This is a genomic window from Butyrivibrio sp. XPD2002, assembly GCF_000423945.1.
GTDB lineage: Bacteria > Bacillota > Clostridia > Lachnospirales > Lachnospiraceae > Butyrivibrio.
In genome coordinates, this window is sequence record NZ_KE384116.1 from 1 (window position 1) to 55,963 (window position 55,963).

63 protein-coding genes, 3 pseudogenes and 1 riboswitch are annotated in these 55,963 nt (G+C 43.2%); of the genes and pseudogenes, 55 read left to right on the forward strand and 11 right to left on the reverse strand.

Going from position 1 to position 55,963, the window contains the following annotated elements; translation table 11 throughout:
* A pseudogene (locus G587_RS25675) lies at positions 1-142 on the reverse strand (IS1380 family transposase); the annotation flags it as partial.
* Between the two features lie 336 nt (positions 143-478).
* Between G587_RS25675 and G587_RS0118550 the strand changes: the two are divergent.
* The 6 genes from G587_RS0118550 (at position 479) to G587_RS25685 (ending at position 2,322) form a co-directional block, all read left to right on the forward strand.
* Positions 479-721 (forward strand): AbrB/MazE/SpoVT family DNA-binding domain-containing protein, encoded by a 243-nt coding sequence (locus G587_RS0118550; protein WP_026493467.1) that lies wholly within the window; start codon positions 479-481, stop codon positions 719-721.
* Entirely contained in the window at positions 721-1,026 is a 306-nt protein-coding gene (locus G587_RS0118555) for a type II toxin-antitoxin system PemK/MazF family toxin (protein WP_026493468.1), read from the forward strand. Before G587_RS0118550 ends, G587_RS0118555 begins: the two co-directional genes overlap by 1 nt.
* A gap of 316 nt (positions 1,027-1,342) precedes the next feature.
* Positions 1,343-1,708, forward strand: a complete 366-nt coding sequence (locus tag G587_RS23555; protein WP_155829618.1) for a hypothetical protein — start codon at positions 1,343-1,345, stop codon at positions 1,706-1,708.
* Entirely contained in the window at positions 1,705-1,923 is a 219-nt protein-coding gene (locus G587_RS25680) for a hypothetical protein (protein ID WP_155829619.1), read from the forward strand. Before G587_RS23555 ends, G587_RS25680 begins: the two co-directional genes overlap by 4 nt.
* Complete coding sequence (locus G587_RS23560) at positions 1,863-2,141, forward strand: PspC domain-containing protein (protein WP_035787339.1); 279 nt, start codon at positions 1,863-1,865, stop codon at positions 2,139-2,141. The genes G587_RS25680 and G587_RS23560 overlap by 61 nt, the downstream gene beginning before the upstream one ends.
* A 10-nt stretch (positions 2,142-2,151) precedes the next feature.
* Positions 2,152-2,322, forward strand: coding sequence for a hypothetical protein (locus G587_RS25685; protein ID WP_155829620.1), 171 nt, complete (start codon positions 2,152-2,154; stop codon positions 2,320-2,322).
* Positions 2,323-2,536: 214 nt separating this feature from the next.
* Here G587_RS25685 and G587_RS0118575 read toward each other — a convergent pair whose 3' ends face one another.
* The 4 genes from G587_RS0118575 to G587_RS0118590 are packed head-to-tail and all read right to left on the reverse strand — an operon-like array spanning position 2,537 to position 5,997.
* Positions 2,537-2,995: a DUF3592 domain-containing protein gene (locus G587_RS0118575; protein ID WP_196808833.1), complete on the reverse strand. Its 459-nt coding sequence runs from the start codon at positions 2,993-2,995 to the stop codon at positions 2,537-2,539.
* Between the two features lie 21 nt (positions 2,996-3,016).
* Positions 3,017-4,051 (reverse strand): DUF3592 domain-containing protein, encoded by a 1,035-nt coding sequence (locus G587_RS0118580; protein ID WP_196812620.1) that lies wholly within the window; start codon positions 4,049-4,051, stop codon positions 3,017-3,019.
* 21 nt (positions 4,052-4,072) lie between these two features.
* Entirely contained in the window at positions 4,073-4,315 is a 243-nt protein-coding gene (locus tag G587_RS0118585) for a hypothetical protein (RefSeq protein WP_026493471.1), read from the reverse strand.
* A gap of 29 nt (positions 4,316-4,344) precedes the next feature.
* Complete coding sequence (locus tag G587_RS0118590) at positions 4,345-5,997, reverse strand: hypothetical protein (RefSeq protein ID WP_155829621.1); 1,653 nt, start codon at positions 5,995-5,997, stop codon at positions 4,345-4,347.
* Between the two features lie 883 nt (positions 5,998-6,880).
* Between G587_RS0118590 and G587_RS0118595 the strand changes: the two genes are divergently transcribed.
* The 15 genes and pseudogenes from G587_RS0118595 to G587_RS0118665 all read left to right on the forward strand — a co-directional run bounded on the left by G587_RS0118595 (position 6,881) and on the right by G587_RS0118665 (position 17,965).
* Positions 6,881-7,234, forward strand: coding sequence for an arsenate reductase family protein (locus G587_RS0118595; RefSeq protein ID WP_026493473.1), 354 nt, complete (start codon positions 6,881-6,883; stop codon positions 7,232-7,234).
* 26 nt (positions 7,235-7,260) lie between these two features.
* Positions 7,261-7,656: pseudogene (locus G587_RS26810) on the forward strand ((deoxy)nucleoside triphosphate pyrophosphohydrolase); the annotation flags it as partial.
* A 69-nt stretch (positions 7,657-7,725) separates the two neighbouring features.
* Positions 7,726-8,250 carry a class I SAM-dependent methyltransferase gene (locus G587_RS26815; RefSeq protein ID WP_242830116.1) on the forward strand — a complete coding sequence of 175 codons (525 nt, stop codon included), beginning with the start codon at positions 7,726-7,728 and terminating at the stop codon, positions 8,248-8,250.
* Positions 8,237-8,764, forward strand: a complete 528-nt coding sequence (locus G587_RS24760; RefSeq protein WP_051201157.1) for an NUDIX domain-containing protein — start codon at positions 8,237-8,239, stop codon at positions 8,762-8,764. The genes G587_RS26815 and G587_RS24760 overlap by 14 nt, the downstream gene beginning before the upstream one ends.
* Positions 8,764-9,852, forward strand: a complete 1,089-nt coding sequence (locus G587_RS0118615; RefSeq protein WP_026493474.1) for a macro domain-containing protein — start codon at positions 8,764-8,766, stop codon at positions 9,850-9,852. The genes G587_RS24760 and G587_RS0118615 overlap by 1 nt, the downstream gene beginning before the upstream one ends.
* Before the next feature lie 124 nt (positions 9,853-9,976).
* Positions 9,977-10,648 carry a vWA domain-containing protein gene (locus tag G587_RS0118620; protein ID WP_026493475.1) on the forward strand — a complete coding sequence of 224 codons (672 nt, stop codon included), beginning with the start codon at positions 9,977-9,979 and terminating at the stop codon, positions 10,646-10,648.
* A 91-nt stretch (positions 10,649-10,739) separates the two neighbouring features.
* Positions 10,740-11,849 (forward strand): TlpA disulfide reductase family protein, encoded by a 1,110-nt coding sequence (locus tag G587_RS24765; RefSeq protein WP_026493476.1) that lies wholly within the window; start codon positions 10,740-10,742, stop codon positions 11,847-11,849.
* A gap of 98 nt (positions 11,850-11,947) precedes the next feature.
* Positions 11,948-13,297 carry an ElyC/SanA/YdcF family protein gene (locus tag G587_RS25965; RefSeq protein ID WP_196812621.1) on the forward strand — a complete coding sequence of 450 codons (1,350 nt, stop codon included), beginning with the start codon at positions 11,948-11,950 and terminating at the stop codon, positions 13,295-13,297.
* A 128-nt stretch (positions 13,298-13,425) separates the two neighbouring features.
* Complete coding sequence (locus G587_RS23585) at positions 13,426-14,955, forward strand: S10 family peptidase (RefSeq protein WP_081679525.1); 1,530 nt, start codon at positions 13,426-13,428, stop codon at positions 14,953-14,955.
* Between the two features lie 105 nt (positions 14,956-15,060).
* Entirely contained in the window at positions 15,061-15,363 is a 303-nt protein-coding gene (locus G587_RS0118640) for a Dabb family protein (protein WP_026493477.1), read from the forward strand.
* Positions 15,364-15,401: 38 nt separating this feature from the next.
* Complete coding sequence (locus G587_RS0118645; RefSeq protein WP_026493478.1) at positions 15,402-16,094, forward strand: AlkZ-related protein; 693 nt, start codon at positions 15,402-15,404, stop codon at positions 16,092-16,094.
* A 66-nt stretch (positions 16,095-16,160) separates the two neighbouring features.
* On the forward strand, positions 16,161-16,838 hold the full coding sequence (locus G587_RS0118650; RefSeq protein ID WP_026493479.1) for an HAD family hydrolase: 678 nt from the start codon (positions 16,161-16,163) through the stop codon (positions 16,836-16,838).
* Positions 16,839-17,030: 192 nt separating this feature from the next.
* Positions 17,031-17,186 carry a hypothetical protein gene (locus G587_RS25690; RefSeq protein ID WP_155829622.1) on the forward strand — a complete coding sequence of 52 codons (156 nt, stop codon included), beginning with the start codon at positions 17,031-17,033 and terminating at the stop codon, positions 17,184-17,186.
* A 204-nt stretch (positions 17,187-17,390) separates the two neighbouring features.
* Complete coding sequence (locus G587_RS25695; RefSeq protein ID WP_155829623.1) at positions 17,391-17,543, forward strand: hypothetical protein; 153 nt, start codon at positions 17,391-17,393, stop codon at positions 17,541-17,543.
* 179 nt (positions 17,544-17,722) lie between these two features.
* The gene (locus G587_RS0118665) at positions 17,723-17,965 is read left to right on the forward strand and encodes a GlsB/YeaQ/YmgE family stress response membrane protein (RefSeq protein ID WP_242830113.1); all 243 of its coding nucleotides are present in this window, start codon (positions 17,723-17,725) and stop codon (positions 17,963-17,965) included.
* Between the two features lie 602 nt (positions 17,966-18,567).
* Here the strand turns inward: G587_RS0118665 and G587_RS0118675 are convergent.
* Positions 18,568-18,801 (reverse strand): hypothetical protein, encoded by a 234-nt coding sequence (locus G587_RS0118675; protein WP_026493481.1) that lies wholly within the window; start codon positions 18,799-18,801, stop codon positions 18,568-18,570.
* Positions 18,802-19,040: 239 nt separating this feature from the next.
* On the opposite strand from G587_RS0118675, the gene G587_RS25700 reads away from it, so the two are divergent.
* Positions 19,041-19,205 carry a hypothetical protein gene (locus G587_RS25700; protein ID WP_155829624.1) on the forward strand — a complete coding sequence of 55 codons (165 nt, stop codon included), beginning with the start codon at positions 19,041-19,043 and terminating at the stop codon, positions 19,203-19,205.
* Positions 19,206-19,252: 47 nt separating this feature from the next.
* On the opposite strand, the gene thpR is transcribed toward G587_RS25700, so the two are convergent.
* Positions 19,253-19,765 carry an RNA 2',3'-cyclic phosphodiesterase gene (thpR, locus tag G587_RS0118685; protein WP_026493482.1) on the reverse strand — a complete coding sequence of 171 codons (513 nt, stop codon included), beginning with the start codon at positions 19,763-19,765 and terminating at the stop codon, positions 19,253-19,255.
* Between the two features lie 175 nt (positions 19,766-19,940).
* Here thpR and G587_RS0118690 point away from each other — a divergent pair, with 175 nt between their 5' ends.
* The 6 genes from G587_RS0118690 to G587_RS0118715 all read left to right on the forward strand — a co-directional run bounded on the left by G587_RS0118690 (position 19,941) and on the right by G587_RS0118715 (position 24,643).
* On the forward strand, positions 19,941-20,960 hold the full coding sequence (locus tag G587_RS0118690) for a nucleotidyltransferase domain-containing protein (RefSeq protein WP_026493483.1): 1,020 nt from the start codon (positions 19,941-19,943) through the stop codon (positions 20,958-20,960).
* On the forward strand, positions 20,957-21,721 hold the full coding sequence (locus G587_RS0118695) for a nucleotidyltransferase domain-containing protein (protein WP_026493484.1): 765 nt from the start codon (positions 20,957-20,959) through the stop codon (positions 21,719-21,721). The genes G587_RS0118690 and G587_RS0118695 overlap by 4 nt, the downstream gene beginning before the upstream one ends.
* A gap of 38 nt (positions 21,722-21,759) precedes the next feature.
* Positions 21,760-22,212 (forward strand): thioredoxin-dependent thiol peroxidase, encoded by a 453-nt coding sequence (gene bcp / locus G587_RS0118700; RefSeq protein ID WP_026493485.1) that lies wholly within the window; start codon positions 21,760-21,762, stop codon positions 22,210-22,212.
* A gap of 176 nt (positions 22,213-22,388) precedes the next feature.
* A complete protein-coding gene (locus G587_RS0118705; protein ID WP_026493486.1) occupies positions 22,389-22,724 on the forward strand; it encodes a helix-turn-helix transcriptional regulator in 336 nt (111 codons plus the stop codon).
* Between the two features lie 13 nt (positions 22,725-22,737).
* A complete protein-coding gene (locus tag G587_RS0118710) occupies positions 22,738-23,520 on the forward strand; it encodes an ImmA/IrrE family metallo-endopeptidase (protein ID WP_026493487.1) in 783 nt (260 codons plus the stop codon).
* A gap of 46 nt (positions 23,521-23,566) precedes the next feature.
* Entirely contained in the window at positions 23,567-24,643 is a 1,077-nt protein-coding gene (locus G587_RS0118715) for a hypothetical protein (RefSeq protein WP_026493488.1), read from the forward strand.
* Between the two features lie 140 nt (positions 24,644-24,783).
* Here G587_RS0118715 and G587_RS0118720 read toward each other — a convergent pair whose 3' ends face one another.
* On the reverse strand, positions 24,784-25,425 hold the full coding sequence (locus tag G587_RS0118720; protein WP_026493489.1) for a trimeric intracellular cation channel family protein: 642 nt from the start codon (positions 25,423-25,425) through the stop codon (positions 24,784-24,786).
* A gap of 28 nt (positions 25,426-25,453) precedes the next feature.
* Positions 25,454-26,440 carry a WYL domain-containing protein gene (locus tag G587_RS0118725; protein WP_026493490.1) on the reverse strand — a complete coding sequence of 329 codons (987 nt, stop codon included), beginning with the start codon at positions 26,438-26,440 and terminating at the stop codon, positions 25,454-25,456.
* A 337-nt stretch (positions 26,441-26,777) separates the two neighbouring features.
* On the opposite strand from G587_RS0118725, the gene G587_RS0118730 reads away from it, so the two are divergent.
* From G587_RS0118730 to G587_RS23590, 6 genes are all read left to right on the forward strand, one after another.
* Positions 26,778-28,247 (forward strand): DUF2828 family protein, encoded by a 1,470-nt coding sequence (locus tag G587_RS0118730; RefSeq protein WP_026493491.1) that lies wholly within the window; start codon positions 26,778-26,780, stop codon positions 28,245-28,247.
* Positions 28,247-29,464: an RNA-splicing ligase RtcB gene (locus G587_RS0118735; protein WP_026493492.1), complete on the forward strand. Its 1,218-nt coding sequence runs from the start codon at positions 28,247-28,249 to the stop codon at positions 29,462-29,464. Before G587_RS0118730 ends, G587_RS0118735 begins: the two co-directional genes overlap by 1 nt.
* Positions 29,465-29,589: 125 nt before the next feature.
* Positions 29,590-30,636 (forward strand): M42 family metallopeptidase, encoded by a 1,047-nt coding sequence (locus G587_RS0118740; RefSeq protein ID WP_026493493.1) that lies wholly within the window; start codon positions 29,590-29,592, stop codon positions 30,634-30,636.
* Positions 30,637-30,829: 193 nt separating this feature from the next.
* Positions 30,830-31,630, forward strand: coding sequence for a metallophosphoesterase (locus G587_RS0118745; RefSeq protein ID WP_196812622.1), 801 nt, complete (start codon positions 30,830-30,832; stop codon positions 31,628-31,630).
* 159 nt (positions 31,631-31,789) lie between these two features.
* On the forward strand, positions 31,790-32,161 hold the full coding sequence (locus G587_RS0118750; protein ID WP_026493495.1) for a hypothetical protein: 372 nt from the start codon (positions 31,790-31,792) through the stop codon (positions 32,159-32,161).
* A gap of 100 nt (positions 32,162-32,261) precedes the next feature.
* Positions 32,262-32,660: a hypothetical protein gene (locus G587_RS23590; protein WP_035787341.1), complete on the forward strand. Its 399-nt coding sequence runs from the start codon at positions 32,262-32,264 to the stop codon at positions 32,658-32,660.
* 15 nt (positions 32,661-32,675) lie between these two features.
* Here the strand turns inward: G587_RS23590 and G587_RS25705 are convergent, their stop codons facing one another.
* Positions 32,676-32,840, reverse strand: coding sequence for a hypothetical protein (locus tag G587_RS25705; protein WP_155829625.1), 165 nt, complete (start codon positions 32,838-32,840; stop codon positions 32,676-32,678).
* 177 nt (positions 32,841-33,017) lie between these two features.
* Between G587_RS25705 and G587_RS23595 the strand changes: the two genes are divergently transcribed.
* The 14 genes and pseudogenes from G587_RS23595 to pulA all read left to right on the forward strand — a co-directional run bounded on the left by G587_RS23595 (position 33,018) and on the right by pulA (position 48,324).
* Positions 33,018-33,530, forward strand: coding sequence for a SprT-like domain-containing protein (locus G587_RS23595; protein ID WP_051201158.1), 513 nt, complete (start codon positions 33,018-33,020; stop codon positions 33,528-33,530).
* A gap of 84 nt (positions 33,531-33,614) precedes the next feature.
* Positions 33,615-34,127: pseudogene (locus G587_RS23600) on the forward strand (O-acetyl-ADP-ribose deacetylase).
* Positions 34,128-34,238: 111 nt separating this feature from the next.
* Positions 34,239-35,168, forward strand: coding sequence for a hypothetical protein (locus G587_RS0118775; RefSeq protein ID WP_026493496.1), 930 nt, complete (start codon positions 34,239-34,241; stop codon positions 35,166-35,168).
* Positions 35,169-35,882: 714 nt separating this feature from the next.
* A riboswitch (FMN riboswitch) is annotated at positions 35,883-35,997 on the forward strand.
* A 391-nt stretch (positions 35,998-36,388) separates the two neighbouring features.
* The gene (ribD, locus tag G587_RS23605) at positions 36,389-37,618 is read left to right on the forward strand and encodes a bifunctional diaminohydroxyphosphoribosylaminopyrimidine deaminase/5-amino-6-(5-phosphoribosylamino)uracil reductase RibD (protein WP_081679526.1); all 1,230 of its coding nucleotides are present in this window, start codon (positions 36,389-36,391) and stop codon (positions 37,616-37,618) included.
* Positions 37,603-38,238, forward strand: a complete 636-nt coding sequence (gene ribE, locus G587_RS0118785) for a riboflavin synthase (protein WP_026493497.1) — start codon at positions 37,603-37,605, stop codon at positions 38,236-38,238. The genes ribD and ribE overlap by 16 nt, the downstream gene beginning before the upstream one ends.
* Positions 38,210-39,403 carry a bifunctional 3,4-dihydroxy-2-butanone-4-phosphate synthase/GTP cyclohydrolase II gene (locus G587_RS0118790; protein ID WP_026493498.1) on the forward strand — a complete coding sequence of 398 codons (1,194 nt, stop codon included), beginning with the start codon at positions 38,210-38,212 and terminating at the stop codon, positions 39,401-39,403. Before ribE ends, G587_RS0118790 begins: the two co-directional genes overlap by 29 nt.
* 98 nt (positions 39,404-39,501) lie before the next feature.
* The gene (gene ribH, locus G587_RS0118795; RefSeq protein ID WP_026493499.1) at positions 39,502-39,969 is read left to right on the forward strand and encodes a 6,7-dimethyl-8-ribityllumazine synthase; all 468 of its coding nucleotides are present in this window, start codon (positions 39,502-39,504) and stop codon (positions 39,967-39,969) included.
* A gap of 85 nt (positions 39,970-40,054) precedes the next feature.
* Positions 40,055-40,225: a hypothetical protein gene (locus tag G587_RS0118800; RefSeq protein WP_026493500.1), complete on the forward strand. Its 171-nt coding sequence runs from the start codon at positions 40,055-40,057 to the stop codon at positions 40,223-40,225.
* 35 nt (positions 40,226-40,260) lie between these two features.
* Complete coding sequence (locus tag G587_RS0118805) at positions 40,261-42,000, forward strand: ABC transporter ATP-binding protein (protein ID WP_026493501.1); 1,740 nt, start codon at positions 40,261-40,263, stop codon at positions 41,998-42,000.
* Positions 42,001-42,080: 80 nt separating this feature from the next.
* Positions 42,081-42,671, forward strand: coding sequence for a TetR/AcrR family transcriptional regulator (locus G587_RS0118810; protein WP_026493502.1), 591 nt, complete (start codon positions 42,081-42,083; stop codon positions 42,669-42,671).
* Between the two features lie 182 nt (positions 42,672-42,853).
* Complete coding sequence (locus G587_RS0118815; protein ID WP_026493503.1) at positions 42,854-43,699, forward strand: ABC transporter ATP-binding protein; 846 nt, start codon at positions 42,854-42,856, stop codon at positions 43,697-43,699.
* Positions 43,696-44,379, forward strand: a complete 684-nt coding sequence (locus G587_RS0118820) for a hypothetical protein (RefSeq protein WP_026493504.1) — start codon at positions 43,696-43,698, stop codon at positions 44,377-44,379. Before G587_RS0118815 ends, G587_RS0118820 begins: the two co-directional genes overlap by 4 nt.
* Entirely contained in the window at positions 44,376-45,089 is a 714-nt protein-coding gene (locus G587_RS0118825; RefSeq protein ID WP_026493505.1) for an ABC transporter permease, read from the forward strand. Before G587_RS0118820 ends, G587_RS0118825 begins: the two co-directional genes overlap by 4 nt.
* A 499-nt stretch (positions 45,090-45,588) precedes the next feature.
* The gene (gene pulA / locus G587_RS0118830) at positions 45,589-48,324 is read left to right on the forward strand and encodes a type I pullulanase (RefSeq protein ID WP_026493506.1); all 2,736 of its coding nucleotides are present in this window, start codon (positions 45,589-45,591) and stop codon (positions 48,322-48,324) included.
* 1 nt (position 48,325) lies between these two features.
* Here pulA and G587_RS0118835 read toward each other — a convergent pair whose 3' ends face one another.
* Complete coding sequence (locus G587_RS0118835; RefSeq protein WP_026493507.1) at positions 48,326-48,670, reverse strand: winged helix-turn-helix transcriptional regulator; 345 nt, start codon at positions 48,668-48,670, stop codon at positions 48,326-48,328.
* Between the two features lie 121 nt (positions 48,671-48,791).
* Between G587_RS0118835 and G587_RS0118840 the strand changes: the two genes are divergently transcribed.
* The 7 genes from G587_RS0118840 (at position 48,792) to G587_RS0118870 (ending at position 55,912) form a co-directional block, all read left to right on the forward strand.
* Positions 48,792-48,989, forward strand: coding sequence for a 4Fe-4S binding protein (locus G587_RS0118840; RefSeq protein WP_026493508.1), 198 nt, complete (start codon positions 48,792-48,794; stop codon positions 48,987-48,989).
* Positions 48,990-49,015: 26 nt separating this feature from the next.
* Positions 49,016-49,609: a 4Fe-4S binding protein gene (locus G587_RS0118845; protein WP_026493509.1), complete on the forward strand. Its 594-nt coding sequence runs from the start codon at positions 49,016-49,018 to the stop codon at positions 49,607-49,609.
* A 102-nt stretch (positions 49,610-49,711) separates the two neighbouring features.
* A complete protein-coding gene (locus tag G587_RS0118850) occupies positions 49,712-50,104 on the forward strand; it encodes a C-GCAxxG-C-C family protein (protein ID WP_026493510.1) in 393 nt (130 codons plus the stop codon).
* Between the two features lie 72 nt (positions 50,105-50,176).
* Positions 50,177-51,778 carry a hypothetical protein gene (locus G587_RS0118855; protein WP_026493511.1) on the forward strand — a complete coding sequence of 534 codons (1,602 nt, stop codon included), beginning with the start codon at positions 50,177-50,179 and terminating at the stop codon, positions 51,776-51,778.
* 252 nt (positions 51,779-52,030) lie between these two features.
* Positions 52,031-53,347 (forward strand): IS4 family transposase, encoded by a 1,317-nt coding sequence (locus tag G587_RS24770; protein WP_026493512.1) that lies wholly within the window; start codon positions 52,031-52,033, stop codon positions 53,345-53,347.
* A gap of 314 nt (positions 53,348-53,661) precedes the next feature.
* Positions 53,662-54,624 carry a glycoside hydrolase family 5 protein gene (locus G587_RS23615; RefSeq protein WP_330364541.1) on the forward strand — a complete coding sequence of 321 codons (963 nt, stop codon included), beginning with the start codon at positions 53,662-53,664 and terminating at the stop codon, positions 54,622-54,624.
* Between the two features lie 196 nt (positions 54,625-54,820).
* Positions 54,821-55,912 carry a radical SAM protein gene (locus G587_RS0118870; RefSeq protein ID WP_026493513.1) on the forward strand — a complete coding sequence of 364 codons (1,092 nt, stop codon included), beginning with the start codon at positions 54,821-54,823 and terminating at the stop codon, positions 55,910-55,912.
* Positions 55,913-55,963 lie beyond the last annotated feature (51 nt).

Below are 55,963 nucleotides of genomic sequence, written 5' to 3' on the forward strand. Positions count from 1 at the left end.
TGTCAATCAGCTTGTCAAAGTGCAGTTTGCTGATGAATTCCTTTATTAGGAGAAGACCAGCATCGGAGGATAAATCACCTCCGTCAAAATTTAATTTAAAACGCTTATTGCTTTCTAAGGTTGTGTAATCTAAACTAGACATATGAAGCCTCTTTTTTGTTATGTTTTTGGATTCGACACCTAAAATTGTAACAGAATCGGGGCTTTATTAATACCCCTAAGGCTTCACTTATTGGGTGAAAGCAATATGCAGTTTAAATGCAGTAACTATGCGGCTTTGTAATTAAGCCGTGAATAATTCAGGTTTAATGGAATGCTCACAAATAAGCATAAGTATCCACCGGAAGGAATTGATGATGTTATTCAGATAGTTATGAGCTGTGGACTGAAAACAACGATATGGATGAGCGTGTGAATACATACTTGATATAATCATATATCGGATATACAATGTATATACATAAAGGAGGTATATATTATGCAGACTCAGGTAAAAACTTGGGGTAATAGCCAAGGCATAAGACTTCCAAAAGAAGTACTTCAGGAAGCAGATGTGACTGTTGATGATATGCTGGATGTTAAAGTTTCGAATGGCGTCATAATGCTTACTAAACCTTTTAGACATAAATCATTGGAAGAGCGTGCTGCTGAATATGGTGGAAAGCTAGATCTAGATGGAGAATTTGACTGGGGTGAACCGGTAGGAAGAGAGATTTGGTAATGAAAGGAGAAATAAATCAGGGAGATATTCTTAAAATTGAAAGAATAAAAATGCCGGTATTGGTCGTAAGTAAGGATTTCTTCAATCAAACAGGGGAGATTATTGGTTGTCCTGTATATAAAAATGGGGAATCCGGAGCATTACATATAAAGATTGAAACAGAAGAAGTTACTGGCTATGTGCAATGTGAAAAAATGGCATTACTTGATATGAATAAAAGAGGGTATTCTAAACTGGATAGAATACATATACCGGCGATTATTGATATTACTGATGCAATCCAAAGCATTTTTGATTATGTATGATTTGGATAATAGTTAATTGGTAATATTTTTATTTATGTTACCGGCACTTTAATAGGGCCTGAAGTTTTAAATATATAAAAGCTGCATTTCTGCAGCTGAATTTTAGAGGGGCGCTGCCAGGTTATTATTAATCTGGCAGCTTGTGTTATGAAGAAAAGTTTCTATGAGGGGTTCTCAAGAGGCTTGCTGCTCTTGATGAGTTTATGTTTAGATTATTGTCAGATGCATATCTCATAAATACGATGACTTTCTATTATGCATTAAGTACGGAGAGGAATATAAAGCAATTGATGAACTTTTCTGGGATTTGATAGGCATGGAGAGCAATAAAGATGAACCGCTGTCTCTTAGGGCGATTGGTGCATTTGCGGTTTATGGAACACGGATTCGGGAGGATAGTACTGTCCTTGAAAATTGGTCAGAAGATGAGCTAAAAGAAGCTCTTACAAAATATATAGATCAGTTTTGTGATGATATAAAGAATGTGCCCGGCACTGCTTTTACAGAAAAGTTTGCTGAAGGTTATCATGGCGAGCTGCGTGAAGCGTTATATTACATCCATAATGGCGAGTACCAGAAGGCGCTTGAGGCAGTTGGGGATAAGAGAGGCTGTTTTACTAATGGCGATGTTAATATAAACGATGCTATACGAAATCTTTGTATGGAGGAGATTCGGAAATGAACACAATCAGTGCGACTCGTGACAGCGTGTGCATGGGGGATGATTGCGACGCACCGCATTTTGAGAGCTTTAGCTACGGACGAGAGGAGATGCTTTCGGAGTTTTTGACGAAGCTGTATGGTTATGTGGCCTGCGTTGGAGGCAGAACGATCAGATGGTTTGTGGTGTATGCGGAGGCCTTGGTGAGTATTTTGGGATTGATCCTACAATCATAAGAGTCATCTATATGATCCTCTTATTTACAACCGGTATCGGAATCCTTCCGTATATCATCCTTGCTATAGTAATGGATGAAGCACCTGAGAGCGAAAAGACCACTACTTACAATAGAAATACAAACAGTTACTCGGCAAATGATTATTATGAAACTAGTGAACCCGTTGGATTTAAGCCCTTTTCAGATGATTCTGAGATAAAAGGATTTACTATCTAAGGAGATAAGGATGAAAATGACATCAAGATCAAGAGTAGTATTGGGAATAGTTTTTGCAGTGAGCGGAATTATGTGCCTCGTTGGAGGAAAAGCTCTTATGTCTGGTGTATGGTTTCTTTGCACAGCAGCTCACTTCTTTGATGCTTACAGGCTGCATTGCAAGGAAAAAGAAGAAATTTGACACGAGAACCATTAAAGGAATAGTAAAGAAAAAGCTTGTAGATTACTAAACAGTCTACAAGCTTTTTTATGTTCACTAATATTGAGGATTGTCATTTGGTGTAAATAATTCTCTAAACTCATTTCTGCCCGGAACCCATGCCTTCTCGTAGATATGTGTAAAATGATTTTTTACGGTTTGCTCTGAAATAAATTAAAAACTTAGGGGACTTTATCTAAATGACATTGGAACCGTCCCCTTTGACACGTTTATGGACAATAACGATACTGACACATCCGGCTATAATTGCCGCCGCGCCAAGTGATATCAGCAGTATGGGAAGCCACAGACCGGTCCATGCCCCCACATCCGTCGGATCATCGGGATTATAGTCAACCGTAACCGTGGAACCTATCTTCATATTATCTCCGCTGTCAATTGACCCTTCATATTCCTGTCCGTCAACGGTGTATTTGATATAATTCCTATATACTCTGCTATCATTATTATCCTCTGAATCATAACTTCCACTTAAAAGTTCGGAATCTGTAACTGTTGCCTCACACCTTGGATAGTCCTTCCTGTCACCATAAATAGTACTTGCATAGATACCGATCGCGATCACTATTATTCCGATGGGAATAACAGACCTTGCAAAGACATAATCCCTCATAAAATTAACAAATTTGCTCATCTTAACCATATTCTCCTCTTATCATATATTTCCTTCATTATTTTTCATTTTATCAAGTGTTCCAAGTATAGCTCCGTAGGTGCCGCCCTTGTCATCACCGGCTCCGCTTCTGGCGAAGGCCATAAGCGTAACAAACAGCAGATCAAGATATACCTCTGTCGTCCAAATACGATAAAAGCCCGGAATAGGTATCTTGCCTTCCACTTTATGTGTGTCTGTATCTTCCTCATGCGGGAACTGACTTGTCTGCACAGCGTGTGCAATTTCTTCTCCGTCCCGCAAAATGCGATATTCCATTCCTACAAGCGCACCCTCACCCGCTGTGACAGATGACTCGACACATATGCCGTTTTGCTTCAAATGCTTCCATATATCCACGCCGTCAAATTCAAATGTATCATGAACATCGGCAAGAAGAGTACCCCAGGTGCTCTCAAGCACCTGTCCTACGAGATGTGGAACAGTCTTTCCATGTTCATGGTCTATGAAATCAAATTTATAGTCAACAGCCACACCGAAATTTGTCATTTTTGCCTCATAAAGCACTCTTCTGTTTTCATCTTCAATTCGATGACCCGCCTTGGGGGTGCCAAGGTCAGTAAGGAAATAGAGTTCTCTTTCCCCTTCCGCAACATGCGGAGCATAACCTGTATATCCACTTAATTCCTGACGTTCCTTGTTCTCCTGCCTTTCTCCTCTTCCCTTGAAAATAGAGATTAAAACAAATGCCAGAATAAGCGGGCAAACGATCAGCAGATAAATGCCCATCCCGTTTTTGACATAGGCAAGCTCCGGGTTTGACGGATCGTATAAAACAGTGATCGTATTACCTACACTATCGGCTTTAACGGAATTATCAAGCTTAACGTTATAAGTTTCGCCGTCAACCTCATACTCCACAGTGGGCCGATAGGTTGTATCATCGCCGCTTCCTTCCTCTGTAAGGTCTGTAATCACGGCTGTTGTTTCCGCAAAACCCCGGGTCTGAAAAAAGGTGACGTTCACACCAACGCACAGACCTATAATTGCCAGTATCCCGGCAATAATTTTAACCATAGACTGATGAAAAATCATATACTAAATTCCTCCGTCTCTCATATCTTCGGTTTTGACCGTTGAAGCAACGAAAGTGTTCTGATCGACTATCCTGTAAACTTCGCAATCTGCTTTCATACCCTTTGTCAGCAGTGTTTTCTCCATAGAGTCAAAATCATCAAAAAGCACAGAGCCTGCCGGAACTGTATCAGGATCCAGATCATCAATCTGCTGCATGTAATTAAGATAACCGACGCAGAATTTAAGTGATTCCTCGTAAATCACAGAAAAAACTTTTTAGGAAAAATACAGGTTCATTTTATTGTAAAATGATACTCTTTGGGCACGTTGTTCAGGTAATAGGCTTCCGGTACGGATCTGTCGGTATTCATATCCAAAGTGACTGTATAATCGCCGGGATCCCATGACACTACTTTATCTCCGTCCTGATTGAGATTGATCATATAGGTGTCGCTCGCAGTACAATAATAAATGGGATCGTTTGCGACAAACCGATCCTTTGCAACGACCGAACCATCGTCGTCACGTACAACTTTCCAGTCCACGAAAAGATCCTTGCCCTTCAGGTAATCCTCATCCAATATTACGCCACCCCTGTTGGCTATCAGGAAATTCAGATTGACCGGATCGCCGGATGAAAATTCAGTGACCGGTGCGGTATTCAGCGTTTCTCCGTAAAGATCTGCGATCGGCTCCGGCTCACTCGTTGTGAATAGAAGGTCCAGCGACAGATCCACGCTGTCATATGCGTTTTTTGTACCTTCCGTTTCCGTATTTGCCGCAATGATATCCTCGCTGTAATGCGGAAGTTCCTCCACTTCATAAAGGACCATTACCGTATCATATCCTTCATCTGCATAGCCCTTCATCAGCCAATAAGGAGCATCGTTTACATCTTTACTGCGTTGCAAGTTATAAACCGTAACCGAATTCGGCCGTGCTTCCTTTGCAGCATCCTTCTGTTCTATCGTCGGGTTCTCACCTACACCGTCAGCCTCTGAGGGATGGGCATCATTATCCGGATCCACGATCACGATCGCTTTCATGCTTTCTTCTGTACCCACTGCATTCGGATCCGTAATGACTCCGACTACAGAAACAGCGTGATCGGCCTCAAGCAGTTCCCCTTCCGATTCAATCTTACCTACGCTCCCTATAAAACACACTGCGTCACTGTCTTGATCACCACAGTGCTTCAAGACTTCGATATTATTGGGTTCCTTGGTCAGGTCATATCCTGTAACCAGATTCGAACTGAAGAAAGATTTCATCAGTCCATCCTCCGAACGTAACTGGTCAATAAGCATGGCACTGTGCATGCTTTCATACGGTGCCATATAAAACTCACCCATAAAGAAAAAATCAACTGCAGCATCCGTATCGGCTCCGTCGTTTGTGATCTTCCGGTTGTAGTACCTGAAAACATCGTCCTCGGAAGAAAAGGTATTCCCTGTGATCGGATTCTGCAGTTTTTCTGCCCATCCGTTTACCCAGAGCGCATCGGCAAGAGCACCCGCCCAGCATTGCTCGGAATCATTATCCAGCTCCGGATCCATTTCAGCATGGGAAATAAGAGTATGCGAATCGGCATAATCATCATACTTTTCCGCATCGGCAAAAGCATCATCATAGATCGTAAGTCCATCTTCACTATCCGCATCGTAATACAAGGACAGGGCTTCAATCATGGCATCCTTGTTCTCATCCTTCAGCCCGTTCATGAAAAGATTATACTGATTTCCCTTTTGATCCGTAAAAGTCTCATTTACCGAAATATATCCCGCACCTCTTGTTGCCTTGCTGTTAAGATGCACGGTATGTTCTTCCATATCCGCGGTGATCGCGGTATCCGATGCCTCATTTTCAGATCTGTCTTCTGTTTCGTCGTCTGAACCGCTCTCCGAGGCCTCACTTGGCTCCTCGGTCTTGTTTAAATTAGCGTTCACATTTGCGCCGTATCCCGTCACCGAGAGGGTTGTCAGCATCAGGGCTGCTATCAACGATAATGCGCATCTATGTTTCTTTTTAATACTCATGGAACATTCCTCCAATTATTCGCAAAAATCTTTACACCGCTCTCATTATGACGGTAAATGCTTACTTTCAATTATATGTATTGAATTGTATTCTATATATCCTATTCTTCCAGAAGTTTATCTAAATTATCTAACACCTCAAGTAGATCTGCATTCTCATAATTTAAATAAATCGGTTTGCAAATTAATTATATCAATATTCAAAATGCTTAATTCTTAAAAGACAATAAATAAGTCGGTATGTATTTTTAGTACAAAATCTAACGTTCAAATAAAAATATATAAATGAGATCTTGTCGATTATGACAATATGAGTAAAGGTCTGTAGAATGAATATAGCTGGGATGTCATAGTTTATTGATGATGAGCTAAAGGGGCTGTACTCGGATTTATTTGATAAGCATTTTACAGAAGAAAATAAGTAAGAAGGGACGTAAAAATTCTGAGATCTATACAGCTGTCAATGTTTTCAAATGGTTATAAAACATAAGAAGTATCAGGATTTTCAAGATATAAAAGAAATAGCAGAGGGATATATCTATGCTTTGTTAGCATTCTGAATGTAACGACTTAGAGAAAGCATGACAAATTGTAAAACAGAATATAATATGAAAAAAATTATGTTTGAGACAGCAGATCATCAAGGTTGTGGTCTGCTGTTTTGATATTGAACCTTCTGAAGGAAAAGCTTTTTTTAAAATAATCCATATTTCTATTGTAATGATAAAATAGAAGAGAAATGCTTTTTATGAAACCCAATTCTAGAATGGTTACCGACAGGTAGGAGGTGCACATGAACAAAGTATATTGCTATTCAAAATGCTCCACATGTAAGAAAGCTCTTAAATGGCTTGATGATAACAATGTTAAGTACGAGCTGATCGACATCAAAGAGAACAACCCCGACGAGGATTCTTTGAGAAAATATCATAAAGCCAGTGGCCTTCCGCTGAAGAAGTTTTTTAATACCAGTGGGAAGATTTATAAGGATATGGAGTTGTCCAAGCGTTTGCCTGGAATGAGTGAAGATGAGCAGTTTAAACTCCTAGCATCAGATGGCATGGTTGTGAAAAGGCCTCTTTTGGTAACTGACAAGAAGGTGCTGACCGGTTTCAAGGAAAGCGATTGGCAGGAAGCATTATTATAAAAATAAAAACAGCGAGAGATTAAGGCATGAAAACAGTTAACGTAGTCGCAGCGATTATCTGCGATGATTACAAGAGAAAAACAAAGATATTCGCAACCCAACGCGGATATGGGGATTATAAGGATGGCTGGGAATTTCCCGGAGGGAAAATTGAAGAAGGTGAGACTCCGGAAGAGGCGCTGGTTCGTGAGATTAGAGAGGAGCTTGGCGCAGAGATCGAGGTACATGATCTTATAGATATTATTGATTATGACTATGAGACTTTTCATCTTCATATGAACTGCTACTGGGCAACTGTTGCAGAGGGTAAGCTGCAGCTCCTAGAGCACGAAGCTGCGAAGTGGCTTGAGGTAAGTGACCTTAGAAGCGTGGACTGGCTTCCTGCGGATTTAGATCTTCTTCCCAAGCTTGCAGAAGCGATGGTTGATAAGAATGTAGAGTATTACGACGAGAATGCTGACTCCTTCTTTGCTGGAAGTGTCAATGCGGATATGTCCTATGAGAGAGACAGGTTCGTTGCACTTCTTCCGGAACATGGTCATGTTTTGGATGCGGGCTGTGGTAGCGGACGAGATTCTAAGGCGTTCATGGATGCAGGCTTTTCTGTGACAGCTTTTGATGCTTCCAAAGAGATGAGGAAGAGAGCTTCTGAATATCTGGGGCAGGAAGTTCTGGATATGAGGTTCGAGGATATCAATTTTAATAATGAGTTCGATGGAGTCTGGGCTTGCGCTTCACTCCTTCATGTTCCTGTGGATCAGCTGCCTCAGACCATGAGGAAGCTAAACGCTTCGCTAAAAAGTGGCGGTGTTATCTACGCTTCTTTTAAATATGGCGATGGTACGAAGATGCGTGGCAGCCGTACCTTTAGCGATTTTAATGAGAAGAGCATAGTTCCGTTATTTGAAGATGCAGGATTTGAGATTCTGTTCAATGAGTCCGGAAATGACAACAGACCCGGAAGAGCAGATGAGATGTGGGTTAATGCCATAGCAAGGAAAAATGGAATATATTGAGATTTTTACAAGAGAAGGTAAGTCCACCGGGAAGATAATAGAAAAGCACGAGAAGAAACAACCCGGGGATTATATAAAGCACGTTCTTATTATTATGAAGACCAGTGACAGTCCTGCTCCCGGAAAAGGCGAGGGCAGATATGTTGTCCAGCAGAGATCACTACTTGCAAAGTATTATGCCGGCAAATGGGATATGACAGGCGGCGGAGTAAGAGCAGGAGAATCTCCCAAAGAGGCAGCAGTCAGAGAATTGTTGGAAGAGCTTGGAATTAAAGTATCTCCCGATGATATGGAACTGGCATTTGAGTATATTAAGGACTGGGATGACGGGACAGGATTACTGGCCTCGGTTTTCATGCTTCGTGTCGAGGTTCCTGAAGGCGGATTTGATTTTGACCGCTATGAAGTAAACGATGTAAGGGTTATGCCTTTTAGTGAGTTCTATGATCATATCATGGACCATAACGATGAAGAGATGGGCCGGGGTATCAGAGAAATCGAGGGGAGACTATAATGCCATTTTCAATTATCAGAAATGACATAACAATGGTAAAAGCAGACGCCATAGTAGACACAGCCAACCCGGATGTGGCAATTGGTGGTGGCGTTGATACTGCAATATATAAAGCTGCAGGTGAAGATAAGCTATTGGAAGCCAGAAAGCAGATAGGATATCTCGCTCCGGGAGAGGTAGGAATAATACCAGCGTTTAATCTTGATGCCAGATTCATCATCCACTCAAGCGGCCCCTTATGGGAAGGCGGAGACAAGGGCGAAGCAGAGCTCCTTAGGAAATGCTATGATAAGTCCCTTTCTCTTGCTGCAGATAATGGCTGCAAATCTATAGCGTTCCCACTCCTTGCAACCGGGATCTATGGCTTTCCCAAGGATCTTGGACTTCAGATTGCAATCGATGCATTCACAAAGTTCCTGACAGATCATGAGATGGAGATCACTCTGGTTGTTTTCGGAGATGATGCCTATCATATATCCGGCAGAATCTTTGATGATGTTAAGAGCTTCATCGATGATGAGTATGTGGGCGGTGCTCTTGAGGCAGAGAATTACTACGAGAGTATGCCGGTAAACCGTATGATGTGCATGAAGGCTGCGGCTGCTCAGCCCTTTGTAGCTGATGAGGATTCTGATCTGGAGGATCTGTACGGGGAAGAGGAATCAGAAGAATCCGCTTATTACGAAGCTGACATGATGTTTGGCGCTTCTAAGGAGAAGAGCCTTGATGAAGAACTTAAGGAAATGTACACGGATTCCTTTGCCAAGCACCTCCAACAGCTGATTAATAAGAAGGGCCTTAAGAACTCAGAGGTTTATGCGGCTGCGAATATTTCCAAGCAGTACTTTTCCAAGCTCCTTAAGGGGCAGGTGAATCCATCAAAGGAGAAGGTGCTTGCGCTGGCTGTGGGATTAAGGCTGAACCTGGATGAAGCGGTGGATTTCCTGGGACTTGCGGGATATGCCCTATCGCCGATCTCCCAAACGGATGTAATAGTAAAATATTATATAGTTCATAAGGAATACAACGTTTTGAATATTGATGTAACTCTCTTTGAATTCGGACTTGATCCGCTGTCGAAGGGATGATAAGGATGGTCGCCTGCGGGTTGACCATTTTTATTTGCCTTCGTAGTAACATGACACTATCAGATAGAGCTCCGCTGCAGAGGAGTATTGAACAATAAGTGTTTGAGACTATGGAGGTATAGATATGAGTAAAGGTTATACAGAGATTGTTTATATTCTGGACAGAAGCGGATCAATGGGCGGACTTGAGCTGGATACAATTGGTGGTTTCAATTCCATGATAAAAAAGCAGCGTGAGACTGGGGAAAAGGCATATGTTTCAACAATCCTTTTTGATGATGTGACAGAGGTCTTACATAACAGAGTAGATATCAGAGAGGTTAAGAATATTACTCCCAAGGAGTACTACGTCAGAGGCTGCACAGCGCTTCTTGATGCAGTTGGCGGCGCTATAAAGCACACGGTTAATGTTCACAGACACGCACCTAAGGGCGAGAAGCCTAAGAAGACTATTTTCGTAATAACTACTGATGGAATGGAGAATGCCAGCTGCAGATATTCCTACGGTCAGATTAAGAGGATGATCCAGCATGAGCAGAAGAAGTATGGATGGCAGTTTATTTTCATAGGTGCGAATATCGATTCCTACGCTGAGGCTCAGAGGTTTGGCATTAAAAAGGAAAGGGCTGTCAACTATATGCATGATGCGATGGGTACCGAGAAGCTCTACGACGGTGTGTCCAAGGCGGTTTGCTCTGTGATGGTGGCGGATAGTGACATGGATCTGGAAGAAGAGCTTGATTTATGCGGCTGGGATGATGAAATTCGCATGGATTACGCTATGCGTCATAAATAATAAAACTTTAAGACAATCGTCATAGCAGCTTTATGGTTGTTTTTTATAATACCCGTGTAGAGTGTTTTTCTAACAATGGGAGATTATGCTTATGAATAATAAGGTTATCAGATTTTTATGTGTACAAACAGTTGCTATGAGTATGGTGGCAGGACTTTGCGGCAGTGGCATGAAGGCTTCTGCGGTAAATGCCAAGGCTCCTGAGGTTTCAAGAAGAGAAGTTGACATGGATAATGTTACGCCTAATGAATTTAAGGACGAGGGCGTTACGCTTTATCTTCCACCTGAGTATACTGAGTCAAAGGGCATTGTCGATTTTACTGCAACGGATCTTACTTCCGGTGACGGAGTATACCTGGTAGAGGCTACCTATCGCGGAATGACGCAGGAGGATGTTGAGGCTCTTCAGGCAAAAGAAGACCGCACCGAGGAAGAGATGGACAAATACTATGGCTGCCAGCTGCCGATCTTCGAAATTGTCGCAATAGATAAAAACAGGGACGCTTCTGATCTTATTAAAATTGTTAATACGATGCTTGAAGGCTATGGTGCTGATGATAAGAGTGCAAAGGAGAGTGACTTTGACAAGATCGTTACAGTTGATGATTGTACCTTCTTTAGATCGGTATTGTCTGAAGACGAGAATTACAAAAATCTCGAGCAGGAATTTAAAGAAGAGTATGATGTGCTCCTTTCTTATGCTGATTCGATAATTGAAAATGCAGATTATTATAAGCCCGAAGGAATGTTCCAGGGAATTATCGGGAAAAAGATTTCCTTTGAAACCACTGATATTGACGGAAATCCCATTAAGAGTGAGGATCTGTTTGCTGAGCACGATATCACTATGATAAATGTCTGGGCTACCTGGTGTGGCTGGTGTATCTCAGAGCTTCCGGAGCTTGAGGAGATAAATGGCAGAATCACTAAGGACAACTGCGCAATTGTTGGATTCCTGGGCGATGGAAATGACGATGAAACGATAGAGGAAGGCAAGGGACGACTTGCTGAAGCTGGTTGCACCTATACCAACATTCTTCCCTTCGATGGATGGGCGGAGATATTCGATATGAGCCAGGGATGGCCGACTTCGTTCCTTGTTGATTCAACAGGTACTATCATAGCAAGGCCCATAGTCGGAGCAAGGATCAGCATGTATGAGGACGCGATATACGATGCTTTAGAAGGAAAAAATAAGTAGGCCACCTACTCTGACGTTACCGAGGTGCCTGAAAAAGAATAAATTGCTATAATGATATCTGTTGTGAATATAATGAAGGGAATTTTTACGAGAGCATTATGACATACAGATTTATAGCATTATTCTGGATTGCGGTATTCTATGGAATCTATTTTACAAAGATGTTTATTCAGAGAAGGAAGGGGATTGTCACCAACCAGATCGCCAAGAGTAAGGTTCATGATAAAAGTTATCACATCGAGATGGTGATGAAGTATGCGACGATCGCAGTTCCGGTGGCCGAGGTTATATCAATAGTACTGGGCACATCAGGGCTTACCATCATCTGGAGAGTCATAGGTATGCATCTGGCCTTTCTTGGTAATGTGGTGTTCCTTCTTGCGGTCGTTACCATGAAGGACAGCTGGAGAGCAGGCGTTGCCAGGGAGGAAAAGCGCGGACTTATAAAAAACGGCATATATAAATATTCGAGAAATCCCGCTTTCCTTGGCTTTGACCTGGTCTACATCGGAATTATGCTCATGTTTTACAATCCGGTTCTTATGGTGATAACTGTATGGGCCATGGTGATGCTTCATCTTCAGATCCTTCAGGAGGAAAAGTACCTTGAAGGGGAATTTGGTGATGAGTATACGGAGTACAAGGCTCAGGTTTCAAGGTATGCCGGCTGCGGCAAGGTAACCTTTGATAAAGCCGTTATGTATGTCTATTTTGTTCTGGGGATATGGTCTGTTATGTACTTTTTCACATGTCTTGCCTACGGCGGCGGTCTGAAGCTGTCATGGGTGTGGCTATGGATTCTTATTGCGGCGTTTTCCTTTATCAGAGTATTTATGCAGAAGAGGAAAATAGAAGGCAGCCCTGTCATTCGCCTTCCTAAAGTATTGGTTTGGATTTACAGGGCTGTTTTTGTTGCGGTGCTCACATTTTTCATAATCACTGAGACAAAGATTATCGGTGCAATGACAGCTGAGCCTAAGGAGAACCTTGATTACATCATCGTCCTTGGGGCAGGTCTTCGAGGAACTGAGCCGTCTAACCCATTCAGAGTGAGGATTGAAAAGGCAGCCCAGTATTTAAAGGAAAATGAGGGCACAATTGTTGTGGCTTCCGGCGGTCAGGGTAAGCATGAGTCCATAAGTGAAGCGGAGTGCGCAAGAAGGAAGCTTACGGAGGTTTATGGAATCTCTGAGGACAGGATTATCCTGGAGGAGAAGTCTACGGATACGGAGGAGAATCTTAAGTACAGTCTGGAGATTATAGGTGATCCTTCCAAGAGTGTCGGTATTGTTACAAACGGATTTCATGAGCTCAGGGCTCTTTCTATAGCAAATGAGGTTGGGTATGAGAATGTATCATCAGTTCCTGCGGTGACTCTTATGCCTGTTGGAATTCATTATACTGTCCGCGAGTTTTTCGGAATGGTGGAGTTTTATTTAAAACACTGATGGTTGGCGGACTTTAGCTTTTCTTTCCAGTCTTTTTATAATTGGATAATTATTTCTTTAAACGGGAAACTGTATAATTATGATTGTTAAATGGTTATGCGACAATCAAATTTAAACGAGGTATTGTTATGAAAAAAATGTTTCCCGCAAGATCCCTGGCAAAAAGATTTATAGGTCTGGTGCTTATGGTGAGCATGCTTACGATGTGCGTAGGTATGAATGATGAGGCTGATGCAGAAGCAGCGCCGTCCGGCACTTCAGAGCAGGCTGATTCAGATACAGTCACCACCAAGCACCAGGTTACCATAGATGGTAAGAAGGTTGCCTACACCGCAACTGCAGGTATGATGCCTGTGACTGCAGATGACAACGAATGTTTCATTTTTTATACTGCTTACACTTTGGATGGCGTAAAGGATAATAGTGAAAGGCCTGTAACCTTCGCATATAACGGCGGTCCCGGCTCATCATCCGAGTGGGTGCATCTTGGTTTTCTTGGACCACGCCGCGTAGAAACGGATGAGGCCGGTGAGCCCACTGAGTTCCCTTCTAAAATCGTAGATAACGAAAATTCCATTCTTGATCTTACGGATCTGGTTTTCATAGATCCCGTAGGAACCGGGTATTCTCACGTGGGAGAAGGCGTTGATGAGGCATTTTTCTCAAACTATCAGGAGGATCTGGCTTCAATAGGCGAATTCATCCGTCTGTATACGACTAAAAACAATCGATGGTCATCACCTAAATATCTGGCAGGTGAGTCTTATGGTACATTTCGTTCTGTGGCCCTGGCTGACTATCTCTCAACAAACTTTGCTATGGGACTAAACGGCCTGATGCTTATTTCAAATTTAACGGATTTTTCTATTCTTAATGAGTGGACGCAGAATGATCTTTCCTATGTGCTGCTGTTCCCTTCTTTGGCTGCATCAGGCTACTATCACAAGGTAGTGGACAAAAAATATCAGGATATGGAGCTTGAGAATTTCCTTAAAGAGGCCAGGTCTTTTGCTGAGGAAGACTATCAGACCGCGCTTTTCAAAGGGGAGAGGATCAGTTCTTCTGAAAAAGAGAGTGTTGCCAGGAAATATTCAGAACTTACAGGTCTTGATAAGGACTATGTTGTAAAGAGTAACCTCAGGGTATACCTTCGTGATTTCTGCATGAAACTGCTTGCTGATAAAGGAATGATGATAGGCAGGCTCGATAGCCGATATACAGCGCCTTTGGTAGGAAAAAGTGTAGAGGATTATGATGATCCTTCAGATTCGGTTCTTGATGCGTCTTTTAGTGCTGCGATCAACCAGTATATCTCTGAGGAATTGGGCTATCATACGGATAGGGTATATAATACATTGAATATGAAGGTAAACATGGACTGGACTTATAATAGTGATAATCAGATAATGGACCTTAAAGATAAAGTCAATAAGGTCATGTCCGATAATAAATATCTGAAGGTCTGGGTATTGGGCGGATATTACGATCTGGCGACTCCGTTTTGCAGTGCGGAATGGGTTTATGACCACGTGCCGCTTCAGAAGGAGACAAGGAAAAATCTATCCTTTAAGTTCTACCAGTCAGGCCATATGATCTACATGCATCAACCTTCTCTTGAAGAGTTCAGAAAAGACGCAAAAGAGTGGTACGCGAAGTAATATGTAAATTTGCAAAATTCGAGCCATTTGACAGTTTAATTGCTGTTGAATGGCTCTTTTTCTGATATATTTAAAATAGTATGACAGACTGAAAGGAGAACAGGAATGGTTAAGCATGTAATTATCTGGACACTGAAGGATGAGCTTTCTGCAGAGGAGAAGGCATCTGTAAAGCAGGGAATCAAGGAAGGGCTCGAAGGCTTAAAGGATAAGGTGCCCGGAATTGTGGATATCAAGGTTAATATAAATGGTCTTGCATCTTCCAATGCGGATCTGATGCTTGATTCAACTTTTGAGAATGAGGATGCGCTTAAGGGTTATGCGGTTCATCCTGAGCACGTAGCAGTAGCTGATACTAAGGTTAGACCTTATACAAAGATCAGGAGCTGCCTGGACTTTGAGGTTTGATTTAGGGCTATCGATTTTTATCAATGAGGGTTCAAAAGATGATCGATTCGGATATAAGGCGCAGAGAGGATCTGGTAGAGCTAGTTAATGAGATAGGCTTCCTGCCGTTCTTTTCAGGAAGGATAGAGGGATTCTCGCTGGAAGAGAATGTTTCATACGAGGCGTGGTATCAGGGACGCTGGAGTGGCAGGGTCCGCTGGGATGCCTGGGACTGGAAGGGTGAGGTTCTTCAGAACAGGGAGCTTGTGTATGGCAAGTTTTTTGAAAAGAAGGCTGGCTTTATCAGTAAGGATTTATGGCCTGATTTCTGCAATTATCGCAGGGATGGATACGATTTTGATGCCAGGTTCGATGACGGCCTCGCGCCCTACAAGGATAGGGATGTCGTGAATTATATTGAAGGCTCCGGAGCTATGCTGACGCGCGAGATCAAGCAGAATCTTAATTACAAAAAGGGCGGCAACAAAGGATTTGAGACGGTTATCACAAGACTTCAGATGCAGACCTATGTGGTGCCGGTGAACTTCGAATACAGTAAGCGCAAAAATGGCGAGGAGTACGGCTGGGGCAATTGCCGCTACGATATCGCTGAAAACTTCTGGGGCGATAAGCTCTGCAGGTCAGCCTATAAGCGGAGTCCTGAGGAATCATTGGACAGGATCATAAAGCATATCAGAAAGGTTCTGCCCAGGATGGACGAGGAGGATCTGAGGGCGTTACTTAAGGGGTAAGGATGATTTGAGCTTGCTTCTTAGGGAGGAGTATAAAAAGTATGAATGCATGAGGGGGAATAATGCATGATTAAAGCAGTCATATTTGATATGTTTGAGACGCTGGTTACGCTTTTTGAGGGGAAAACATATTTCGGTGAAAACATCGCAGCAGATGTCGGTGTTGATCCAGGGGCTTTCAGGAAAGAGTGGCATGCCATTGAAAAAGAGAGAAGCACAGGTGTATATACGATTGAGGAGGGCCTTGCGATTGTTTTAAAGAGGCTCGGTGCATATACAGAAGAAAATGTGCAGCTGGCTGCCGCTAAAAGAAGAGAGAATCTTGAGGATACTTTTAATGGAATTCCCGATGATTCAGTAAAGCTCCTGCAGGAGCTTAAGAAAAGGGGTATAAAGGTTGGCCTTATCACCAATACCTTTTCAGATGAAAGAGATTTTATAAGAAATAGTGAGATATTTAAGTATTTCGATGTGGCTTTGATTTCCTATGAGCAGGGAATTTGTAAGCCGGACCTTGAGCTGTATAGGAAGATGACAGAGCTTCTGGGTGTAACAGCAGACGAGTGCCTTTATGTGGGAGATGGCGGATCAAAAGAATTGTATGCTGCCAGAGAAGCGGGAATGCACCCGGTGCAGTGCTCCTGGTTCCACGAGCTGGCATTCGAGCCGCATATTCCCTGTCCTATACTTGAGGAATTTGATCAGGCTAAGAAGCAGCTGGATGTTTTGGAGTTTTGTATGTAAATGAGAGTATGAGTAAAAAATAAGGTAAAAGCGTTAAAATTCGATTTTTTTAGTCAAATCAGTGTAAAGCGGACCGTTATGAGTGTATCATGCGGTCTGTTTTTTATTGTGTGGTAAATATATTATCAGAAACATATAAAACACCACGTGGTACAACCAGTAACTAAGAAGCTTATGAGAGGAGGATCCATTATGAGATTTCGAGATGTACAGGATTTAACAAAAACAATCAAGAGTGAACGCAGAGATGCAACCTATAACAGAATGCATGATGAGTTCCTCGACAGACTTTCAATGTTCTGCAGCAACAGGATGGTATCGATGTTTGGCGCTAATTTCATTTTTTAATCAGCGCAGATATTGAATAAATGGAACGCTAAGCGTCAGAATCTTTGTGCTGAAGATTTTGGCGCTTTTGTTTCGTTATATAAAATGTAAGGCCTGAGACATTTGTTGGACAGGGAGTGATAAAACTGTGATATAAGGATTGCTAATATTACATCATCAGGAAGATAACAACGAAAAAATATTGATTAGAGAGGTATATGGCTTATGCGTAGTTTTTTTGAAAGCTTTATGGAAGAAATTGGTTTCATCGACACAGCATCATACAGAAAACCCTTTGGCAGACTTGATGAGTCAGATTACAGCAGAATCGAAGCTGAGCTTATAAGATTTGTGGATGAGCTGGCAGTAGGTAGATAATCTTATTTTACTGCATGCGGAGAATACAGTTATCGATATTGCAATCATGAATGTATATCCTGACATGAATCCACTATATACTTGTTTTATCGACGGAAACATTGATTTTGATGGTAAATAGGCTATCATAAATGATGGTGCTGCAATGGTACAAGAGAACAAAAATAGTGGAGGAAAGTATGATGTTGTTACTTTTGATTTTGAGTTTACTTTGGGGACTTCTTGCAGGATTTATTGCAAGTAAGATTATGGGTGAGAAATCAGGTACTCTTAAGAACATGATTCTTGGTGTGCTTGGTAGTGTTGTAGGACATTTCCTGTTTAAGCTTATCGGCTTTACTGCAACAGGATGGATCGGAAGCCTGATCGTTCCTGTGGTTGGTGCTTGCATTTGTATCTGGCTTGGCAGAAAGCTTTTTTAAGATTGTGGGAATGGGTAATTGAGTATATTGAGAATAATCTACACTCTTTTTGGGTGTGGATTATTTTTTTGTTGTTTTGCTGGTGGGGGGTGGATCTTGGTGGGGATTCTTGACGGGACTTTCTTGTTGGGGGAGCTTTGTGGGTTTTGGGGTAGGTTTTTGTGGGGATTTCTTTGCGGGGGCGGATTTTTTGTGGGGAGATATTTCAGAGGTTGCCATTACTTGCTTTTTACTTTGGCTCTTTTTTTATCACGTAGCTCTATTTTCGTTCTGGCAAGAACTACGCGACATTTGGTTGAACTGGGATTAGTCGCGTAGGAAATGACCACATTGAAGCATGCGACTACGTGAAAAATGCATAGACATGGATAAGTCGCGTAGAAGAAGTAGATATTGGATCAAAAACTACGCGACTATTGTTGCAACCTAAGCTAGGTCAAGTAGAAAAGACTATATTGATGCAAAGTACTACGTGAACATAACCAAAAAGAAAGATTGCACAAGTAATGACGGCCGGTTGAGTAATAGTGGCCGGTTGAGTAATAGTGGCCTTTAAGTAATAGCGGCCTTCCGGGAATTTTTCCCAATAGAGCTGAGGCGCGTTATCTCATATACCCGCAGGTTTCCTTCTCGGGCCCTTCGATTCCGGATTCATAATGTGCCCTAAACTCCATATTTATCTCGCGGATTTCTTTCAAGCCATCGATATAAGGCTGGTACATATCAGCGAGGCCTCCCATACATCCGTCACAGGATCCGCTGATATTTCCTATAGATTCAGCAACTATCTGCTCACGTTCTTCCTTTGTTGTATCCTTAATAAGAATCGACTTCATAAGTTCCTCCTTAGCAGTGGTCAGCATCTTTAGACCAAATTCCTTTGGTATTATAGTACATCTATTTGTGAATTAAAATTTCAAAAATCATCTCTAAAAAAGATATAAAAAAACATTTAAAAAAGCCCTAAAGGATTTGGGGTACCCCATCGATATATTTCCTGTAAGCGAAAAAGAACATTCAAAATGGCCAGTATGAATGAAACAACATTAAAAAAGATTTAATGGAGGTCACTCTTATGTATATGTACGAACTGTTTCTTTCAAATGATGTAGAAGGCAATAACATTCACTTTATCCAGACAAATCACAAGGTTGATAACCTTGATAAGTGGCTTAAAAAGCTCGTAAAAGACAACGTTATCTCTGAAGATGTAGCTAACGCAGTAACATTTGTTTGGTAATCGCTTTAACAACGGTTACCAATTCCCGGTTGAAACATTGGTGGCATTTAAAATGCCCTAACATAACCAATTTCGGTGTAGATCATTCCGTGTTTTCCCTGCTCGGATTTCATTAACGAAATACCTTTAACTCGCATAGTTTCTTCGATTTCAGCATCTGTCTGAATCGGGAATTCTCTATTGCCGCTAGCTCTTCTGACAAGTGTGATATGAGACATGAATTTTTTCCTGTCAAAATCAATATCATTGTCAGAAAGAGCCCTTCTAAGGCGTTTCACATAATCATGAAGATCAGGATTATCCAGAACATTAGCAAAAACCATATCCTTAAAGCGTCTTGTTCCGGAAACCTTGATAGAAAAAGATCTTAGCGGGACATCCCGCATTATTTCCTCAATCTTTTCAGGTTCATCATTTTCACCGATGAACGCAAGAGTCATGTGCAGGTTTTCAGGTCTTGTAAAATGTCCTTTTATACCGGATCTCATAAGATCATCCTGCATCTCGATAAGTGCATCTGTCATATTCTCGTCTAAGATAATTGCAATGAATAAGCGCATAAAACAATCCTCCTGTTAGTGTATCATTATTGTTGATACGCTTTTTTCATGTGTATTTACGATTTCTTTGAGCTAGAATAAATGTTAGAGTTATTTATAGTATAAAATAAATGAATGGTAGATGGGAACCAGGGAATGATATGTCCCGGTTAAGTTGAAAGAGGTTTTGTATTTAATGGACTTTAAGAAGCTTATGAACTCGGAGGAGTACGACTTCCTTCGCACAAATGAAAGACTAGGGAACAGGATAATGCTGCTGGGACTTGGAGGCAGCTATTCATACGGGACCAACAATGAGGGCAGCGACATTGACTTTAGAGGCGTGACACTTCAGATGCCCTCTGATCTTTTGGGGATGACTGAATTCGATCAGTACGAGGATGACAAGACCGATACGGTTATTTATGGATTCAACAAGCATGTAAAACTGCTCCTGGAGTGCAATCCCAATACCTGTGAGATTCTTGGGCTTGACGAGGACCAGTATCTGATCAAGTCGGAGCTTGGACAGGAGCTGATCGATAACACCAGTATTTTCCTGTCTAAAAGAGCTATCAAATCATTCGGGGGATATGCTGATGCGCAGCTTCGCAGGCTCCAGAATGCTATCGCGCGGGACACGCTTCCTCAGAGTGACAGGGAGAAGCACATATTAAAATCGGTCATGAATGCCCTTGATGATGTGAACAGAAGATATTATGGAAAAAATGGCAGCATCAGACTTTACATCGATAAGGCTGAGAATCCCGAGCTCGACACGGAAATCTTTGTTGATGCAAATTACGAGCATTTTGCGCTAAGAGATTACGCTGATATCTGGGGTGTGATGAGGAGCGTCATTCGTGATTACGACAAGATAGGAAAACGCAACAAGAAAAAGGATGACAACCACCTTAATAAACACGCCATGCACCTTATCAGACTTTTCATGATGGCAATTGATATTCTTGAAAAGGGCGAGATCATCACACACAGGACAGAGGACCTTCCGACACTTCTTGCAATTCGCAGAGGTGATTTCATGAAGGCGGATGGCACATTTTCCGAGGACTTCTATGAAATACTTGAGGAGTATGAGAGAAGATTAGATGAAGCCGCAGCGAACACCAGGCTTCCCGATAACCCTGATATGGAGAAGGTTGAGAAGTTTGTGGAGAGAATCAACAGATATGCGGCAACCGGTGAACTGTTATGAGAGATATTGAAAAAGAGATAAATGAAAAGCTTGATGAAATTGAAGAGAGGGAAAACGTGCGCATTCTGCATGCGGTTGAGTCCGGAAGCAGGGCCTGGGGATTCGCATCTCCTGATAGCGACTATGATGTGAGGTTTGTTTACGTCAGGAAAAAAGAGGACTATCTTCGGCTTGATGAGCCAAGGGACGTCATTGAGTGGCAGCTTGACGAGGTTCTGGATATAAACGGATGGGATCTCAAAAAGGCGCTGAAGCAGTTCGCCCGCGGAAATGCCACACTTTTCGAGTGGAGCGGCTCTCCTATCGTCTATAGAACAACTCCTGAATGGAAGAAGATAACTGAGGTGTCCAGGCAGTATTTTTCAGAAAAATCGGCGGTCTATCATTACTACGGCACGGCCAACAAAACATATAGCGAGTATCTTACAGGGGATATGGTGAGATACAAGAAGTACTTCTATGCGCTGCGGCCGCTGATGGCAGCTTTGTATATTGAGGAGAAGCATGAGGCGCCACCGGTTTTGTTTGATGATCTTCTTGCACTCAATATTGATTCTGAGCTCAGGACGGCTATTGATGAGCTGCTTGAGATAAAAAAGAGGACCACGGAAAAGGAAGAAAATCCGCAGCTTCCAGTGATTAAAAGGTTCATCGAGACAGAGGTGGAAAAGCAGAAGGAAATTGCTGACAGCCTGCCCGATGATCATAACAGGGACTGGTCAGCACTGGAAAAACTGTTTTTGGAAATATTGGATAAGTGAAATGAACATAAGAGAAAAGTTGGAAAAGGAGGTTATTCATGTTAGAAATAGGAACAAAGGCACCTGCATTTGAACTCCCGGATCAGAACGGAGTTATGCATAAGCTGGAAGATTACAGAGGTAAAAAGGTGATTCTGTATTTTTATCCGAAGGACAACACAGCCGGTTGCACCAAGCAGGCCTGCGGCTTTTCAGAAAGATATCCTCAGTTTACAGAGAAGGGAGCTGTGGTTCTAGGAGTGAGCAAGGACACTGTTGCTTCTCACAAGAAATTCGAGGAAAAGTACGGGCTCGCATTCACGCTTCTCGCAGATCCTGAGCGCAAGGTCATAGAGGCTTATGATGTGTGGAAGGAGAAAAAGAACTATGGCAAGGTGTCCATGGGAGTTGTGAGAACCACATATCTTATAGATGAAGAGGGAATCATCATCAGGGCTAATGATAAGGTTAAGGCTGCTGATGATCCTGAGAAAATGTTGGGTGAACTGTAAGAAAAGTTTGGAAGAGAAGAAAATAGAGCAAAAAGACCGATATGAGTAAATCATACGGTCTTTTTTATGTTTTGATGATGTAACATTTAAATATTAAAATGTTATAAAATTATAACATTTAATATTGATATTGAATCCATCTATGGTATTATCATATCGGGAACGGAGGTTTTGTAATGAATAAAATGTTAGGAAGCCGAATCAGGGCATTAAGAATTGCAAACGATATTACACAGGAGCAGATGGCTGAACATCTAGGTGTGAGCAGGCAGAAATATGCTCGTATTGAGAACGGAGCCAACAGTATCACACTTGATATTCTTTCGAGAATTGCTAAGGCCCTTAGTGTAACAGTTGCAGATATTACAAGAGTTCTTGATGAAACACCTGCTGTTGCATACAGGACAGGCGCGGAAGATACTGCCTCTTCAGATAAAATATTTGATATGCTTGATTTATTCTACGCAAATAAGCACATGTATGACCGACTTCACCAGAGAGAGATGGATTAAAAGGGGTGTTTAAATGCAGGAGAGTAGAAAAAGAGAAATTCGTATTAAAGCAGATGCCTTCAGGGGAAAATGTAAGATTAGCCGCTACGGCATTATGGATCTTTTCAGAGAATGTGACAGATGTGGATATAAATTGCTTCGATATCCGCTGGGAGAAAATGCAGACCTTGGTTTTGCTACTAAGAAAGATGAAGATGTGGTTATATTTACAAATTCATCCAATAGACTTTCAAGGGAGATTTTTACCTTAGCTCATGAGATTGGGCATGTTATATTGCACTTTAAGGAGAACAGTTCCTTTATTGATAACAATACTACGATTGCTGGAGGCAATATGGATGTTAAAGAGCAGGAGGCGAATTATTTTGCAGCCTGTCTTCTTATGCCTGCGGATGATGTCTCCCGCTTTCTTGATCTTGAGATAGCTAATCAGGAAAATGGAGCGCTATCAGCAATGGATATTGCCAGAATTATGTCTGAGTTCAGTGTGAGTTTTGACATGGCACTTAACAGACTTGAAAGTCTTGGGAAAATAGGTTCAAACCAGAAATTGCGCTTGGATAATGAAAAGATTGAGAAAAGGGTTGGAAATCTTCTTCGCAGCGCATCAGGAAATATCAGATTGAACTTAGCAAGTAATGAGATTGGTATTCCGTATGAGTATATAGATTACGTTATTTACAATTATAATCATAACGCGATCCCTAGAGAGACGTTGGAAAAAGTGCTGGAATGCTATCAACTATCTTATGAAGATATCAGCGACAAGATAGATGTTCAACCTATTAATTATTGATAAAGGAGAAAATGGTTTGAGGAATTATAAAATTTGGGGACTTTTAATGGCAACAACAATACTGGCAGCAGGATGTTCTAAGCCAGCTGCAGAAAATAAAGCTGTAGAAACAAAATCCGGGTCTGACACAGATTGGGCAACAGAAATTAACTCTACGGAGAATGCTGAGGTTGATGCTGAAACAGATACTTCTGCTACAGATACTGATGCGGCAACAGGTACAGCAGATATCGAAACAACCGACGAGGCTCAGGAGGATACTGCAACTCAGGAAGAGGCTGCAACAGAAGAAGCTTCAGATGAGACCACCGTACCGGAAACAACCACAGCAAGCGACGGCACCTTTGACCGCACATATCTCGAGGAAAACAACGGTCAGTATACCTACAGACTGACAGATCAGGCGCTGATCGAAAAATATAATGAGCTTTATGCGGACGCCTTTGCAAGCGTGATAGATTCCTATAACTATGTCATGGAACAGCAGAACCAGAGCTATAATACCGGCAAGGATTATTCCGGAAGCAGTCTGGTGCTCAGGGATAATAAGGAGAACAGTTTTATGAAAACCGGCTCCTATTATGAAATGGATTACAATTTCGATCTCCACAATGTTGGTTACACCTATGTGGACCTGGACAGCGATGGAACCTATGAGATGCTTTTCGGAGTAATGCATGACAGCGATTCGGAATGGAGTAACGGAAGTGTGTTTGAGAGAGCCTTTGCGCTGGTTGATGGAAAGGTTGTAAAGATCTGCGAAGGCGGCAGTAGGGAATCATTCTGGCTTGGCTCAGACGGATACATTTACAATTACGGTAGTGGCGGAGCTGCTTACTGGGGCACGGAGAGAATGCATTTTGACGCTGCAGAGATCGCAAACAGCATGGATCTGAGAGATATTGACTGGGGTAACAGAGGATTCATGGGAGATGAGTACCTGGGCTATTACGAAAGGCCTATCCATATCACGGGAGACTACACGGACCTCTATACCGCAGCTCAAGATACGAAGAACGATATAACCGAAGATGAGTTCAATACTTTGAATGATGAGTGGGATTCAAGACAGATCATAATTGACTGGATCCAGTTCCCCGATAATTTAATAAAAAATTCCTGATTTTTTAAAAAATAATGGCACACAATTGAATTACAATAGAGAGGTAAGTTCAGATAACTAACTTGGTAATTCAATGAAAGGAAGGTCAGGATATGGCGAACTTTGATTATGATGTGTTGTTCATACAGCCTGCCAGTTTTTTATAATTCTACTTTCGGAAGATTCCATAGGAAGTGTCTCGCCATAACTCTTAACAGGATAACAAGGGCGAAGCTGCTTACCATGGCTATGGTCCAGGTGTGCATGAATTCATGCATGATGACCATGGTGATTCCACCAATAATAACGGGAAGTGCGTAAACATGCTTTACGAAAATGGCGGGCATCTGGTTTGAAAGGACATCGCGCAGAACGCCGCCGCCGACACCTGTGATAAAGCCAAGGAATACCAGAAGGAACAGGTCATCCTCGTATCCAAAGTTAGCTCCAATCATAATACCGTCTACCATGAAGGCTGCAAGTCCCAGCGTGTCTGAGATAAACAGTCCTTTGTCATATATGCCTGAGAATTTTGCAGGCATACCCTTACGATAATACATTATATAAAATACGATATTTGCCACAATTGCTGCAACAATGACATAGAATGGATTGATGAACATCTGCGGCGGGAAATTGCCCATAACGATGTCTCTGGTGAGTCCGCCTCCGCAGGCAGTCATGATGGCTAGAATGTTTACTCCGAATATGTCCATTTTCTTATGGATTCCGGTGATCGCTCCGGATATTGCAAAGGCAACTGTGCCTATAAAATCAAAAATTACTAAAAGTGATAACGACATAACTTAGTCCCTCAATATTATCTGTAATTTATTTACTATATTCTCTCAAAGCATAGTAGTAGTATTTACGCAGCTTTTCCTTAAGAGAAGCCGGTTTTATCACAACGGCATCTCTTCCCAAACGTTTGAAGTAATCCTCCAGCTGCAGCTCAGGCCAGTCGAAGTAATAGAGATCGCCTTCGATCTTTGAGACAATGGGCCTGTTCTTGGTGATTACCTTGAACATCCTTTTTCCGTATTTATTAAGCTTCACTACGGCAGATACGGTCGCCGATACAGAGTGAGGACTTCTGACAGCCTTTTCCTGAAGCTCTTTTTGCAGATTTTCATCAATATCAAATATATCTGACGTCACAAAGGCGCTCCTGATCCTGGAAATTCTGAAGGTTCTCGGAGTCTGTGAGCGTATGTCTCTGCACAGCAGGTAGTTACACTGCTCCTCCTTCGAAGGCGCTATGAAGTAGGGCTCAACGGTGAAGGAGTGATCACGCTCAGACGAAGTGGTAGTGAAGGTCATGATATGGTGAGTCTTGAGCGCTTTTTCTATATCCTCGTAGGTATCCTTGAAAATGATTGCCTCTCTTCGATCCCTTGGAATTGAAAGGTATGAATTGAACATATCCTTGAGGTATTGCGAAAGGGAAGTGTCGCGAAGCATGTTGTTTTCAATAATCCGGATTATATCATAGGATGAGCCGCTTACGGTAAGGGTCACGGCTATGTTTTTGGAGTTTGATACCTTATCGCTCTTTATGTAGGTGCTGACGATCCTATCCGCGAGCAGGGACGCATCCTTATCGGATATGAAGGTCATGCCGGTGATATCAGCCATTATGCTATTAAGCAGCGCTTCGCTGTCGCGCCTGTACTGATCGAAGTAATTGACGATGAGGACCTTGAGGAATGCGTTGAGGTTGACGGTTTCGTCCTTCTTGGTGAACTCAAAAAGCTCAGCATCGTTAATTAGTCTTGATCTTGTATCCTCAGATAAATATATTTTATATTTCTCAGTCATTGAGTACCTCTTAAATGGGGTTATGAAAAATGAAATAATAAACGTAATATACGCATTTATTATATCATATTGGGGTTGCGGAATGTAAACTAACTGCATCTTTTTATATCCATTTTCCTGAGCTATGATTAAATCACAACAAAGCCAAAGACACAAACAGCAACGTGGTTGGCAGGCAGGACTCCGGTCCCGCTCGCGGGTTCAAATCCCGCCCCGCAAGGGAGACGTGTCTTGAAGGGCAACAATAAAAGGTGCATACAGCAATTACTACCATCGACTGTCAATCGAAAAATCTGCCCGAAGGGGCAGAGGCACCTTGTTTTTGGAGGATAAAATTATGTTAGAGTTTTTAAAGAAAGAAGCGAATAAAACTAATACAGAAAACGGCGCAGTTACATACGTATCAACTCAGTCCGATTGTCTCGATATGTTCGCGACAATCGGAGCGCTTAGAGGAGCTTCCGATGATGATATAGTTTGCAGATTTATGAAGGCTTATGCAGAGGATGCTGATCTTGCAATGAAAATGCTTTTCTTTGCTAGAGATATCAGAGGCGGTCTTGGTGAGAGAAGAGTTTTCAGAGTGATCCTTGAGTTCCTTGCCATAACTGAGCCTGAATCTGTTAAAAAGAATATCGAGAACGTGGCGGAGTACGGCAGATTCGATGACCTTCTTGCTCTCATCGGCACACCTGTTGAGAAGGAAGTTATGGCTTACATCGCTAAGACCTTGAAGCACGATATCGAGATCATGGCCGGTTTTCATGCAGAAAACGAGACCGTATCACTTCTTGCAAAATGGCTCCCTTCAGTTAACACCAGCAACAAGGAAGCTGTGAAAAACGCAAGAAAGATCGCAAGAGCCATGGGTATGACAGATGCTGAGTACAGAAAAACCTTATCAGCATTAAGAACCCAGATCAAAATCATCGAGAACAACTTAAGAGAAAAGGACTACACCTTCGCTTATGAGAAGCAGCCTTCCAAGGCTTTATATAAATACAGACAGGCCTTCATCAGAAATGACAGAGCCAGATACGAGACCTTCATAAAAAGAGCAGAGGAAGATCCTTCAGTTATGCACACAGGCACCCTTGCACCTTACGATGTGATAGCTCCTGTGATAAGAAGAGCTACATTTTCCGAGGGTGAGAGACGTGCCATGAATGCAACCTGGAACGCGCTTGAGAACTTTGCAGGCGCTGAAAATTCTTTGGTTGTTGTCGACGGCTCAGGCTCCATGTACTGGGGTCAGGGTACTACTCCTGCAGCGGTTGCCCAGTCACTTGGCATCTACTTTGCAGAGAGGAATACAGGCGCTTTTCATAATCACTTCATAACCTTCTCGACCAATCCCAGATTAGTTGAGATAAAGGGTAGAGATATTGTGGAAAAGGTTCGTTACTGCATGGGCTTCAACGAGTGTGCAAACACAGATATCGAGAAGACCTTCAGCCTTATCCTCAGAACTGCGGTCAACAATAGATTGAAGCAGCCTGACATGCCTGAGAAGCTCTACATCATTTCTGATATGGAATTTGACTGCTGTGCGGGCAATGCAAAGGCTACCAACTTCGAGCATGCAAAGGCTGAATTTGCGAGATACGGCTACAAGCTTCCCCAGATAGTTTTCTGGAATGTGAACAGCCGCAATGCTCAGCAGCCTGTTAAGATGAACGACCGCGGTGTGGCACTTGTTTCAGGCTGCTCACCTCAGATATTCTCGATGTTAAAAGAGGGCGATCTCGAACCTTACAAATTTATGATGAGCGTTCTCACATCAAAAAGATATGAGAGGATAATATAATGAACACAATTGAGATAAAGGGAAAAGTAAACACAGCCATCTGCTACGCGAAGGTAGTAGAGGACGAGGCTATAGAGCAGATCCGCAGAATGTGCGACTTTCCCATGACAGAAGGCTCCAAGATAAGAATCATGCCGGACGTTCATGCGGGCAAGGGCTGCACCATCGGAACCACCATGACCATCAGGGACAAGGCGGTTCCCAACGTGGTGGGCGTGGACATAGGCTGCGGCATGTACACAGTTAATGTAGGAAAAAATCCTATCGATTTAGAGAAGCTTGACGCTGCAGCTTTTCTCATCCCTTCAGGACGTAATGTGTGGGAGGGAAGAACTGAGAGATTCGATCTGACAGAGCTTTGCTGCTACAGAATGCTGAAGGAGACAAAGCGACTCGAGAGATCTCTGGGCACACTTGGCGGCGGTAACCACTTCATCGAGGTGGACAAGGCAGCAGATGGAACCCAGTACCTGGTTATCCATTCAGGCTCAAGAAACCTTGGCAAGCAGGTGGCTGAGTATTACCAGTCACTGGCGGTTGACCTTGATAAGGGTATCGGCGAGTATTTCGAGGCAAGAGATGAGCTTATCAGAGTTTACAAGGAGCAGGGGAGACGCAATGAGATCCAGGCTGCCTTGAAAGAACTGTACAATAAAAAGTACAATGAGTTCCCCGGCACCATGCCTGCGGACCTTTGCTACTTATCAGGAAAATACTTGGAGGACTACCTTCACGATGTTGAGATCTGTCAGCGCTTTGCAACGAGAAACCGCGAAAAGATGGCAGAGATCCTGCTGGAGAAGGCGGGAATTGCAGGCGGAGAGGCTTTTCATACAGTCCACAACTACATCGACACAGATGAGATGATATTAAGAAAAGGCTCCATCGCAGCTCACAAGGGCGAGAAGGTGCTGATTCCCATAAACATGAGAGACGGCTCAGTCTTAGCAGTTGGTAAGGGCAACCCTGAGTGGAACTACTCAGCTCCCCACGGCGCAGGAAGACTTATGCCCAGAACTGCAGCCAAGAACAATATCTCCATGGAGGAGTACGAGGAGGCTATGAAGGGAGTGTTCACTTCTTCCGTGTGCGAGGCGACTTTAGATGAAGCGCCAATGGCGTATAAATCTCTTGATGACATCATCGATGTGATAAAGGAGTCGGTGGATATCGTGGATGTGATGAAGCCCATCTACAATTTCAAGGCAGCAGATTAAGTTTTGAATTTATGAAAAGTTGTCATCTGGCGGAAAAACACCGTCAGGTGACTTTTTTTATATGCGTAAAAGCGATATATTAGATAAGGTATGTTAGCTTGAAATAATAATTGCAGGAGGGAAACATGAAGAAAATTGCATTAACAAAATATACGGATTTTATAGTTGAAGAGACTACAACTCTTCTGAATATTGATTCACCCACAGGATACACTGAGGAAGCAGCGAACTGGGTGAAGAGCGAGTTTGAAAAGCTCGGTTTTAAGGCGACTAAGACAAATAAGGGCGGCGTTGTCGTTGACCTTACAGGAGAGGATAAGAATGACGGACTTCTTCTTGAGGCACACGCAGATACCCTCGGCGGAATGGTTGCAACCATTAAGGACAACGGAAGACTCGAACTTACAAATCTTGGCGGAATGAATGCCAACAATGCAGAGACTGAGAACGTGCGCGTTGTAACAAAGTTCGACGGAATTTACGAAGGAACCTTCCAGCTCAACAACGCATCACTTCACGTAAACGGTGAATACAATGACACAAAGAGAAGCTGGGATACCTGCGAGGTTGTCCTTGATGAGGATGTTAATAGCAAGGAAGATACTGAAAAGCTCGGTATTTCCGTGGGCGATTTCGTTTGCTTTGAGCCCAATGTGAGAGTTACAAAGTCAGGCTACATCAAGTCAAGATTCCTTGATGATAAGCTCAGCGTTGGAATTTTGCTGGGCCTTGCAAAGTACATCAAGGATAACAAGATTACTCCCAAGAGAGCACTTTATGCTCACATCACAGTTTTCGAAGAGGTTGGACACGGTGGATGCGGAAGCGTTCCTGAAGGTTGTACAGAAGCAATCTCAGTAGATATGGGATGTGTCGGCGACGGCCTTACCTGTACAGAGAAGCAGGTTTCCATCTGCGCTAAGGACAGCGGCGGCCCCTACAACTACGAGATCGTAAAGGGACTTGTGGAAGCTGCCAAGAAGAGCGGTGCAGACTATGCTATCGACATTTATCCTCATTACGGAAGTGATGTTGAGGCAACTCTCGAAGCAGGAAACGACTTGAAGCACGGACTTATCGGAGCAGGTGTTTATGCATCTCATGGCTATGAGAGAAGCCACAGAGATGGCGCAGAGAATGTGCTCAGACTCCTGATTCAGTACGCGCTGTAATATCACAAAAAATAGAGTGATAAATCTGTGATTATAAATGAGCTGATAAAAAATTGAAAATATAATAAAAAAAGTGAATATAGATGGGCGATCGCTACGGCGGTCGTCTTTTCGTTTTTTTAGATAGATATGGTAGAATTAGTGCATTATGAAAAAAGAAAAATTTAAATTTTTAAAAACAAAACGATTCAAGGTGATTTTAATAGTAATCCTGATACTGATCGCAGCAACTGCGTGGTATGAAATCCCGGTGACGGAGTACGTAACAATCAGCAGTGGCGGGAAGGTTACGAATCCTGTGAGGTTTGCGCTTGTGACGGACCTTCATTCGGAGCTCTACGGGGCGGACCAGGCAGACCTCATTGACAGGATCGATCGTGAGAATGTGGATGCGATTCTGTTATCAGGCGACATTGTGGATGATAGGTTCAAGGACACCACCGCACGAATTTTTATAGATAAAATCGCTGCGAAATATCCCTGCTATTACGTGTCAGGAAACCATGAATTCTGGAGTGGCAGAATAGGAGTTATAAAGGATTTCATGACTGCTGCAGGAGTTACGGTTCTTGAGGGCGCTGCAAGTCAGCTGGAGATCGGCGGGACCACGGTTGATATATGCGGAGTGGATGACCCTACCTACATGACTTCTGAGGAATTTTTTGCACAGCTGGATACGGCATTGGCTGAATCTGATGAAGATCATTTCAGGATACTTTTATCACACAGGCCTGAAAAAGTGGATATTTACGAAAACTATGACTTTGATCTTGTGCTTTGCGGACACGCTCACGGAGGACAGTGGAAAATTCCATTCACGCAGATTGGAGTTCACGCGCCGAATCAGGGCCTTTTCCCAAGGTTTGTGGATGGCGTATATGAACTCAGCAACGGCTCTAAAATGGTCGTTAGCAGAGGACTTGCCAGGTTGAGGCAACCTTATCCCAGATTCTTCAATCATCCTGAGGTTGTGATTATTGATATCACGGAATAATCGAGGATTCGACAAATAGCTGCCGAATAATCATAAAAACATAAAATCGATGACATAGACATTCCTATTTCGCCGGAAAGATAGTATAATTGCAGCTGTATACCGTTTAATATATAGGTATACGAGAGGGAATCTCTTGTTAGTTAGGAGGAAAAGAGTATGTCAAAGAAAACTATGGGGTGGATACTTGTTATTATCGGTTTATTCATGTTGTTCAAAATGGTAAGGGTATCATCATTTGGATTCTATAGCATCGGAGGCAGGGTTAACACATCTGCAATAGTGTTGGTGCTTCTGATTGTTTCCGGAATTGCTGTAGTTGTTAATAAAAACAAATTCACGTGGGGATGCTTTGTATTGTCTCTGGCATTTTTGGTTGTAGCTCTTATACTTGGCACAGAACTTTACTTTGCATATTCAACACTTACAGATGTTCTTCTCGTATTAGTTCCTGTTGTATTCGGAGCAGGCCTCATCATTAAGAGCGCTTTTGAGAAGCACAAGAAAAAGGAAAATAAATACGAGTACTAAGAATTAATGATTTTAGATATTTGAAAAAATGAGCTTGTAAAGCAGGTTGAGCTTTGCAAGCTCTTTTGACATATTATTACTGGAAAGAGAAGGAGTAAAAATGGCTAAGGAAGAACTGACTATAAATGTAAGAACTACAGGGGTTCAGGAAGTTAAGGGACACACCGGAACAGGCAGAATGATCCTTTTTGACGGGGATGCGGACTGCGAGAATTTCAAAGGAAAAATACTTCCCGGCGGCGTAGATACGCAGAAAGAACTCGATGGGAAATTCACACTTTCAGCAAGATATATTCTTGAAGGCAAGGATTTTGAGGGCAAGGATTGCAAGATTTTCGTAGAAAATAATGGCGAGCCCGGCGAGGATGGGCAGCTTAAGACTGTGCCCAGAGTGCTCACAGACAGCGAGGCGCTCTCATATCTTGAAAACAAGGCTCTCTTCGGATCAATAGAGGAGATACCGGGTGGCGTGAGGATTCACGTTTTTTCAGAAGACTGACACGAAGCTACGGGATCAGAACAGGAAAAACTGCACGCAAATTACAGCACAGGCTGCTACGACTATTAAACCGGCTGCAATGAGCTTTGTTTTGTAGGTGCTTACGTTTTTGTAGCGTCCGTTATATTCGACGGTATCTATGACCTTATATTTTTTGTCAGGAACGTTCAATTTTCCCATAATGTTAGTCCTCCCTATAGAGCGAAGATGCACAGTGTGCGTGCGCTCAGACTTTTCGTTTTGAAAATGATAGCTTTAAAATGTGTTCAAAATGGGGAGGAGAGATAAAACATTTATTAAAAAAGCTTGTAAAAAATATAATGCGAACAACAGGAATAGTGAGAGAAACGCAGATTTATGAAGGATTTTAACAGATTAAAAGAGGAGTGCCTGAGGGAGATTGCCGATTGCGGAATCGAGATCGGGCAGGTGAAATCATGGACGATCAACTCCAGAGCCAGGAGCAGATGGGGCCAGTGCAGGAAGGAAGTTGACGGGACCTTTTCAATTCAGATATCGGACCGTCTGCTTGAGGACGACCGCATCACGGAGAAGGCCTGCAAGGAGACCATTATTCATGAGATTCTGCACACCTGCAAGGGTTGCATGACGCATCAGGGAAAATGGAAGACCTACGCGGATATGATGAATCTCAGATATGGCTACAATATTAAGCGCATAACCCGCGGCGAGGAAAAGGGTGTCGAGAACTACAAACCCAAGCAGATGGCTGTGAAATACATCATGACCTGCGGTGGATGCGGCGCGACGATTTACAGAAAACGGAGCAGTAAGTTTACCAGAAATTACAGGAACTACAGCTGCACAAGATGCGGAGCTGTGGCCTGGAGCAGGAAGACGGTAAAGTAGTTTTATGATGATTGTTTGAAGCCTTGATATGGTGAGGAGCAAATAGATTTGATAGGATAATAAAGGCGTTATGGAGGTGGGAAAATGAGTTCATTAAAATATCATGCTGGAGATATTACAAAGCTGGCAGTTGATGCAATAGTTAATGCGGCTAACTCAAGTCTGTTGGGCGGTGGCGGAGTTGACGGATGCATTCACAGGGCAGCAGGTCCTGAGCTTCTAGCAGAGTGCAGAACTCTGAACGGATGAAGAACCGGTGAAGCTAAGATTACGGCAGGGTACAAGCTTCCTGCGAAGCATGTCATTCACACCGTGGGTCCGATATATAGTGGTCGCGCTTCCGATGCGCAGGATCTTAGAAACTGCTACTGGAACAGCCTGGAGCTTGCGAAGGCAAATAATCTTCACAGCATAGCTTTTCCGGGAATTTCAACGGGAGTATACGGTTATCCCAAGAAGGATGCTGCAAAGATCGCGCTTGAAACAGTTAGTGAATGGCTTGAGGCTAATCCGGATTATGAGATGGAGATAACCATCGTCAATTTTTCAGAAGAGGATTATCTTATCTATCAGACGGTTGCAGCCGAGCTGGGATGAGAAATCATCCGGAGTGTGGGGACTCCAATAGGGATGATGTGTGAATGTGTATGCTTGTGAGAGCATGCCGGAATGTTGTTATGTATTAAGTTTGTAGAGGGAATGAAAAGTATGGGATTAAATGGTTTGGTAATTGGATTTGTGGTTTTGATTTTGCTTACCGCTCTTCGCGGAAGGGACAGAGGACTGTACGGAATATTGTACGGCATTATGACCTGGGCGATGGTGATTATTCTTCTGCCGACAGCCACGGTGCGTGTATCCGATAAGCTTGGTGAGCATGAAGAGGTACGAGCTAAGGTTGAAGAGGCAGTTGATCCTTATGTGGACGTGATCGCAGTTGGATTTATCTCTGACAAGATCAGCGGTATGGTTGCGGAGTCGGGACTTCTTAATGATTCTCTTAAGGGTATTGAGGGAAGTGAAGAGCTGTTGAAGGAGTATGAGAAGATGGCTCTGGGCGAGGAGCTTGATGCCGATAAGGTGAAGGATATGATCTTCGGTGAGGGTAGTGGTACGGGAACAGAGGCTCTTGGCGAGGAGCTAGATGCCGATAAGCTGAAGGATATGGTCTTTGGCGAGGGCAGCGGTACTGAGAAAGAGGCTTTCGGAGATGGTGATAAGCAAGACTCTGGAGAGGCCAGTGATGCTGAGAAGGGGGTTCTTGGCGAGGGTGATGGGGTTAAGTTGCCGTCTATTGTCAGGGATCAGGCTAAGGCTATCATTGTAGACTATGTAATTTATTTGATTTCAGTTGTCATCGGTTATATCTTAATTAAGCTACTGGCTGCCTTTGCAGGAATGTTCATCAAGAGCTTCCTGTCAGACCACAAGCGCTCCGACATCGATAACCTGGGAACCCTGTGGGGATTCGCCGAGGGTGTTCTCTATGTGTTTGTTGCACTTCTTCTTGTGTCAGCTGTGGCCCAGACCGGATTTGGCAAACTTATGGTGGCTATGGTCACCCAGAATAATATATTGAAGTATATGTACGAGAATAATGTGCTGAGATTCGTGCTTGAGAATATGCCGAAGATTTGAGGCGGGATGTAATATTGGAATATTTGTCGGGAATATTCGTTAGTAATGGTGAGCGGTAGCCGTAGGGCTGCCGCTTTTTAAGATATAGGAAATTTCTCCGAAATTCCTATATCATAAAAAGCGCTCCGCTATGGATGCGCACTCGCGCGATAGGAATATGTTGCCTTCAGCAACCGCGCTCGGCGCGAGAATGTCGCAAGCGACATTCTTTCTTGTTGCTTTTTGTGTAGTGGAGGGATTTGTTGATGGGTAGGGGAATTGTTAGTGGGAGGGTTCATCCGGCAGGGACTATTTTGGTTGAACAGACGTAAATCAAGTTGAGATTATGAGGGAGCGTTCATCCGGTTGGGGTAATATTTGTGAAATAGGTGTAACGCTTGAATAAGAAAATTAACGGAATTACGTTTGCAGTACGCCGATACCTCTTTCAACAAGATTTCTGACTGAAAAAAGTATGCGGGGGAGAAAAGCTAGAAGTGTGGGAAAGCTGATAGGGGATGAAAAGTTCAGTCAACCTTCCGGTAAGAAAGTATTCCGGCGTAAAGGGGTTCAGAAATGTATTCTGTTATCCGTGAAGCGATACGTCAATAGAGCACAAAAGGGAGCAATAGACTGAAAAACACACCAATTTATGGTATAAACATGTGGGGAAAAAATAATAGAGTTTCGTTGACACAAGCGATTTAATGCTTTAAAATTGCACTTAATTGAATAAGCTATCTTCAGGGCAGGGTGCGATTCCCTACCGGCGGTAAAGCCCGCGAGCCGAAAGGCATGATCCGGTGAGATTCCGGGGCCGACAGTATAGTCTGGATGGAAGAAGATGTGATACTTTTTAGCATGTTTGTCCCTGAGAATATTTATGTTCTCAGGGATTTTTATATCACCGGAAATTTTTGAAACGGCGGTGATGGGCTGGATGAATGCCCTATAAATGCAGAGAGTAACGTGAATGTCCTGAATAGTAATGTTCAGGACTTTTTCTTTTGTTGCACAAGACCGGCAAGCGAATGGATGCTTGCATACAAATTCATTTGCCGGTTGTAAGAACATGGAGCACGAAGTGCGGAATGTTCGTGTGCGAAATCGAGTAGGAGTCAGGCTCGATTTAGAAATACCTTCTGAAGGCTTATAAAAGGAAAAGGTTCCGCTAGGGATTTTTATCCGGAAATAAAGCGGACAGCGGGGAGATATGCGAAGAAGTAAAGGGGAATGAAGGTATGAACGATGAAATGTATATGAGGCGGGCGCTGGAGCTGGCCGTCAAGGGGCGGGGGTACACGAATCCGAATCCCATGGTGGGTGCGGTGATTGTGAAAGATGGAAGAATAATCGGCGAGGGCTACCATGAAAAGTACGGGCAGCTTCATGCTGAGAGGAATGCGCTGAAGAACTGCACCGAGAGTGCGGAGGGCGCCACGATATATGTGACCTTGGAGCCGTGCTGTCATTACGGGAAAACTCCTCCCTGCACCGAGGCCATCATAGAGAGCGGAATTAAAAGAGTTGTTGTGGGGATGCTGGACGTAAATCCTGTGGTTGCAGGCAATGGGGTGCGAATCCTGGAGGAACACGGAATCGAAGTAACCGTGGGAGTCTTGGAGGAGGAATGCCGAAAACTGAACAAGATTTTTATTAAATATATTTCTGAAAAAATCCCTTTTGTAACAATGAAATATGCCATGACATCCGATGGGAAAATTGCGACGGTGACCGGCCAGTCAAAGTGGATAACCGGCACAAGTTCCAGGGAAAATGTGCATAGAACAAGACACACCATGATGGGCATCATGGTGGGAGTCGGGACAGTGATAGTAGATGATCCCATGCTGGATGTGAGATTGTCGGAGTTTGCAGAAGGAAGTACCTCAATAGATAGTGCATCAAAAGAAAAGGGGAACATTTGCGACAGGGAATCCAGAGAACCCATGAACCCCATAAGAATCATCTGTGACAGCAATCTGTGCACACCGCCCGATGCAAGAGTGGTGCGTACTGCAAAGGATATCAGAACCATAATCGCTACGGTTTCCGATGATGCTGAAAAGATAAAAATGTTTGAGGACAAGGGCTGTGAGGTTGTAAAGGTTGATGCTTTTAACGGAAAGGTTGATCTTAAAAAGCTCATGATAATACTTGGCGAAATAGGTATAGACAGCATTCTTCTTGAAGGCGGTGGAGAGCTGAATTTCAGTGCCATGAAGGCGCAGATAGTTGATGAGGTTCAGATTTACATGGCGCCAAAGATTTTCGGAGGGTGCGCGAAGTCACCGGTTGGAGGTAGAGGAATCGAGAACATTGATGAGGCTGTGAAGCTTAACCCCATTAAGGTGGAAATGTTTGACGGTGATATTTTCATAGAGAATGAGGTGATCTATGGGGATGAAGCCATGAACATTAGCGGTGGTGAATTGCAGCCAGGAATGGAGGCGCTATGTTTACAGGCATAATTGAGGAGATAGGAAAAGTGCAGTCCCTTAAAAGGGACAGTAAAGAGAGCCGCCTGGTGATAGGAGCAACGAAGGTTCTTGAGGATGTTCATATAGGTGACAGCATCGCTGTGAATGGGGTGTGCCTTACGGTTGTCAGCTTTTCATCAGGGGGGTTCACAGTTGATGTGATGAATGAGACCTTTATGAGGTCCAGCCTTGGGCAGCTTCGAATAGGCGAGGAGGTTAATCTGGAGAGAGCCATGGCTGCAAATGGCAGGTTTGGCGGCCATATCGTCAGCGGTCACATCGACGGCACCGGGAGAATAAAGTCAGTGTTCGATGATGGCAATGCGAAGTGGTACGAGATCGGCGTAGGCTCAGAGCTCCTTGAGGGAATCGTGATGAAGGGCTCTGTTGCGATTGACGGAATCAGCCTCACGGTTGCCAGGGTGACTACTTCGAGCTTTGCGGTTTCGATTATTCCGCACACGCTTGATGCCACGATCCTAAGGGGGAAAAGGGCAGGCCAGGTTGTAAACATCGAGACCGACATGATCGGAAAATATATAAAAAAGTTTGTGAAGGATGATAAGGGAAGGGAGAGCGTTTATGAAAAGATTAGTCGAGGAAGCTATTGAAGAGCTGAAAAGGGGTAAGCTGATCCTCGTCGTGGATGATGAGGACAGGGAAAACGAGGGGGATCTTATTTGTGCAGCGGAGTTTGCGACAACGGAAAATGTGAACTTCATGGCGAGCAAGGCGAAGGGACTTATCTGCATGCCTATGAGCAGTGAATATGCTGAGAGGCTGCAGTTTTATCCTATGACAAAGGTGAACACCGACAACCATGAGACTGCGTTTACAGTATCTATCGATCATAAGGATACCACCACTGGAATCTCAGCGAAGGAGCGTGGCCTGACTGCAAGAATGGTGGTTTCGGAAGATGCCACTGCTGCGGATTTTAGAAGACCGGGGCACATGTTTCCGCTTGTTGCAAAGGAAGGCGGAGTGCTGGTAAGGGGCGGTCACACCGAGGCGACAGTTGATCTTATGAGGCTTGCAGGCCTTAAGGAGTGCGGACTCTGTTGTGAGATCATGGCAGAGAACGGCTCCATGATGAGACGAAAAGAGCTTGAGAAATTCGCTTCTGAAAATGATCTCGTGATGATCACAATTGAGGAGCTCAAGGAATACCGCAAGATTTTTGACACTATAGTTGAGTGTTCTTCAATTGCGAAGATGCCCACAAAGTACGGTGAATTCATGGCTCACTGCTATGTAAACAAGATCACCGGTGAGCACCATGTGGCACTTGTTAAGGGCGACATCGGGGATGGCGAGGATGTGCTTTGCAGAGTTCATTCTGAGTGCCTCACAGGAGATGTGTTTGGTTCCATGAGATGCGACTGCGGTCAGCAGCTTGAGGCAGCCATGAAGATGATCGAGGAAGAGGGCAGAGGAATTCTTCTATACATGAGGCAGGAAGGAAGAGGCATCGGTCTTGTGAATAAGCTGAAGGCATACAAGCTTCAGGAGGAAGGAATGGATACTCTTGATGCCAACATCGCTTTGGGATTCCCCGGAGACCTCAGAGAGTACTACGTGGGAGCCCAGATTTTAAGGGAGATTGGAGTGAAGTCACTTAATTTACTGACCAATAATCCGGACAAGGTGTATCAGCTTAAGGACTACGGGATCTCCATAAATAAGAGAGTGCCTATCGAAATAGAGGCCAATGTGTTTGACCTGTTTTACCTTCAGACAAAGAGAGCCAGAATGGGGCATCTCTTGAGAGTGTGATGGGGCAATTTTCATAAAGAAAAGATATGGGCGAAGCCCGAAATAAAAGGCATAAAAAATAAATTCAAAATAAAAAAACAACAGGAGGAGTTTTAATCATGAAAACATTCGAAGGAAAGTTAGTATCAGAGGGAATCAAGGTGGGAATTGTTGCTGCAAGGTTCAACGAGTTCATCACTTCAAAGCTTCTTGGAGGCGCAGTGGACGCACTCACAAGAGAGAACGTTAATGAGGATGATATAGATGTGGCCTGGGTTCCCGGCGCTTTTGAGATTCCGCTGGTGGCATCAAAAATGGCAAAGAGCGGAAAGTATGATGCAATCATCTGCCTTGGAGCAGTTATCCGTGGTTCAACCTCACATTACGATTATGTATGCGCTGAGGTGTCAAAGGGAATCGCGCAGGTCAGCTTAAATGAAGGACTTCCCGTGATGTTCGGCGTTCTTACAACTGACACGATCGAGCAGGCAATCGAGCGCGCAGGCACAAAGGCAGGTAACAAGGGCTTTGAGTGTGGTCAGGGTGCTATCGAGATGGTGAACGTCATCAGACAGATCGGAGCCTGAGAATATTTAGAGGGAATTATGCATCCTGCTATGGCGAAGGAGCAGCGCTGGACTTATAATTACATAAAAGAAAGGAAGGTTACTTATGGAAACTTGGTTTTATGTAGTAGAAAGCATCGAAGGTGATTACGCAAATTTGCGTAGAACCGATATTGAATCTGATGATCTTAAGCTCGTAGCGCGTGCTCTTTTACCTGAGGGGATTGCAGAGGGAACGCAGCTGAAGTATGAGCTCATGCAGTATACGATCGTGTAAAAAGTGCCTATAAAAGTTTACTTGGAGGAGAGGCTATGAAAATGCTTTGGAGGCTCAGCCGGGAGGCAATCCGGTATAGAACACTGTATGTTATTGCGATTTTATCTACACTGATGCTCACGGCGGTGAACCTTATTGCGCCAAAGCTGCTCTCGTCCATGACTGGAATTGTGGAAAGAGGCGTTGATGATGCGGGACTTCGGAAAATCGGCGTTCTGACAGCAGGTCTTGTGGTGCTGTATCTTTTGCGTATCCTTTTCAGATTCCTTAGTAATTACCTGGCACACAAGGCGGCGTGGTACCTGGTTGGAGACATGCGAACCAAGGTCTATGACAAGGTCGAGCGCATGCATCTGGGATTTTTCCACGACAAGCAGACAGGTGACCTCATGAGCCGCGTGGTCAATGACACCAGGGATTTCGAGCTTCTCTACGCTCACATCATCCCCGAGACCATCACCAACATCGTGACCTTCGTTGGTGTTCTTGTGGTGCTTCTTACCATCAATTTCAAGCTGGCGCTTATCACCTGCATGCCTATTCCGCTTATTCTTCTGTCAGGTGTTATCTTCTCAAAAAAGGTCCGCCCGTACTTCAGAGCTTCTCAGAAAAAGATGGGCGAGCTTAACGGAAAGCTTCAAGACAACTTTTCAGGTATTCAGGAAATCCAGTCCTTCGGCCGTGAGGAATACGAGTCGGGAAAAGTGGATGTTCAGAACTTTGAGCACATCCGCGCAATGCTCCAGGCCCTTAAATTAAGCGGCATTTTTCATCCATCTGTGGAATTCATATCGTCCCTCGGGACCATCCTCGTGGTGGGCTTTGGCGGATATCTGGCCTATCAGGGCGGCATCGACGTGGAGGACATCGTGGCGTTCCTTCTGTATCTTAGTCTGTTCTACGGCCCCATTACCGGCATGGCGAATCTTCTTGAAAATATGCAGCAGTCCATGGCAGGCGCAGAGCGCGTTCTGGCTGTTCTTGATACTCCCTGTGAGATTCAGGATAAGCCCGGTGCAAGGGATATCAGGGATGTTAGCGGCGACATACAATTTGAGCACGTGAGCTTTTCATACGGTGACGACATACCGGTTCTGAAGGACGTATCCTTCCATTGTGAGCCGGGAAAAATGCTGGCGCTTGTTGGTCCCACAGGTGTAGGAAAAACAACACTTATGCAGCTTATCTCAAGATTCTATGAACCCACTTCGGGTAAGATTCTTATTGACGGAAATGATATTCAGGATGTGACCCTTGAAAGTCTGAGGCGGAACATTTCTCCTGTTTTGCAGGATACGTTTCTCTTTAACGGAACAATCGCTGAGAATATCGGCTATGCGGTGCCGGAGGCTTCTCTCGATGAGATCATGGAGGCTGCAAAGGCTGCGGATATTCACGATAGCATCATGCTGATGCCCCAGGGGTATGACACCCAGGTGGGTGAGCGTGGTCTTCGCTTGTCAGGCGGTCAGAAGCAGCGCGTGGCTATAGCAAGGGCTATTCTTAGAAAGTCACCTATTATCATTTTGGATGAAGCGACTGCGTCCGTGGACGTTGAGACAGAGAGACAGATTCAGAAGTCTATCAGCGGTATCGCAGGAAAGCACACTATTATCGCAATTGCCCACAGACTTTCTACCATTCGCAATGCGGATAAGATTCTCGTTATCGAGGATGGCTCCATTGTGGAGGAGGGTACACATGATGAGCTTGTGGCGCTGGGCGGTAGCTATGCAAGGATGAATAAGATCCAGACAAGTGGTATCAGTGCGTAAAAGTGTTGTGTTGACAAAATAGAATAAATGGATTATATTGACTATAAAGTAAAATGTAGTCAAAAAGGATGTGAATAGATTTGCCTAAGAGTTATTCGAATCAGGAAAGGGAATATATCGTAAAACGCCTTAAGGAAGAGGCGGTGAAGTGCCTGTCACAGTATGGAGTTCGCCGCACCACAGTAGATGAGCTTGTAAAGCGCGTGGGTATTCCCAAGGGTACCTTTTACCTGTTTTATAAATCTAAAGAGCTGCTATTATTTGAGGTAATTCAGGAGCAGCACGATGCGATCAATAACGACCTGGCTGCTGCACTTTCTGTTATTTCAAGGAAGGCCATTACAGCAGATACTCTGACAGACCTGATTTTTGATTTCTTTAAGAAGACAGAGGAGATGCCGATACTTAAGCTTCTTGATACCGATGAGGTGGAGCTCCTTGTGAGAAAGCTTCCCAAGGAAGTGGTGGAGACACATCTTCAGGATGATACAGATACCATAGGCCAGATGCTTTCCATGTTCCCGGTGAAAAAGGATGTGGACGTAAAGGCGATCAGTGCAGCGTTTCATGCTATATATTTTGCAACGTTGCATAAAGCAGATATCGGAGAAGACAGCTATGATGAGGCCTTGAAGATACTGATACGCGGAGTGGTGAGTCAGCTGATGTGATTAGTTTAATGATCAGGAAGAGATAGTTAAGATTAGAGGATATTGTAATTAAAAATATGTAGTCCGTTGGATGAAGTATTTTGATGATATGAACATAATGAGTCCGGTGAAAAGCCGGACTTTAAACAAATCTTTAATTGACTAAATATTTACATATAGACAAATGGATATGAGGAGACGATATGATACAAGTAAAAAATCTTACCTTCAGCTATACCAAAAAGCCCTTTATTAAGGACATGAATTTCTCAGTAAATGAGGGAGAGATCTTCGGATTCCTTGGGCCCTCCGGCGCGGGAAAGAGCACACTTCAAAAGATTCTCCTCGGTATGCTTCCGGGATATCGGGGTTCAGCAATTGTTGGTGGCATGGAGTGCAGGGAACATGGTTCAGAGTTCTATCAGTCCATCGGAGTGGATTTCGAGTATTCGACCATGTACGAGAAGCTCTCAGCCAGAGAGAACCTTGAGTTCTTTTCATCTCTTTATGACAAAAGAGCGCGCTCTATTGACGAGCTTCTTATGGCGGTTGGACTTGAAAATGACGCCGATAAGCGGGTTTCGGATTTTTCAAAGGGAATGAAGAGCCGCCTGAACTTCATAAAGGCTCTGGTGCATGACCCTAAGCTCCTGTTTCTGGATGAGCCTACAAGCGGACTTGATCCTGCAAACAATCGTCTAATGAAGGACATGATCCTGGAGGAGAAGAAAAGAGGTAAGACCATTCTTCTTACAACTCACAATATGCAGGATGCAACTGAGCTCTGCGACAGAGTTGCGTTCATCGTGGGTGGACAGATCTATGCCATGGACAGCCCGCACAACCTGATAATGTCAAAGGGAGCAGCCGTTGTCACCTACACCTGGATCCAGAATGGTGAGCAGACTGCCAGCTGCGAACTGGAGAAGATGTCAGAGGACAAGCAGCTGCAGGAGCTTATCGCTAAGAATCAGCTTCAGTCAATTCACAGCAGCGAACCGACACTTAATGATATTTTCATGGAGATCACGGGGAGGACGCTGGTATGAGAAGGTGGTTAAATCTTTTCATTTGGAATATGAGATTTCAGGCAAGATACGGTTTCTACCTGCTATATGCGTTTCTTACAATTTTTTATACGGTTGTGCTATTTGCACTCCCTATCACCTGGAGAGGTAAGACCGCTGCAATGCTGATATTTTCTGATCCTGCAGCTATGGGACTTTTCTTCATGGGTGCGATTGTCTTACTTGAAAAGAGCCAGCGGGTAACTGCTTTCTTTGCTATTACTCCGCTTAAGGCCTTTGAATATGTGCTCTCAAAGGTGCTGTCACTAAATGCGATAGCCCTTGTGGTAGCAGGTGTACTTGCTTATGTATCAGGTAGCAGACAGGTCTTTTTAGTGCTTGTAGGAACATTTTTATCAGGCGCGATTTTTACACTTTTTGGAGTGCTTGTTGCTACTAAGATAACGAGCCTTAATCAGTTTATTCTGTTCACGGTTCCTGTAGAGGCAGCCGGCTTTTTACCAGCAATTTTGCATCTGTTTGGAATTACTCCGGACTATCTGAAATACTATCCTGCCAATGCCTGCATGGATTTGGTGTCTGGAAGAGGTGTTACATTTATTGGACTGCTATTTACAGTTGCACTAATTATTTTCTTGTTTTACTTTGCCTGCCACGAGATGCTTAGAATGTGGCAGGAACAGGGAGGCGCGAAGATATGAGAACTATTAGAATCAGTTTTATACATATGCTGGGATTTGTTCGAAGGGACATGATGCTTCTGGCTGCCGGTGTTTCGCCCATTTTTATTGGACTGGTAATTCGACTTGGAATCCCTTTTTCTGAAAAGATGCTTACGGAAATGACAGGGCTTCCCTATGTTCTTGTGCCATATTTTAGTCTGTTTGATATTTTATATGCCGCGATTATACCGGTTATATTTTGCTTCATAACCGCTATGGTAATGCTTGAAGAGCGCGATGATCACATCGACAGATATCTCTTTGTTACACAGCTTGGACGCTTCGGCTACTATGTTTCAAGAGTTGTATTGCCGGCTGCATTTTCCTTTGTGGTGACTGCGATTCTGCTTCCTGCTTGCAAGCTTTCGGATTTATCTGTACTTGAATTGTTATTCCTTTCTCTTGCAGGAACTCTTCAGGGAATCATCATCGCTCTTCTTGTGGTGGGCTTTTCTGCCAACAAGCTTGAAGGTATGGCAGTTACGAAGGTTTCATCTCTTGTGATGCTGGGATCTCTAGCGCCCTACTTTATCCCAGGGCCTTACAGGTATCTCCTTTCCTTCATGCCATCCTTCTGGACAGGGATGGTGATAACTGAGAAGCAGCCAATTTTCATGCTTGTGTCTGTTCTTGTTGCTGCGCTGTGGATAGTTGTTTTGTGGAAAAAAGTGGGGCGGAAAAATAACTGAGACAACTAGAAGGTGGATTTGGGTAGAAATAGTTGTCTGGAAAAAGAATTGGAACAACTAGATAGTATATTTGTGTAGAAATAGTTGTCCGGAAAAAGAATCGGAACAACTAGAAGTGGTATTGAAGTGGAAATAGTTGTCCGGAAAAAAGATCGGAACAACTAAATAGTATATTTGTGTAGAAATAGTTGTCTAGAAATAAAACCGGAACAACTAGACGATGGTAATTGGAAGAAATAGTTGTCTGAAAAAAGATCGAAACAACTAGATAGTATATTTGGGTAGAAATAGTTGCCCGGAAATAAAAACGGAACAACTAAATAGTATATTTGTAAAGAAACTAGAATCTCCCTAAAACAAACACATCCAAACATCTCCAAGTATAAAAGAAAACGTAAAAGCAAAAATACCCCTTTACTCCGTAAATCTAATGTAGTAGAATACGCCTAATGGAAAACGTTTTCTGAATCGATTTTTTTACTACAAGGGAGGTTACTAAGTGAACAGAGCAAAAAGAAGTACTACTTTTGTCATGGCCCTGGTTATGTCACTTACGCTCATGCTGTCCGGTTTGGGGAAGACCGTAACAGTGAGAGCGGCTGAGGGAGTGACGTTTAAGCTTCATTACCACAGGGAAGATGGGGACTACAAGAAATGGGATGCATGGCTGTGGACTGAAGGCGGCGAAGGCGGAGGTTATCCTTTTGAGGAAGAGGATGGCGAGATGGTTGCGACCATGTCTGTGCAGCCCGGAGCGACCAAGGTTGGTTTCATCGTTAGAACTGAGGAATGGGATAAGGACGTAGAGGCTGACCAATTTGTAGACATTTCAGAAGTAGTATCTGGTACAGTACACGCCTATGTTGAGTCAGGCGTGGAAGGTGCAGTGAAAGAATATGGAGATGATGTTGTGACTGGAACGAAATTAAAGAGCGCTATTTATGACGGAAAAAACACAGTAACATTACTTTTTACAGGGGAGCTTGATGCTGAGCAGGAGAAGACTTTCTATGTCGTTGGAAGACTTGGCGAGACTGAGGTTACAGAGGTTAGCCTCAAGGAAAAGGCATCAGACAGCGAGTACTATTACGACCTTACAATCGCTGATGAGCTTGACCCCACAAGGAATTACAGAGTTGGATTTGAGGAGCAGGAGTATCCTGTGAACATGCCTGTAATTTATTCAACTAAGGAGTTCGAGGACAAGTACACCTACGAGGGCGACGATCTCGGAGCTGTCTATGAAAAGGACAAGACAACCTTCCGCCTCTGGGCGCCTACTGCTGAGCAGGTTTTCCTGAATCTGTATGAGAGCGGTAAGAGCTGGGAGGAAGACCTCAGGGAAAAGGTTGAGATGAAGGCTGACGTAAACGGCACATGGGTTGTGGAAGTGCCCGGAGATCTCGCCGGAACCTATTACACCTTCACAGCGGTTCTCGATGGACTTAACGTGGAGGCCTGCGATCCCTATGCCAGAACCACAGGCGTTAACGGCAAGAGAGCGATGGTTGTTGACCTTGCTGCTACTAATCCTGAGGGCTGGGATGAGGACAAGAACCCTCATGCAGACGAGAGCATCAATGATGCGATTCTCTACGAGCTTCACGTGAGAGATTTTTCAGTTGCTAACGAGGCTGAGCTTGGTGATGATGCAGGAAAATACACTGCATTTGCAAAGACCGGAACAAAGACAGCAGGCGGTCAGCCCACAGGAATTGACTACCTGAAGGACCTTGGAATAACCCACGTACACATCCTTCCTTTCTACGATTTCGGATCAGTTGATGAAAATTCGAAGTCCACAGATCAGTTCAACTGGGGCTACGATCCGGTGAACTTTAACGTGCCTGAGGGCTCATATTCAACAGATCCTTACAACGGAGAGGTTCGCGTGGCTGAGGCTAAGCAGATGGTGAAGGCCCTTCATGACAATGGTTTGTCGATCGTTATGGACGTTGTTTATAACCATGTTTATAGTGGAAAAGATTTCTGTGTAAACAGATTAGTTCCGGGATATTTTTCAAGAATCAGTGATGACGGAACTTATTCAAATGGCTCAGGATGCGGTAATGACACAGCTTCCGAGCGTTCTATGGTAAGAAAATATATTGTGGATTCAGTTCGCTACTGGGCTGATGAGTATCACATCGACGGCTTCAGATTTGACCTGGTGGGACTTCTTGATGTTGATACCATTAACGAGATCATGACTGAGGTTCACAAGACTCATCCCGATGTTATCTTCTACGGTGAAGGCTGGAGCATGGACACCAAGGTTACCAAGGAAAATGTGACTCTTGCGACACAGAGGGCTTCCGAGAAGACTCCCGGCTTTGCATATTTTAATGACAATATCCGTGACGGACTTAAGGGAAGTGTGTTCAGCACAGACGAGACCGGATGGGCATCTGGTGCCACAGGAAAAGAGCAGAACATGATCGCATCCTTCAAGGCAGAAGAGGTGTGGAGTAAGAACCCCACACAGATCGTGCAGTACGCGTCATGTCACGACAACAACACTCTTTTCGACAGGATTGCTACCGCGCGAGAGGACGTTGACAGAGATACAAGAATCAAGATGAGTAACCTTGCAGCTGCTTATTATCTGACTTCTGAGGGAATACCCTTCATGCAGGCAGGTGAAGAGATTCTCAGGACCAAGGAGAAGGAAGACGGAACCTATGATTCCAACAGCTTCAGCTCCGGAGATGCGGTGAACTGCTTAAAATGGTATACTCTTGATGATCCTGAATACAAAGCAAATCTCGATTTTTACAAGGGACTCATTTCATTTAGAAAAGCGCATGGACTTCTTAGACTTTCAACAACTGATGAGGTTGAAAAGAGAGTAACTGCGGTTGAAGGACTTGATAAAAACGTGGTTGCCTTTAACCTTGATAATACTGACAAGGGCGTTGCCGGTGAGGAGGCAGAGAACATTTTCCTCGCTTTTAATCCCAATGAGACAGAGGCCAGCGTTCAGCTTCCTGAGGGTAACTGGAGCATCTGCGCAAAGGGCATCCAGGCGGGAACCGAGTCTCTTGGCACTGCAAGCGGAACCATAACTATCGCGCCTGTATCAGCGGTTATCCTGACAAAGGGCGATAGCATAGCTTCCAAGGCTTCTGCAAACGGAGCAAACAAGGGCGTTATCGGCGGCGTGGTTGCTGCTTCTGCGGCAGGTGCAGCTGCACTCCTGGCATTTACTCTTTCTAGAAAAAAGAAGAAGCAATAAATTACAGATTGTCCTCACCCCATTTTTTTAATTCCAAAAGAATGGGGATGAGGCTTTTTGCTTTTTCAGTGAGATTGTACTCGACTCTTACGGGCATCTCGTCATACTGTTTTCTCTCAACGAGGCCGTCTGCCTCAAGCTCTTTTAATGAATTCGCCAGCATGGTGTTGGTTATGCCGTGAACTGCGCGGGTCAGCTCTCCGTATCGGACAACTTCGTTATAATCAATCACACAGAGGATCATGATCTTCCACTTGCCACCGACGATGTCGATGACCTTCTTTAATCCACAGCCCTTTCCGGCGATGTCTTCACATAATGGTTCTTTTTTCGCTATTTTACTCATGGTATAGTTTTCCTTACTAGGTATATATGAACTGCGTACTTGATACATTTTTTATACCAACTATAATAATGGTGTCGGCAGAAAATAACAAGTAAGAATTTTAGGAAGGAGATTTTCCAATATGAGAAAGGCAGCTAATGATATAGACAGATGCGTTGCCTGCGGAGTTTGTGCCCTTCAGTGCCCACGGGAGGCGATAGACATCTACAAGGGCTGCTATGCTGTGGTCGATGTAGCGAAATGCGTCGGCTGTGGAATATGTGAAAAGGCGTGCCCGGCAGGTTCGATAAGGGTAACTGATGATGGAGTCGGCCGCTGAGCCTTGATGGAAATGGAGTTTAAAAAATGGCATCAAATAAGAAAAAGCATTGGTATGACTATCTTTGGATATGGTCAATTGTATATTTTGCGCTGGGATTTTTTAACATCCTGTTCGCGTGGCTGGGAATGATCGATTTCATACTTCCCCTGATTTTTGCAATCGTGGGTGGAAACAAGTGGTTCTGCAATCACATGTGTGGAAGAGGGCAGCTTTTCTGGGTTCTCGGAAGGAATCTGAAATGCTCCAGGAAAAAGCAGGCACCAAGGTGGCTCTCATCAAAGTGGTTCAGATACGGCTTCCTTGCATTCTTCCTGACAATGTTTGGGACAATGGTTTTCCAGACCTACCTTGTGTTCTCAGGTGCGGGCTCACTGAAAAAAGCGATCAAGCTCTTCTGGACATTTAAAGTACCGTGGCATTGGGCGTATAATGGAAGTGTGTTCCCGGACTGGGTGGCTCAGTTTGGATTTGGCTTCTACAGCCTCATGCTGACATCAACACTCATCGGACTTATTGTGATGGTGCTCTATAAGGAAAGAACCTGGTGCTCATTCTGCCCCATGGGAACTATGACTCAGGGAATTTGTAAGTTGAAAAATAAGAGTGGCAAGAACTGATTTTGTTGTTTGGGAAAATGCTATCCTGTAGGATAGTTATTGATATAACGAATATATTTTATTCATAAAAAGTAAATTATTATTGAAAAGGAATGGAGAATTATGACTTTAGAAGAAAGAGCTCAGAAGGCAGTAGAATTAAAAACTTCAGGAAGGTATAACTGTGCGCAGTCCGTTACTGTTGCGCTTGCCGATGAGACAGGCTTATCAGAAGAGCAGCTCAGACAGATTTCTGCAGGCTTTTGCGCAGGAATGGGCAACATGGAAGCAACCTGCGGAGCACTTATCGGCGCTGGCATGATCGCAGGTCTCAAAACTGAAGGTCAGGGCACACTTGGAAAGACAAAGCAGATCCAGGAAGAGTTTGCTAAAAGGTGCGGAGCAATTAAGTGCCGTGATCTTAAGGCGGTTACTGATGGTAAGCCGCTGTGCCCCTGCGAGGAATGCGTAAGGAATGCGGTGCTGGTTTATGGTGAAGTTATGGGACTTAAATAAAGATCAAATTGGATGGTATTTAGTAGTATAATGTTTATTTGTGGGGGAAAACAAATAATCGGGGGGTGTTTTATGACAGAGAAAAGTTTTGTTAATTGGCTGGCTGAAAGAAATTTGGAAGAAGAATTTGATGAAGCGTTAAAGTGTTATAGAATTCAGGCATATAAGGCAGCATATTTATTTTCGTATGTAACATTTTTAAAAAACATAGCGAATCAGATGATTAAGTATAAAGGCGTACCGACAGCCTGTATTGCTCAGACTAAGGGCAATGTAACCGGGGCAACTAAAGTATGGAATAGGATAGTTAATGATGTTAATAATCCAGTAACATGGGAAGAAAGTGTGCGCAACGAAATAACTAGAAAAGATAATAATATTTTTAATGTACCAGATGATATCAGAAATGAGCTTGATCAACATCGTAACAAGAGGAATGTATGCGCACATGGAAAGTCCAGGCCGATTGATGAAAGTTCTGTTGAAGATTTATGGAATTTCATTACATATGCGATGAATTATCTTGTGATAGATGGGACAGTTGAGCAATGGAAAAATGATATGGAGGATATGTTTCACTATTCCTTATCTGACGTAAAAGATAAATTTGAAAATAAAATGTATGTATATGCTACATTTGTTGAAGATGATAAAAAAGACATTTTCAATTGGATGTTGGACCAGAGCATGAACGCTGAATTTAATACTGGAAATTATGTTGCGGAGATAACCTGTTATTTTTTTGAAAGGGTTTTGGAAAGAACAGATGCCCTGGAACGAAAGTTTGTTGATGGGGATCATAAAAAACAAAGCTTTTTATCAATAATTACTGATGTTTATAAGCTTACAGAAATACCTACCAAGTATGTATATGCTGGAAGACCGAATCAGGTAGCTAGTGAGTTATCAGCTTGGAAGCATGGCAAAAAAAATATACAAAGGTTCTTCAAATATATATTTATCAAGAGCAAAGCTAATGAATATTGGGACATATTAAGCCAATATTGTAGAGAAGAGACATGTGAATTTGATAGAGATATATTAAATAATCTTGCTCTGTGTATAAGCGAAAAGCTGGATGAGCTGAAAGTACTTTATGTATATTCAATGTATGCTTCAAATAAGGAATATTTAACAGGTACTATAGACTATAATAAGGTGTATAGGTACATCGGAGATATAAAGCTTATTTTAATGATCTTTTGTAATGAAGTGTCGGTTGCTGATGATGTTTTTGGAAAACTAAATGAGTTTGTGCTTAGGTGTTTGATAGAGTACAAAACCGGAAATGGCAACTTTAATAACTATAAAGTATGGCTGGATGATATAAAATGCATTAAAGAATCTTTCTCAGAACTTGAGGTAAATGATATTGTATTTACTGTTTCGGATTCTGAGTTTGATTTTACGGATATTATTCGCTGCTTAGAAGATGAAAATGAAATAGGTAAATGCAACCAATTTTATTCGATTATAAGAGATGATAGTTATTACCGATTTGGAATATCAGATGGGACTATTAGAATGAAAACTTTGGCAGATGAGGATTGCTGCAATTCTATGGTCGAGTATATTAGCGGAATAATGAATGATATTGATCCAGGGTTTGATGTGAGCATAAATAATGAAATAGTATACACAAAGGACGCGCAACAGGAAAACGTATCAGCTTAATAGAAATTAAAAGAATATCAGGAAATAAAGTATTAACTAAGAATGCGGACCGGAATTAGCGCAATGTCATTAAGTTAAGGGCGACGACAATAAGACTCTTATACCAGAAATGGTATAGGGGTCTTTTTTTCTGAAAAAACAGTTGACAGTAGGGCTGAAAAGTGCGGCCGCTTTCGCTACTGATTATATTTAGAGGTAGCGAAAGCGGCCCTTGAAATTGTAAGCATAATTCTCAATTTCAAGGAGGTGCACATGAACCCAAAACAAGTAAAGAATCTATTGGTTGCACAAATAAAGCTAGTTTCAGCTAATGCCAAGTCATTCTGTGTCGATTCCGAGAAGAACTTTTCAAGAAAAAGGAAGCTAACTATGGAAAAAATTATTGCTGGAATTATTGGCATGGGAAGTGGGAGTCTCACAAATGAATTGGTGGATTTCTTTAACGACAGTTCAGAAACGCCGACATCATCAGCATTTTGTCAGCAACGGTGTAAGGTATCTGTTGAGGCTTTTGAGACTGTATTCCGCCTCTTTTCAAAGAAACTTTTTGATTCTTTCAAGGCTGATTTACCTATTTTGGCGGTCGATGGATCAAAGATTCAGATTCCAACAGACCCTACCGATGCTGATTCGTTTTTTCCTGGGACAAATGGGCAGAAGCCATACAACATGGTTCATTTAAACGCCCTATATGACATTAAACATCAACTTTATCTGGATGCGGTTATACAAAAAGCAAAATTTGAAAATGAGGATGTGGCTCTTACAGAGATGGTAGACAGATCGCCATTACATAATGCTCTCTTGATGGCAGATAGGGGATATGAGAGTTACAACAATCTTTCGCACATCCAGGAAAAAGGATGGTACTTTCTTTTCAGAATAAAAGATGGCCCCACCGGTATAAAACAAGGGTTAATATTACCAGATGCCAGTTCCTATGATGTGAATATTGAATTGAATCTAACTAGAAAACAGACAAATGAGGTTAAGGAACTATTAAAAGATAAAAATCACTATAAGCTTATATCTACAACTAGAGTTTTTGATTATCTCCCAATAAAAAACAGGAAATCGGAACCGACAAGTTTTTACAAGCTATCATTCAGAATCGTGAGATTTCCTCTGTCGGAAGATTCCTACGAAACAATCATAACCAATCTTCCTTCCGAAAAATATCCTCCTGGGGAAATAAAGAAACTCTATGCTTCAAGATGGGGAATTGAAACATCTTTCAGGGATTTGAAATACACCATGGGAATGCTTGATTTTCATTCAAAAAAGGTGGAATGCATACAGCAAGAAATCTATGCACATCTTACAATGTATAACTTTGCAGAAATGATTACCTCGCACGTAGTCATTAAGAAAAAGCAAAGAAAATATATATACAGAGCTAACTTCTCGGTTGCAGCTCACATGTGCAGAAAATTTTACCGCGGTATTACATCGCCACCTGATTTGGAAACCATTATATCAAGAAATCTTGTACCCATTAGACCAGATCGGCATCGAGATAGATACCAGTCTGCAAGAATCTTCAGAGGTTTCCTATATAGAGTAGCATAAAGCTATAGATTTTACACGTGCTCAGCAGGCGGATTTCCATTCGTCTATTTGTTGTGTAAATAACCATGGAAAAAGAGGATGCTGGAACAATTCCAACATCCTCTTTATAACTTTTCCCTCATGTTACAATGCTAACTTAATGACATTGGGAATTAGCGGTTCCGCATTTTTTTCATTTAATAGGAAATTGCGCCTTGGCGGCGCAATCTTGAAATAAAGGTAAAAGTCTTTATTTCAAGGAGGCAGGAGAGAAGATCAAGGTTAATATCAACACAAACTCTAACAAAGAGCTTAAGAGAGAAGACGGATCCGACATGGATACCAGAGAAATCTTCGATGTTTTCCTTCAGATGTGTAAGGACAACGGTATCAAGGTTATGATGGACTGCCACAGTGCGGATGCCAACAACTCAGGACACAACTACAACGTATGGTACGGTCCTAAGGGCTTCACAACTCAGGACTGGATCGACGGTTGGACATGGTTTGTAAATGAGTACAAGGATGATGATACTATCATCGCTTGTGACCTTAAGAATGAGCCTCACGGAAAATATTCTCAGGCTGATTCAAACGCAGCAAAATGGGATGATTCAACAGATGAGAACAACTGGCAGTACGCAGCAAGCATCTGCGGACAGGCTATTCTCGATGTTAACCCGAACCTCCTTATTATGGTAGAAGGTATCGAGGAGACTCCCAGAGATGGTTACGATTACAACTCAGGCACACAGGATCCCAATGCTTCAGAGGATGAGCTGAAGTACTACGGCGGCTGGTGGGGCGGAAACCTCAGAAATGCCGGTAAATATCCTGTAGACCTTGGAAGTCACCAGAGTCAGCTCGTTTATTCTCCTCACGACTATGGTCCGCTTGTTTATAAGCAGACATGGTTCGACAAGGACTTCACGGAGCAGACACTGCTTGACGATGTATGGTATGACAGCTGGTTCTATATCCAGGATGAAAATATCGCACCTCTCCTTATCGGTGAGTGGGGCGGATTCATGGATGGCGGTGACAATGAGAAGTACTTAAATCTCATGTCAGAGTTTATCGCAAAGAACCACATCAATCACACCTTCTGGTGCATCAACCCCAACTCAGGCGATATAGGCGGACTTCTTAAGGACGACTGGGCAACATGGGACGATGCAAAATATAACATGATGAAAAAGACCCTTTGGGCTGATGACAGCACAGGTAAGTTCGTTGGTCTTGATCATGAGATTCCGCTCGGCGACAACGGCGAGACAGTAACAGATTTCTACAACTAAACTTCATACACCCAAAAATGAGGAGAGGCTGAGGATGCGTTTTCAGCCTCTCTTCTATTTTTTGTGAATGGATTATTATATTTAGTAGAAAAACAGTCAGATTAACGATTGCTAACAATTTAATTGCAATAAATATTTAAATCTGATATAATAACTGCGCATGTAAGATTTGTTTTTTTATTAAGAGGTATTTGACATGGCAGAAGTATTTGATATTCAGAAGTATATGACAAGGGGTGTAGAGCGCGTTGTAGCTGACGCAATAAGAGCTACATTAAAGAACCCCAAGGAGAGCGCCTACATGGCAAAGTTTGCAATGGCCAGCAAGGCTTCTTCCAAAAAGAGAGCAAAGAGCGAGGCAGAAGGAGAGCATATTCCTCCGTTTTTGATAGCAAGTATCACCAGCAGCTGTAACCTTCACTGCGCAGGCTGTTACTCAAGATGTAACAACGCAACAGAGGATGCAGAGCCCGTGGATCAGCTTACTGATCAGGACTGGAGCAATGTGTTTGAGGAGGCCGATGACCTCGGAGTCAGCTTCATTCTTCTTGCAGGTGGCGAGCCCCTTCTTAGAAAGGGTGTCATCGAGGCTGCGGGAAAAAAGCAGAATATACTGTTTCCGATTTTCACAAACGGAACCTATATGACTGAGAAGTATTTCGATGAGTTCGACAAGTGCCGTAACCTGATCCCTATCATGAGTATCGAGGGCGAGAAGGAGGCAACTGATAAAAGACGCGGAGAGGGTGTCTACGACAAGCTTGTTTCCAACATGGATGAGCTTAAGGAAAGAGGCATAATCTTCGGAGCTTCCGTAACTGTGACAACTGAGAATATCAAGGAAGTATCTTCCGAGCGCTTCATAAACATGCTGTCTGAAAAAGGCTGCAAGGCAGTGATCTTTGTTGAGTTCGTGCCCGTGACAGAGGATTCAGAGTACCTGGCTCCCGGCGAAGAGGACAGAGAATATCTTAAGGCTGAGATCATGCGTCTTAGAAAAGAGCATGAGGAAATGGTTTTCGTATCCTTCCCCGGCGATGAGAAAAATTCCGGCGGATGCATTGCAGCAGGCAGAGGATTTTTCCATATTAATTCCCATGGTGGCGCAGAGCCCTGCCCGTTCTCACCCTACTCAGACATCAATGTGAAGGAGACTTCACTCAGGGATGCCATGAAGTCCAAGCTGTTCCACAGCCTTCAGGACGAGGGAGTTCTTCTCGACGATCACAAGGGTGGATGCGTTCTTTATGAAAAGAGACAGCAGGTCGAAGAATTGCTAAATGCATGACAAAAAATGAGTATCTTCCTGAATATAGAAGATGTAAACTTGATAGTTGAG

Excerpts from the sequence above, each read along its gene's own strand:
- G587_RS25690 (WP_155829622.1), top strand. The coding sequence starts at position 17,031 with ATGAGATTTCGAGATGTACAGGATTTAACAAAAACAATCAAGAGTGAA.
- G587_RS0118550 (WP_026493467.1), top strand. The coding sequence starts at position 479 with ATGCAGACTCAGGTAAAAACTTGGGGTAATAGCCAAGGCATAAGACTT.
- G587_RS0118735 (WP_026493492.1), top strand. The coding sequence starts at position 28,247 with ATGAACACAATTGAGATAAAGGGAAAAGTAAACACAGCCATCTGCTAC.
- G587_RS23615 (WP_330364541.1), top strand. The coding sequence starts at position 53,662 with ATGGATACCAGAGAAATCTTCGATGTTTTCCTTCAGATGTGTAAGGAC.
- G587_RS0118740 (WP_026493493.1), top strand. The coding sequence starts at position 29,590 with ATGAAGAAAATTGCATTAACAAAATATACGGATTTTATAGTTGAAGAG.
- G587_RS0118805 (WP_026493501.1), top strand. The coding sequence starts at position 40,261 with ATGAAAATGCTTTGGAGGCTCAGCCGGGAGGCAATCCGGTATAGAACA.
- G587_RS0118650 (WP_026493479.1), top strand. The coding sequence starts at position 16,161 with ATGATTAAAGCAGTCATATTTGATATGTTTGAGACGCTGGTTACGCTT.
- G587_RS0118695 (WP_026493484.1), top strand. The coding sequence starts at position 20,957 with ATGAGAGATATTGAAAAAGAGATAAATGAAAAGCTTGATGAAATTGAA.
- G587_RS0118725 (WP_026493490.1), bottom strand. The coding sequence starts at position 26,440 with ATGACTGAGAAATATAAAATATATTTATCTGAGGATACAAGATCAAGA.
- G587_RS0118690 (WP_026493483.1), top strand. The coding sequence starts at position 19,941 with ATGGACTTTAAGAAGCTTATGAACTCGGAGGAGTACGACTTCCTTCGC.
- G587_RS0118835 (WP_026493507.1), bottom strand. The coding sequence starts at position 48,670 with ATGAGTAAAATAGCGAAAAAAGAACCATTATGTGAAGACATCGCCGGA.
- G587_RS0118730 (WP_026493491.1), top strand. The coding sequence starts at position 26,778 with ATGTTAGAGTTTTTAAAGAAAGAAGCGAATAAAACTAATACAGAAAAC.
- bcp (WP_026493485.1), top strand. The coding sequence starts at position 21,760 with ATGTTAGAAATAGGAACAAAGGCACCTGCATTTGAACTCCCGGATCAG.
- G587_RS0118790 (WP_026493498.1), top strand. The coding sequence starts at position 38,210 with ATGAAAAGATTAGTCGAGGAAGCTATTGAAGAGCTGAAAAGGGGTAAG.
- G587_RS0118870 (WP_026493513.1), top strand. The coding sequence starts at position 54,821 with ATGGCAGAAGTATTTGATATTCAGAAGTATATGACAAGGGGTGTAGAG.
- G587_RS23590 (WP_035787341.1), top strand. The coding sequence starts at position 32,262 with ATGGCTAAGGAAGAACTGACTATAAATGTAAGAACTACAGGGGTTCAG.
- G587_RS24760 (WP_051201157.1), top strand. The coding sequence starts at position 8,237 with ATGGAATATATTGAGATTTTTACAAGAGAAGGTAAGTCCACCGGGAAG.
- G587_RS0118800 (WP_026493500.1), top strand. The coding sequence starts at position 40,055 with ATGGAAACTTGGTTTTATGTAGTAGAAAGCATCGAAGGTGATTACGCA.
- G587_RS0118715 (WP_026493488.1), top strand. The coding sequence starts at position 23,567 with ATGGCAACAACAATACTGGCAGCAGGATGTTCTAAGCCAGCTGCAGAA.
- G587_RS0118820 (WP_026493504.1), top strand. The coding sequence starts at position 43,696 with ATGAGAAGGTGGTTAAATCTTTTCATTTGGAATATGAGATTTCAGGCA.
- G587_RS23560 (WP_035787339.1), top strand. The coding sequence starts at position 1,863 with ATGGTTTGTGGTGTATGCGGAGGCCTTGGTGAGTATTTTGGGATTGAT.
- G587_RS23555 (WP_155829618.1), top strand. The coding sequence starts at position 1,343 with ATGGAGAGCAATAAAGATGAACCGCTGTCTCTTAGGGCGATTGGTGCA.
- G587_RS0118710 (WP_026493487.1), top strand. The coding sequence starts at position 22,738 with ATGCAGGAGAGTAGAAAAAGAGAAATTCGTATTAAAGCAGATGCCTTC.
- ribD (WP_081679526.1), top strand. The coding sequence starts at position 36,389 with ATGAACGATGAAATGTATATGAGGCGGGCGCTGGAGCTGGCCGTCAAG.
- G587_RS0118640 (WP_026493477.1), top strand. The coding sequence starts at position 15,061 with ATGGTTAAGCATGTAATTATCTGGACACTGAAGGATGAGCTTTCTGCA.
- G587_RS0118720 (WP_026493489.1), bottom strand. The coding sequence starts at position 25,425 with ATGTCGTTATCACTTTTAGTAATTTTTGATTTTATAGGCACAGTTGCC.
- G587_RS25965 (WP_196812621.1), top strand. The coding sequence starts at position 11,948 with ATGACATACAGATTTATAGCATTATTCTGGATTGCGGTATTCTATGGA.
- ribE (WP_026493497.1), top strand. The coding sequence starts at position 37,603 with ATGTTTACAGGCATAATTGAGGAGATAGGAAAAGTGCAGTCCCTTAAA.
- thpR (WP_026493482.1), bottom strand. The coding sequence starts at position 19,765 with ATGCGCTTATTCATTGCAATTATCTTAGACGAGAATATGACAGATGCA.
- G587_RS25695 (WP_155829623.1), top strand. The coding sequence starts at position 17,391 with ATGCGTAGTTTTTTTGAAAGCTTTATGGAAGAAATTGGTTTCATCGAC.
- G587_RS0118815 (WP_026493503.1), top strand. The coding sequence starts at position 42,854 with ATGATACAAGTAAAAAATCTTACCTTCAGCTATACCAAAAAGCCCTTT.
- G587_RS0118705 (WP_026493486.1), top strand. The coding sequence starts at position 22,389 with ATGAATAAAATGTTAGGAAGCCGAATCAGGGCATTAAGAATTGCAAAC.
- ribH (WP_026493499.1), top strand. The coding sequence starts at position 39,502 with ATGAAAACATTCGAAGGAAAGTTAGTATCAGAGGGAATCAAGGTGGGA.
- G587_RS0118845 (WP_026493509.1), top strand. The coding sequence starts at position 49,016 with ATGGCATCAAATAAGAAAAAGCATTGGTATGACTATCTTTGGATATGG.
- G587_RS0118675 (WP_026493481.1), bottom strand. The coding sequence starts at position 18,801 with ATGAAGTCGATTCTTATTAAGGATACAACAAAGGAAGAACGTGAGCAG.
- G587_RS0118595 (WP_026493473.1), top strand. The coding sequence starts at position 6,881 with ATGAACAAAGTATATTGCTATTCAAAATGCTCCACATGTAAGAAAGCT.
- G587_RS0118555 (WP_026493468.1), top strand. The coding sequence starts at position 721 with ATGAAAGGAGAAATAAATCAGGGAGATATTCTTAAAATTGAAAGAATA.
- G587_RS0118825 (WP_026493505.1), top strand. The coding sequence starts at position 44,376 with ATGAGAACTATTAGAATCAGTTTTATACATATGCTGGGATTTGTTCGA.
- G587_RS26815 (WP_242830116.1), top strand. The coding sequence starts at position 7,726 with ATGTCCTATGAGAGAGACAGGTTCGTTGCACTTCTTCCGGAACATGGT.
- G587_RS0118855 (WP_026493511.1), top strand. The coding sequence starts at position 50,177 with ATGACAGAGAAAAGTTTTGTTAATTGGCTGGCTGAAAGAAATTTGGAA.
- G587_RS0118615 (WP_026493474.1), top strand. The coding sequence starts at position 8,764 with ATGCCATTTTCAATTATCAGAAATGACATAACAATGGTAAAAGCAGAC.
- G587_RS23585 (WP_081679525.1), top strand. The coding sequence starts at position 13,426 with ATGAAAAAAATGTTTCCCGCAAGATCCCTGGCAAAAAGATTTATAGGT.
- G587_RS0118645 (WP_026493478.1), top strand. The coding sequence starts at position 15,402 with ATGATCGATTCGGATATAAGGCGCAGAGAGGATCTGGTAGAGCTAGTT.
- G587_RS24765 (WP_026493476.1), top strand. The coding sequence starts at position 10,740 with ATGAATAATAAGGTTATCAGATTTTTATGTGTACAAACAGTTGCTATG.
- G587_RS25685 (WP_155829620.1), top strand. The coding sequence starts at position 2,152 with ATGAAAATGACATCAAGATCAAGAGTAGTATTGGGAATAGTTTTTGCA.
- G587_RS0118620 (WP_026493475.1), top strand. The coding sequence starts at position 9,977 with ATGAGTAAAGGTTATACAGAGATTGTTTATATTCTGGACAGAAGCGGA.
- G587_RS23595 (WP_051201158.1), top strand. The coding sequence starts at position 33,018 with ATGAAGGATTTTAACAGATTAAAAGAGGAGTGCCTGAGGGAGATTGCC.
- G587_RS0118850 (WP_026493510.1), top strand. The coding sequence starts at position 49,712 with ATGACTTTAGAAGAAAGAGCTCAGAAGGCAGTAGAATTAAAAACTTCA.
- G587_RS0118775 (WP_026493496.1), top strand. The coding sequence starts at position 34,239 with ATGGGATTAAATGGTTTGGTAATTGGATTTGTGGTTTTGATTTTGCTT.
- G587_RS25700 (WP_155829624.1), top strand. The coding sequence starts at position 19,041 with ATGTATATGTACGAACTGTTTCTTTCAAATGATGTAGAAGGCAATAAC.
- G587_RS0118575 (WP_196808833.1), bottom strand. The coding sequence starts at position 2,995 with ATGAGCAAATTTGTTAATTTTATGAGGGATTATGTCTTTGCAAGGTCT.
- G587_RS0118665 (WP_242830113.1), top strand. The coding sequence starts at position 17,723 with ATGATGTTGTTACTTTTGATTTTGAGTTTACTTTGGGGACTTCTTGCA.
- G587_RS0118750 (WP_026493495.1), top strand. The coding sequence starts at position 31,790 with ATGTCAAAGAAAACTATGGGGTGGATACTTGTTATTATCGGTTTATTC.
- G587_RS25680 (WP_155829619.1), top strand. The coding sequence starts at position 1,705 with ATGAACACAATCAGTGCGACTCGTGACAGCGTGTGCATGGGGGATGAT.
- G587_RS0118840 (WP_026493508.1), top strand. The coding sequence starts at position 48,792 with ATGAGAAAGGCAGCTAATGATATAGACAGATGCGTTGCCTGCGGAGTT.
- G587_RS25705 (WP_155829625.1), bottom strand. The coding sequence starts at position 32,840 with ATGGGAAAATTGAACGTTCCTGACAAAAAATATAAGGTCATAGATACC.
- G587_RS0118580 (WP_196812620.1), bottom strand. The coding sequence starts at position 4,051 with ATGGTTAAAATTATTGCCGGGATACTGGCAATTATAGGTCTGTGCGTT.
- G587_RS24770 (WP_026493512.1), top strand. The coding sequence starts at position 52,031 with ATGAACCCAAAACAAGTAAAGAATCTATTGGTTGCACAAATAAAGCTA.